This window comes from Chitinophagales bacterium, assembly GCA_016787225.1.
In the GTDB taxonomy this organism is placed as follows: domain Bacteria; phylum Bacteroidota; class Bacteroidia; order Chitinophagales; family JADJOU01; genus CHPMRC01.
The window spans coordinates 57,672-115,342 of the sequence record JAEUUY010000006.1 but is presented as its reverse complement, the minus strand read 5'-3'; the positions used below and the strand labels follow the sequence as shown (position 1 = coordinate 115,342).

39 protein-coding genes (2 of these 39 cut by a window edge) are annotated in these 57,671 nt (G+C 35.9%); 17 read left to right on the top strand and 22 right to left on the bottom strand.

Annotated features, from left to right (window positions below; all coding sequences use genetic code 11):
• The 7 genes from panB to JNL75_01380 all read right to left on the bottom strand — a co-directional run.
• Positions 1-226, bottom strand: partial view of a 3-methyl-2-oxobutanoate hydroxymethyltransferase gene (panB, locus tag JNL75_01410; protein ID MBL7788472.1) — the 5' portion only. It extends 590 nt beyond the left edge of the window; 226 of the gene's 816 nt are visible here — the first part of the coding sequence; the start codon lies at positions 224-226; the stop codon falls past the left edge of the window.
• Positions 227-289: 63 nt separating this feature from the next.
• Positions 290-1,504, bottom strand: a complete 1,215-nt coding sequence (locus JNL75_01405) for a hypothetical protein (GenBank protein ID MBL7788471.1) — start codon at positions 1,502-1,504, stop codon at positions 290-292.
• Positions 1,505-1,513: 9 nt separating this feature from the next.
• Complete coding sequence (locus JNL75_01400) at positions 1,514-2,260, bottom strand: hypothetical protein (GenBank protein MBL7788470.1); 747 nt, start codon at positions 2,258-2,260, stop codon at positions 1,514-1,516.
• 74 nt (positions 2,261-2,334) lie between these two features.
• Positions 2,335-5,010 carry a DUF5011 domain-containing protein gene (locus JNL75_01395; GenBank protein ID MBL7788469.1) on the bottom strand — a complete coding sequence of 892 codons (2,676 nt, stop codon included), beginning with the start codon at positions 5,008-5,010 and terminating at the stop codon, positions 2,335-2,337.
• A 101-nt stretch (positions 5,011-5,111) separates the two neighbouring features.
• Positions 5,112-6,911, bottom strand: coding sequence for a membrane protein insertase YidC (gene yidC, locus JNL75_01390; protein MBL7788468.1), 1,800 nt, complete (start codon positions 6,909-6,911; stop codon positions 5,112-5,114).
• Positions 6,912-6,965: 54 nt separating this feature from the next.
• Entirely contained in the window at positions 6,966-8,435 is a 1,470-nt protein-coding gene (gene guaB / locus JNL75_01385; protein ID MBL7788467.1) for an IMP dehydrogenase, read from the bottom strand.
• Positions 8,436-8,530: 95 nt separating this feature from the next.
• Positions 8,531-10,960, bottom strand: a complete 2,430-nt coding sequence (locus JNL75_01380; protein ID MBL7788466.1) for a hypothetical protein — start codon at positions 10,958-10,960, stop codon at positions 8,531-8,533.
• Between the two features lie 745 nt (positions 10,961-11,705).
• Between JNL75_01380 and JNL75_01375 the strand changes: the two genes are divergently transcribed.
• The 4 genes from JNL75_01375 to JNL75_01360 all read left to right on the top strand — a co-directional run bounded on the left by JNL75_01375 (position 11,706) and on the right by JNL75_01360 (position 17,115).
• Entirely contained in the window at positions 11,706-15,332 is a 3,627-nt protein-coding gene (locus JNL75_01375) for an Eco57I restriction-modification methylase domain-containing protein (protein MBL7788465.1), read from the top strand.
• Positions 15,325-16,434 (top strand): hypothetical protein, encoded by a 1,110-nt coding sequence (locus tag JNL75_01370; GenBank protein MBL7788464.1) that lies wholly within the window; start codon positions 15,325-15,327, stop codon positions 16,432-16,434. The genes JNL75_01375 and JNL75_01370 overlap by 8 nt, the downstream gene beginning before the upstream one ends.
• Positions 16,435-16,517: 83 nt before the next feature.
• Positions 16,518-16,745, top strand: coding sequence for a hypothetical protein (locus JNL75_01365; GenBank protein ID MBL7788463.1), 228 nt, complete (start codon positions 16,518-16,520; stop codon positions 16,743-16,745).
• 124 nt (positions 16,746-16,869) lie between these two features.
• Positions 16,870-17,115 (top strand): hypothetical protein, encoded by a 246-nt coding sequence (locus tag JNL75_01360; protein ID MBL7788462.1) that lies wholly within the window; start codon positions 16,870-16,872, stop codon positions 17,113-17,115.
• A gap of 813 nt (positions 17,116-17,928) precedes the next feature.
• Here JNL75_01360 and JNL75_01355 read toward each other — a convergent pair.
• The 3 genes from JNL75_01355 to JNL75_01345 all read right to left on the bottom strand — a co-directional run bounded on the left by JNL75_01355 (position 17,929) and on the right by JNL75_01345 (position 20,019).
• Complete coding sequence (locus JNL75_01355; protein MBL7788461.1) at positions 17,929-18,828, bottom strand: ribonuclease Z; 900 nt, start codon at positions 18,826-18,828, stop codon at positions 17,929-17,931.
• Between the two features lie 108 nt (positions 18,829-18,936).
• Positions 18,937-19,314, bottom strand: a complete 378-nt coding sequence (locus JNL75_01350; GenBank protein ID MBL7788460.1) for an STAS domain-containing protein — start codon at positions 19,312-19,314, stop codon at positions 18,937-18,939.
• Between the two features lie 42 nt (positions 19,315-19,356).
• The gene (locus JNL75_01345; GenBank protein MBL7788459.1) at positions 19,357-20,019 is read right to left on the bottom strand and encodes a hypothetical protein; all 663 of its coding nucleotides are present in this window, start codon (positions 20,017-20,019) and stop codon (positions 19,357-19,359) included.
• A gap of 396 nt (positions 20,020-20,415) precedes the next feature.
• On the opposite strand from JNL75_01345, the gene JNL75_01340 reads away from it, so the two are divergent.
• Positions 20,416-21,126, top strand: a complete 711-nt coding sequence (locus JNL75_01340; GenBank protein MBL7788458.1) for a tRNA threonylcarbamoyladenosine dehydratase — start codon at positions 20,416-20,418, stop codon at positions 21,124-21,126.
• A 57-nt stretch (positions 21,127-21,183) separates the two neighbouring features.
• Here the strand turns inward: JNL75_01340 and JNL75_01335 are convergent, their stop codons facing one another.
• The 6 genes from JNL75_01335 to truA form a co-directional block, all read right to left on the bottom strand.
• A complete protein-coding gene (locus JNL75_01335) occupies positions 21,184-22,638 on the bottom strand; it encodes a hypothetical protein (protein MBL7788457.1) in 1,455 nt (484 codons plus the stop codon).
• A 26-nt stretch (positions 22,639-22,664) separates the two neighbouring features.
• Positions 22,665-23,669 carry a M28 family peptidase gene (locus JNL75_01330; GenBank protein ID MBL7788456.1) on the bottom strand — a complete coding sequence of 335 codons (1,005 nt, stop codon included), beginning with the start codon at positions 23,667-23,669 and terminating at the stop codon, positions 22,665-22,667.
• 100 nt (positions 23,670-23,769) lie between these two features.
• Positions 23,770-24,345, bottom strand: coding sequence for a hypothetical protein (locus JNL75_01325; GenBank protein MBL7788455.1), 576 nt, complete (start codon positions 24,343-24,345; stop codon positions 23,770-23,772).
• A 2-nt stretch (positions 24,346-24,347) separates the two neighbouring features.
• Complete coding sequence (locus JNL75_01320; protein MBL7788454.1) at positions 24,348-25,046, bottom strand: thioredoxin fold domain-containing protein; 699 nt, start codon at positions 25,044-25,046, stop codon at positions 24,348-24,350.
• Between the two features lie 17 nt (positions 25,047-25,063).
• On the bottom strand, positions 25,064-26,809 hold the full coding sequence (locus JNL75_01315; GenBank protein MBL7788453.1) for an ABC transporter ATP-binding protein: 1,746 nt from the start codon (positions 26,807-26,809) through the stop codon (positions 25,064-25,066).
• Positions 26,799-27,560: a tRNA pseudouridine(38-40) synthase TruA gene (gene truA / locus JNL75_01310; GenBank protein ID MBL7788452.1), complete on the bottom strand. Its 762-nt coding sequence runs from the start codon at positions 27,558-27,560 to the stop codon at positions 26,799-26,801. The genes JNL75_01315 and truA overlap by 11 nt, the downstream gene beginning before the upstream one ends.
• 237 nt (positions 27,561-27,797) lie before the next feature.
• Between truA and JNL75_01305 the strand changes: the two genes are divergently transcribed.
• Together JNL75_01305 and JNL75_01300 are read left to right on the top strand one after the other, a co-directional pair.
• Positions 27,798-29,957 carry an OmpA family protein gene (locus JNL75_01305; protein MBL7788451.1) on the top strand — a complete coding sequence of 720 codons (2,160 nt, stop codon included), beginning with the start codon at positions 27,798-27,800 and terminating at the stop codon, positions 29,955-29,957.
• A gap of 8 nt (positions 29,958-29,965) precedes the next feature.
• Complete coding sequence (locus tag JNL75_01300) at positions 29,966-31,363, top strand: MBL fold metallo-hydrolase (protein ID MBL7788450.1); 1,398 nt, start codon at positions 29,966-29,968, stop codon at positions 31,361-31,363.
• On the opposite strand, the gene JNL75_01295 is transcribed toward JNL75_01300, so the two are convergent.
• The 5 genes from JNL75_01295 to JNL75_01275 all read right to left on the bottom strand — a co-directional run bounded on the left by JNL75_01295 (position 31,360) and on the right by JNL75_01275 (position 38,494).
• Positions 31,360-32,085, bottom strand: a complete 726-nt coding sequence (locus JNL75_01295) for a murein L,D-transpeptidase catalytic domain family protein (protein ID MBL7788449.1) — start codon at positions 32,083-32,085, stop codon at positions 31,360-31,362. The two genes, JNL75_01300 and JNL75_01295, sit on opposite strands and share 4 nt — an antisense overlap.
• Positions 31,991-33,811 (bottom strand): ABC transporter ATP-binding protein, encoded by a 1,821-nt coding sequence (locus JNL75_01290; GenBank protein ID MBL7788448.1) that lies wholly within the window; start codon positions 33,809-33,811, stop codon positions 31,991-31,993. The genes JNL75_01295 and JNL75_01290 overlap by 95 nt, the downstream gene beginning before the upstream one ends.
• 250 nt (positions 33,812-34,061) lie before the next feature.
• A complete protein-coding gene (locus JNL75_01285; protein ID MBL7788447.1) occupies positions 34,062-35,396 on the bottom strand; it encodes a 2-oxo acid dehydrogenase subunit E2 in 1,335 nt (444 codons plus the stop codon).
• A 93-nt stretch (positions 35,397-35,489) separates the two neighbouring features.
• On the bottom strand, positions 35,490-37,463 hold the full coding sequence (locus tag JNL75_01280; GenBank protein ID MBL7788446.1) for an OmpA family protein: 1,974 nt from the start codon (positions 37,461-37,463) through the stop codon (positions 35,490-35,492).
• A gap of 41 nt (positions 37,464-37,504) precedes the next feature.
• Complete coding sequence (locus JNL75_01275; protein ID MBL7788445.1) at positions 37,505-38,494, bottom strand: PorP/SprF family type IX secretion system membrane protein; 990 nt, start codon at positions 38,492-38,494, stop codon at positions 37,505-37,507.
• Positions 38,495-38,671: 177 nt separating this feature from the next.
• Here JNL75_01275 and JNL75_01270 point away from each other — a divergent pair, with 177 nt between their 5' ends.
• From JNL75_01270 to JNL75_01230, 9 genes are read left to right on the top strand one after another with little or no spacing between them, the layout of a single operon-like run.
• Positions 38,672-44,749, top strand: coding sequence for a hypothetical protein (locus JNL75_01270; protein MBL7788444.1), 6,078 nt, complete (start codon positions 38,672-38,674; stop codon positions 44,747-44,749).
• 12 nt (positions 44,750-44,761) lie between these two features.
• Positions 44,762-45,385, top strand: a complete 624-nt coding sequence (locus JNL75_01265; GenBank protein ID MBL7788443.1) for a sigma-70 family RNA polymerase sigma factor — start codon at positions 44,762-44,764, stop codon at positions 45,383-45,385.
• Between the two features lie 11 nt (positions 45,386-45,396).
• Positions 45,397-45,651 carry a hypothetical protein gene (locus tag JNL75_01260; GenBank protein ID MBL7788442.1) on the top strand — a complete coding sequence of 85 codons (255 nt, stop codon included), beginning with the start codon at positions 45,397-45,399 and terminating at the stop codon, positions 45,649-45,651.
• A gap of 23 nt (positions 45,652-45,674) precedes the next feature.
• Positions 45,675-46,379: a UMP kinase gene (locus tag JNL75_01255; GenBank protein MBL7788441.1), complete on the top strand. Its 705-nt coding sequence runs from the start codon at positions 45,675-45,677 to the stop codon at positions 46,377-46,379.
• A gap of 7 nt (positions 46,380-46,386) precedes the next feature.
• Complete coding sequence (locus JNL75_01250) at positions 46,387-48,198, top strand: tetratricopeptide repeat protein (protein ID MBL7788440.1); 1,812 nt, start codon at positions 46,387-46,389, stop codon at positions 48,196-48,198.
• Entirely contained in the window at positions 48,195-48,617 is a 423-nt protein-coding gene (locus JNL75_01245; protein MBL7788439.1) for a type I restriction enzyme HsdR N-terminal domain-containing protein, read from the top strand. Before JNL75_01250 ends, JNL75_01245 begins: the two co-directional genes overlap by 4 nt.
• A 1-nt stretch (position 48,618) precedes the next feature.
• Positions 48,619-49,680, top strand: coding sequence for a 3-dehydroquinate synthase (locus JNL75_01240; protein ID MBL7788438.1), 1,062 nt, complete (start codon positions 48,619-48,621; stop codon positions 49,678-49,680).
• A complete protein-coding gene (gene aroA / locus JNL75_01235; protein ID MBL7788437.1) occupies positions 49,665-50,939 on the top strand; it encodes a 3-phosphoshikimate 1-carboxyvinyltransferase in 1,275 nt (424 codons plus the stop codon). The genes JNL75_01240 and aroA overlap by 16 nt, the downstream gene beginning before the upstream one ends.
• 18 nt (positions 50,940-50,957) lie before the next feature.
• Complete coding sequence (locus tag JNL75_01230) at positions 50,958-51,599, top strand: type I 3-dehydroquinate dehydratase (protein MBL7788436.1); 642 nt, start codon at positions 50,958-50,960, stop codon at positions 51,597-51,599.
• On the opposite strand, the gene JNL75_01225 is transcribed toward JNL75_01230, so the two are convergent.
• Complete coding sequence (locus JNL75_01225) at positions 51,580-52,539, bottom strand: NAD-dependent epimerase/dehydratase family protein (GenBank protein MBL7788435.1); 960 nt, start codon at positions 52,537-52,539, stop codon at positions 51,580-51,582. The genes JNL75_01230 and JNL75_01225 overlap by 20 nt on opposite strands.
• 146 nt (positions 52,540-52,685) lie before the next feature.
• Between JNL75_01225 and JNL75_01220 the strand changes: the two genes are divergently transcribed.
• A protein-coding gene (locus JNL75_01220; GenBank protein ID MBL7788434.1) for a choice-of-anchor L domain-containing protein crosses the window boundary here: on the top strand, positions 52,686-57,671 show its 5' portion. Its footprint extends 4,272 nt past the window's final position; 4,986 of the gene's 9,258 nt are visible here — the first part of the coding sequence; the start codon lies at positions 52,686-52,688; its stop codon lies beyond the right edge, outside the window.

The window sequence follows — 57,671 nt, the reverse complement described above, 5'->3', positions numbered from 1 at the left end:
TGGCATGATATATCATTTGATCGAGAGTTATCGGTAATGTAGTCTCGTGGCCTGCCATAACATTAGATGCGCTGTCCCCTACAAGAATGACATCTATCCCTGCACTGTCTATCAGTTTTGCCATAGAATAATCATAAGCCGTGAGCATCGTTATTTTTTGCCCTTCTTTTTTGAGTTTTTGAAGACTTTGAGTTGTGACTCGCTTTATTTCTTTATGGCTTGACATATATTCGAATTGTAGGTAAAAAATCTTGCATGTGCAAAAATAGACTGCTTATTATTAAAGTTACTAATTATTCAAACTAGCATATTTGGCTACCAGTTGAATGATTTCATCAATAGAGCCTATTTTTTCTTTGAAGAAATTATGTTTATCCTGTCTTGATATATTATTATCTGAATCCAGCATTAAGGACATTTCACGCTCAAATTCAGAGCTGCTAGTTACTTGATGCGCAAAATTCAGACGAACAAACTCTTTAGCCTCTTCACTTTTTTCAATATGCGGTCCGATGATGATAGGAAGGGAATAGGCCAGTGGTTCAATCAGGCTATGCACTACTTTATTGAATCCCCCACCTACATATGCGAGGTCAGCAAATCGATAGATTCTTGACAAAAAGCCAATGCTATCAATAATCAGAATATTACTGATTTTGCTTTTATCATATTTAGAATGTATCTGAGCGTTAGGATATAATGTTCTCAATTCTTCTATTCTAGAGGAATCTACCTCGTGAGGAACTAATAGCCAACGAATATCATTATGTTTTATAATACTTTGTTCAAGGACTTTATCGTCAGAGGACCAAATACTTCCGCATACGATAATTTTATCATGGTTACAGAAATGCTGAATGGCATTGTCTTCAAAAGGCATTTGGAGTACTTGATTCATTCTACTATAACGAGTATCATATATAATCTTAGACGAAAAGCCAAGTAAATTGAGATTGTTTTGAGAAGAGGAGTTGATTACTGTTATTTCAGAAAAACAACGGAGGCATTTTTTCAGGTAAGGTTTATAAAGTAAGGTAATTTTATTACGAAACACTCCATTAAGCAGTATGAGAGGGATATTCTCTGATTTAATTTTCTCCAAAGCGTTTAACCAAAATTCATAACGAACCCAGAAAACTAATTTTGGTTGGACAATAGAAATAAAAGAATTTATAGTGTTTTGGAAATCAAAAGGCAGGTAAAGAACTTCATCCGCAAACTTAAAGTTCTTTTTCATTTCAAAACCTGAGGGCGAAAAGAAGGTTACCAGTATCTTTTCTTTAGGATATTTCAATTTTATTGTTTCAATTACATAGCTCACCTGTTCAAACTCTCCTAGTGAAGAGGTGTGAAACCAAATACAATTTTTAATCGCTATTTGTTTTAATCTAGTCTTTTGTTCATTTCTGCCATTTAACCACAAATTTGCTTTATCATTAGTCAAAGAAAAAAGTCTGATGCCTATGTAATAAAGGTGCAAAAAGATAGTATAGACAAATGACATTGTCTCGTATTAATTATAAAAATAACCGTCAGACTTGGGGTCTTGTTTTATAAACCTTTTTAGAACGATTGTTACCCCTATTTTTGGACCAAAGAAAAGGCTCGATCTTGTGCTAGGATTCGGCGGTGCTCCTGTGGCATAGTCTTGTACCCCTTGAAATTTGGTACTGGTATAAATTGTTTGTAATCCAATACTGCCATTAATCATTTTATTTTTTGAATACAACGTGTAGCCTACAAATGTGTTAATACTTAATCCGCTCTCTAACCTATTATAGCCATTGGCATAGCTGCCGCTTAGTTGTGTTATAGATTTAACATCTGCATCGGTGTATACAGAATAAAAAAGATATCCAACCCCAGCTTTTATGTGAAGCCCGCTATTTTTATTTTTAAGGTTGAGTGGAAATATTTTACCAACTTCTACAAAAAAATTTCCTCCCCTACCATCTAGTTCTGGTATTTCAATGGCATTATTTTCGCCTATAATAAAATTATTATTGGTAACCATGTATCCCAAAAGACGATCATCCTTGTATTTGCTTCCAAACATAAATTGCCCTTCAACGCCCAAGGTGATATTATTTGCTAACTTTATATTTAGATTAAATCCAGCATTGCTGTTTGAGCCGTATTGATTAGCAATATCGCCAGCAGGCAGTTGATACATATAGTGCGCAGTTCCGCTAATATAGGTTTCTTGTGCCCCCGCAATTAATGCAACAAAAAGAAACACTGTTGTAATAAAATAATTCATTCAGGGAGATATTAAAGCAAAGGTAAAAAAAATGCCGCCCTTAGAGGCGGCATTTTTTTTATTAAAACGAATATTTATCTTACTTCTACTTTTTCTAGGTATACTTGACCATCCACTTCAGTACTTATAAAATATGATCCTCTAGATAGATTCGATCTAAATGGAATATAAGTGCCATTTATTTCAAATTGACTATTGGAAATAATTTTACCATCCATGCTAGTGATAATAACTCTAGCTTTATTTTCTCTATTACCTTCCACCTTGATATTAAAGTCTCCGTTGGATGGATTCGGGAAAATGGTGACAGCAAGATTATTGGTTACAGATGAAATGCCAACAGAATACTTAAGTGGCTTGCACTCTTTGGAAGGAGCAATTGCTGGGTTGGGAACACTATTAAGTGCGTTTGAAACTTCTAAACAAATGGAGTCAAAACTAGTAACTCCTGCAGGAATATTAGCATTGACTAAGTTTTGAGTAGCCGCAACATTGTTAGACTGATTACCTTTTTTCACAGTCCATTTGTAGGTATTAGAAGTCCCAGGCTCTGTCAATAAATCAAGACTTGTAGAGCCTTTTGCATTGATTTTATTGTTGGATGTAAGTGCTTCCTCAGTAATTACTGCAGTTGGAGCTACTCCTACGATTACTTTTCTAGTAGCATTTGTTGTATTGTTCGCTCCATCTTTAGCGTTGTATGTAATTGTATAAGTACCTTTTACTGCTTTGTTAACTGTTCCTGACGTGGTAACGGATGCACTAGTACAAGGGTTGTTATCACTAACTTCAGATCCAGGATCAGTAAAATTAGCACCATTCAAGTATACATACCCAGGATTAGCTCCTAGTAAATTTATCGTTGGTGCTTCTTTGTCTTCGAGAATTTCAATACCCATAACGATGGTATCAAAATATGTAGACCCAACTCTTATGGTAGGATTACCTGCCGCATCTCGTCCAGTAATTCTGATTATTCTCTCACCAGGGATACTTGTATTAATTGTATCTAATCCAATAATTGTAAGAAGCGATGTATCTTCTGAAAATTCAATGAAATTCCCATTAATGAAGGACTTTGTTTTGGAGAAGGTTTTGCCTGTTACAGTATCCGTGCCGCATCCTACGAAAAGAACTGCACTCAAAAACTGTAAGTTTTTTCTCAATACCAAATTCTGGAAGTTGTTACTAATTCTAAGAAGAGGGTTGGTGATATCTGTTGATGGATCTACGATATCATCAACTGGTACCTTTGCATAAAATATTTTATTTCTAGTGTGTATCGGCCCCGCTTGACTACCTGTACCATTTGATGACCCTGTAGCTGTCATGACGGCGTTTCCATATAAATTGTCTTCTTGATAGACAAGGTGTACATTGCCATCTACTAGTCTAGCCATAGAAGGATAGGTGTTTTCAACTGTAGCACTGCTCGTTACATTTAAAGGACCAATCCATGTTTGACCATTATTGGTAGATTTCATTACATATACGTCGTAGAGATTATATCCGGTAGGGTCAGCATCTTTACCAATTCCATTATTCCCAGCAGTTGTGTCAATAGTTCCTCTGTTGTAAGCATAAGTTAAATAGATATTTCCTGAGGCATCAATACCAGTAGATGGCCAAGTAGTGGTAGAAGTTCTATACCCACTCCCATTTCCCATATAGGATAAGGTTTGATTAGCTGTGTTAAATCTACCAACAGGGGATAATGGACTTTTGGTATTTTCACGGATAAAATCAGTATTTGGGATAAGTTTAGGAGGATTATTTCCCATGTCTTCGTTCCAATACATAATACCTGATCGTGTAATGTCAATAAATGTACCCGCTCCTTGGCTTGGATCCGAGAAAGTTACATAACGAGGCCAGAAGCAGTGTACTTTGTTGCTGTTATCAATTAATACAGAATAACCACCGTCTGATCTATCAGCTCTATCTAATATTTCGCCATCTTGAATAAAGTTCCAAGAAGTAGGGAAAATACTTTTTTTGGTCCAAGACGTTCCAAGGTCTGAAGACTTATATAATGTTATATCATTGATACCAGTAAGAATCGCAACATTTGTTCCATTAATGTCCATAGCATACCTATCACCTCCTACTACAGTGTAGTTATCTTTATCGATTCCATTGATGGCAGCTGGCGCTGTCCATACAGAGCCTCCATCTGTTGATTTTATAAACATAAGTCCAGCGTCTACTTCGTTGAAAGGGGCTTGGAAATGAGAACTTATTAAAAAGACATTGTTGCCACTAGCTCCTCCGCGCGGCCATGTTTCTGTACCGCTGGTAACATTCATATCCGTCCATGTTCCAGTTCCTGCTGTAGCACGAGAAGATTGATATATACCGTTGGATCCAGTACTGGATTTGTGAGACATAATTAATTCTTTATTGCCAATAAACATTGGGTTCGGCCAACCTACACGAACACCCTCAATTCTTCCATAAAATGTATCAACTGGAGGAGTTAAAGTTAAATTTTTTGAGTTAGACCATTGCGATGTGGCGTTATTCCAAAAAACATAAGCTGTACCTCTATCATCATAATTCCCATCGTCTCTTAAACTAGCAGTAAATGTTGCTATTAAATCTTTAGAGGTAGGGTGGATGGCGACTCTTCTCTGAATGGAGTTGTTCGTTTGAAGATCATATCGAGTAGTCCCTATATGGGTTCTGACCACTTGGGAAATCGAGTCTAACGACATTACGAGTACGAGTAAAATGAATAAAACTTTTTTCATTATTTAAATATTTAAGTTTGACTAAGGGTGTATTTGTTTAATGTTAATTTTAATGTGAAGTCAAAAATAGCATAATTCCTGCTTTTTTCTTATAGTTTTTTTTATTTTTTCTTCTGATTTTGTTGCAGTTTCTTCTGTTTTTCTGCTTCCTCCATCATTTCAGCCATTTTTTTCTGGAAAGCGCTCTGTTTTTTTGGTGTTTTTTTAGCTAATTCCATCTTGGCTCGGATTTTTTCTTCTTTAATAATAAAAGTAGTAAAAAACCACTGCTGAGCCATACCCAAAATGTTTTGTAAAAAATAATAAAAGGTCAAGGCTGCAGGAAAAGAATTGAACATAAATAAAAACATGACGGGCATGATATACATAAGCATCTTCATTTGATCCGCTTGAGGACTGCTCGGTTGTAGTCGCTGAGAATACCAGCTCATACCTATTTGTGTAAGAGCGCTTAATAGAGCAAATAGACTGATATGGGCTCCATAAAATGGGATATTAAATGGCAATTTCACTAAGGTATCGTAGGTACTCAAATCACTCGCCCAGAGAAAAGATTCATGTCTCAATTCAATCGAAGATGGGAAAAATGAAAACATGGCGAAGAGAATAGGCATCTGTAATAGCATAGGCAGACAACCTCCAAAGGGGCTAACACCAAATTCACCATACAATTTCATTTGTTCCTGAGATAACTTAGCCTGATCGTCTCCAAATTTGGCTTTTAGCTTGTCTAGCTCGGGCTTTAAAATTCTCATAGCTACACCAGATTCATAGGTTTTATAGGAGAGCGGTGCAGTTATCAATTTTATAAAGAGCGTCAGGAGTATAATGATAACCCCATAATTTGATATAAACTGTGAAAGGAAGTTGAAGATGGGAAGAATAAGATAGATGTTAAAAATTTTCATCCATCTGAAAAGAATGAAGTCTTGGCTGAGGGGAACCAATAAGTCTAAATCTTTTTCTTCTTTCTTTAGCAATTTATAATCAATAGGTCCGATGAAATAATCAAAACCTAGAGTATCTCCAATATTTCCAAGTTCTGTTTTTAATGTATAGTCTTTTACATATGACTTATCCGATTCTTTATATTTCACATCAAATGAAGAATTCTGAAATGAAACGGAAGGAATAATCGTGGCATGGAAAAACTGTTGACCAAAACTTACCCATTGAATAGGCGATGGCACCTCTTTTAATTCATTGCTCGTCATGCTCAGACTTTGAAGCACGTCTTCATTTTCAGGCAGATACTTTATTGTAGACAAGGAGCGCTCTCTTTCTAGATTGACTTCTTGCTTGTTCATTTGAGTTGCTAGAGTTAAAGTCGCTTTATTGCCTTTTCCGTTTGGAAGTAGCCATTTTTGGGACAATTTGTAAGAATTTGGCTTTAATTCATAAATTACTCTCAAACCATTCGCAGACTGAAGTTCTATTTTTTGACTGTCTTTAGATATTATCTGAAATCCAGTAGTTTTGCTAATCAAGCTACCTTTAGGAGTAATAAAAGTAAGATCAAAATCCGTGTATTTCTCTGGTAAAATTTCTACGGGTTTTTCTTCATAGGTGGTGTGTTTTTTTAGGCTCACAGAGTGAACTTTCCCGCCAGTAGTATTGACCTTTAAACTTATTAATTCATTGGATAATAATAGGTCTTCACCTTTAACTAATACTGGTGCAGTTAATATATTTGTATCTAACGCTTCTGTAGTATTTTTGTTAGAGTCTAGAGACTTAACTTCCATGGAATGAGCTGTATTTTTAGCTCTGAACTTAGCTTCTAACCTTTCTTTTTCTAATCTCTTTTTGGCTTGGTCAGTAGAGTATTTAAAATAAACCATGACCATAGTCATGATTAATAGTGCACCAATAATGGTATTCTTATCGAAATTTTTAAACATATAGTTTTTTATATGAGGGGGCAAAAATAAGTAAAGAGAGACGAATAGCTATTGTTATCTGCTATAATTAGGACTTTCTTTTGTAATACTAACATCGTGAGGGTGACTTTCTTTTATGCCCGATGCCGTTATTTGTATGAATTGGGCATTTTTCAAGGCATGAAGATCTTTAGCCCCGCAATAGCCCATGGAAGCTCTGAGTCCGCCTACGTATTGGTAGATAACCTCACGGAGATTGCCTTTAAACGGCACGCGACCTACTATACCCTCTGGCACTAGCTTTTTAATATCATCTTCTACATCTTGGAAATATCTATCTTTTGATCCTTCAGCCATAGCATCTAATGATCCCATACCTCTATACGATTTAAATTTCCGACCTTCGTATAATATGGTATCTCCCGGAGACTCTTCGGTACCGGCAAATATAGACCCAGCCATCACACAATCAGCACCAGCAGCTATAGCCTTAGCTAAATCACCGGTATATCGAATGCCGCCATCTGCTATTAGAGGAATGTCAGCAGGGATACAAGCTTCCGCTGCCATTAAGATGGCAGATAATTGTGGCACGCCTACACCAGCTACAACTCTAGTAGTGCAAATTGACCCTGGTCCTACACCCACCTTGACTCCGTCGACTCCGGCATCAATGAGTGCCTGAGCCCCTTCTTTGGTGGCTATATTTCCCGCTATGAGCTCTATATTTTTGAAATCTTTCTTTATTTTTTTAATATTGTCCAATACTCCTGCTGAGTGACCATGAGCGGTGTCTAGACATAACAAATCAACACCAACGGCTAACAAGGCTTCCAAGCGCTCGTACATAGTTGCATTGACACCTAATGCCGCACCTACCAATAGGCGCCCAATATTATCTTTGTTTGAGTTAGGATTGTTTTTTACTTTTAAAATATCTTTATAGGTTATTAGTCCCCTCAATACATTGCTATCATCGCATACGAGCAGCTTTTCTATTTTATAATTCTTCAAAATCTCTTCGGCCTGCAATAAATCTGTGCCCAATTTGGCAGTTATCAGATTTTCCTTGGTCATAATTTCAGTAATAGGTAAGGCACGATTTTTTTCGAATCGCAAATCTCTATTGGTAATAATTCCTTGTAATTTATTATGATTATCCACGACAGGAATCCCACCAATTTTATTCTCTTCCATTATTTTGAGGGCATCTCCTACCGTTTTGTCTAATGTAAGGGTTATAGGGTCTACAATCATACCACTATCCGCTCTCTTGACCTTACGTACTTCTTCGGCTTGTCTTTCTATACTTAAGTTTTTATGAAGTATTCCTATACCTCCTTCTCTGGCTATAGCTATGGCCATGGCAGATTCAGTAACGGTATCCATAGCCGCTGATACGAGGGGTATGTTTAGGGAAATATTTCTGCTAATCCGTGAGGTTAAACGAGTTTCTCGGGGAAGAACAGTAGAGGCTGCTGGAATGAGAAGGACATCATCAAAAGTAAGTCCTATACTTTTTATTTTATCGGAATGAAAGTGCATATATTGCTTCTTTCCTCGCAAAAGTACTGTATTTCCTACAGATATAGCTATAAACTTTGTAGAATGAGAAAAATGAAGAAATGCGGATTAGAGTATTACCAAGACTTAGCTTTTTTTAATCTTTCGTTTATCTCTTTTTTCTTTTTTTCTATTTCATCTTCTAGCTGTTTAGCTTTCTCCTCGCTTGTTGCGGAGTCAATGACAGCATCATTCGTCGTGCCTTTTTGAGCTTTGGACGCGGTTTCATTTTTATTAGAAGAGGCAGGGCTAGAGGTTTTTTCTTTTAAAACTGGAGCCGCTGCTTTCACGGCTTTAGATACCGTATCTACTGCTTTTTTAGGCTGAGACATTTTTTCTTTAGGCTTTTCCGTGATTGCGGTTTCTTTAGAATTTTTAGCATCTTTCGCACCCTTCAGTCCTTTTTCAATAATTTGTGCCTTCTTATCTTCCTTAGATGGCTGGGCAGGAGATTCAGTCTTTTTAGAAATAGGTTTTACTGTATCTAATGGAGTATATGTAGGAATAGGTCTATTTTTTTGAATTTGAATGAAAAAAGAATCCGCCACACCTTTATCATCTGTTTTCATCTGTGCTAGCAATTTTGCTTCTTCCTCAGGAGTTATTAGCTTTACACGAGCTAAAAGATTTTTAGTGTTTTCTGATTTTGGCACAAAAATTCTATCCGCTAAGACTTGTTCACGCGTTCTATTATCGGGAAGTTTACTAGGAGGATCGCTAGATACTGTAGCAAACATTTCTCCCGAATTAGGGTTTTTAATTAGGGTATTTCGCTCTAATTCTATAGCTGCTTTTTGAGCAGCTAGTACCGCCTCTCGGCGTCTTTCTTTTTCTCTGACTAATTCTATACTATCTTCTACATATTTCTTTGCGGCGAGTATTCTGCTGAAGCTATCTTTAGAAGCCTTTGCTCTAGCCATAGCCGCCTCTATTTCTATTGCTTTAGCTTTGCGTAGAGCGATTAAAGAGTCTTGTTTTTTCTGTTTTTCTAAGGCTAACATAGAGTCTCTTTCAGCCTTTTTTGCTTTCATTTCTGCTGCAGCTTTTTCTCTATCGGCTTTCAATTTTTCCATGGCCTCCGAGCGTTTAGAGACCGAAGCAGTAGCAACAGGTTCTTTATCTATTGTTTTCGAAGAAGGGGTATAGTTACCATCCTCTTCTTCCTCTATTTCTCTAGCTATTCTTCTTACAGCTTCACTTATAGATTCGTTTTCGCGTCTCTGATATGTTCTCCTCGCAATAGCTTGAGGCTTTTTTTTCTCTATTGCGGGTTCAGCGTTTTTTGGTACAGCTGCACTTGTTTTTTGTGAAGAACTTGGTTCTGATTTTTCAGGGTTCAATTTTGCCTTTTCTTCTTCTCTTTTTCTTTTGGCATCCTCTATTTTTTTATTTACCTCAGCTTTTTTTGCAGAATCTGCAAGGAATTTTTCTCTAATTTTAAGAGCAGTAGCTTCTTTCTTCACTTTCAATATGGAATCACGTCGAAATTGAAGTTTTCCCTTTTCTTCCTCTTCCATTTTTTTAGCGGTTAGTGATAGCTCTTCTCTAGCCTTTTTAGCACTGTCTATAGCTTTTTTTCTCAGCTCCTCTCTCTGCTTTCGCTCTGCTAGCTTTGCAGAGTCTATGACAGGCATGGTAGTGGGTTTTTTAATGGTGGTATTCACTTTAGCCCCTGAGCCTAAGGCATCTACAGCATTGTTTAGCTTATTATCACTGGGTGCATCCGGTAGAGGCACATCTCCTTCAATCTTATAATTATTGGCTGGCTCCGCATCTTTTTTCGTGTTATCACCAGAATAATTCGAAACTTGATTGTTAATATTTTGATCATTGGCTATATTCGAGACGCCAATATTGGATACAGCTACATTGGAACTCTGAACAGGTTGTCCTGCAAAGGCATTATTTAAATCGATGTAAAACTGGTCGAGAAGTCTTTTTATACTAGACCACATTGCGACATTAGCGCCTTCTTTGAGGTCAGTGTTATATGTTTCTTTATAGCCATTGATGGTTTTGTTGAAAAAAGTGTATTCCTGATAAGATTTTGTAAATAGCACTTGAGAGCCTTTACTTACTTGCATATTTATTTTAGATAAGACCCAGTAGCCTTTATCGGGATACAATACAAAGTTTGGATACAATACATCAAGGGTAGGTTCTAGTTTATAGATATTATCACCTTGAGCCGAATAATCTACATTGATATTTGCTTTCGAAAAGTCTTGGTTGATTTTGTTTTTAAATAAAACATTCATCGGGTAGTTCCAATAGTCTCCTATAGCTTCTATCTTTACGGAATCATTTACTTGTTTATTCCAGTTTAGCGAGCGTCTGTCTTTCAGCTCAGCTATATAAATAGTGACTCCATTTTGATTGGTAAAACTAAACTGCGAAGGACTATAAAACATGGAGGTTACATTGCCCTTTAATTCCTTTTTAAGAGGGTTCTGGCTTATTGCCAGGAAAGGTATAAGTCCTAGCAAAATCAAAAATCTATATCTCATACGTTGATATAACTTGGAAGGGTTATTTTTTAAAAACCCAAAGGTAATGTTTTTTTATATTTTAACTCAATAAAAATGGAAAAGAAGCGCTTTCGCCTTAGTTTTAGGAGCTAATTCCCGCTATGCGCTAGTAGTCCTCGCTCCTTTGTCGCTGTGGGCTACCACTTCTATCGGGGCTATGGTATTTAGTACATCGATAAGCCCATATTATATTATTGAGGATTGCTCTAAAATTTAGTCCCGATACACCTCAGGATTGATTCGGAGTCTGCCTTTTACCCATACAAACCTTCTAGGTCTGTGCACTTCTCCTAAGGTCGAAGTAAAGCCTTCAAGGCTATCGAATGGATGTCAGTGCTTTATTCCTAGACATTTACCTCCTCCAGAATAAGACATCAAAACGACCATCTACTAAAATCAGAAAGAATCAGTATTTCAGCATGACTGGTAAACTAAAAATCCTTTTCCTTTGCTTTGAATCTTTATCTGTATGCCGAAATGAAATTTGCTACGTAATACCGTTTGGAATTCTGTAATAGTCCAATTTTCCGCTTTGCTCCAATGGACTAAACACAATTCACAACGGCATTTACCACTCTAAACATATAAACACATTGGACTATTTTATATGTAAGATTGGTATAATATATTTTAGGGCGATTTGGAAGTGCGCCAATACCAATAATTCTTTTTCATTATATTTACACACAGTTGAAATCCTTTTTTAACTAAAATTCGATGCGTCTTGAAACTAGAATTTCTTAATCCTACTCAGAAACTCAAAGCCTCTATTCAGAAACAGAATCTGAAAAGAGAGCAAATAGAGCTATTCAAGTCTAATATCAAATCCACCTTTACCAATATACTAGAAAGCGAGAAAAGAAAGGAAAGCGAGGAGCATTTAAAGGTTATTTTAAGGGATTTTTTACTAGATACGTATTATAAGGGTAAAAATGCCATAAATACTAAAGAAAGAAAAGACCTAGTCATACACAATGGCTCTGAACTGACAAGTTCAGCAGGAGTTTTAATAGAAACTAAGCAACCAAGCAATAAATCAGAGATGATTTCAGCTAAAAATCCCAACAGCAAATCATTTCAGCAACTCATATCCTATTATATTCACGAAAGATTTATCAATGAGAATAAGGAAATCAAGCACCTCATTATTACCAACATTTATGAATGGTACATATTTGATGCGAGTGATTTTGAGCGATATTTCTTTGAAAATAAAAAACTTCGTGATAGCTATAAAAGTTGGAATGATGGCAATATAGGATTCAATAAAACAGACTGGTTTTATAAAGAAGTGGTCCATCCACATTTAGAGCAAAATTTAGAATCCATATCTTGTACCTATTTCAACCTTAAAGACTATGAACAAGTCATTTTCAATAATAACCTAGAAGATGATGAGGCTCTATTGGATTTATACAAAATCCTCAGTCCAGAGCATTTACTCAAAAAACAAACCGCCAATGATAGCAATTCTCTGAATGATAAATTCTACAAAGAACTACTACATATCGTCGGAATAGAGGAAGTCAAAGAAGGAAGCAAGAAAACGATTCAGCGATGTAAGGTGCCGAATGATGGAAGTTTATTAGAAAATGCCCTCAATAAACTCAAAAAAGATTTTAGAGATATATCTGATACAGAGGAACAGTATTCTATAGCACTAGAGCTTTGTATTACTTGGCTCAATCGAATTTTATTCCTCAAATTACTAGAAGGGCAACTTATTAAATACAATCATAGTCTGGATTTTGCTTTTTTAAGCTATGACAAGATTAAGGACTACGATGAATTAGAAGAATTATTTTTTGAGGTATTAGCAGAGAACTATCAGGATAGGTCTAAATCTGTGAATGAACAATTTGGCAATATCCCTTATCTCAATAGTTCGCTATTTGAGAAAACGGAGTTAGAGAAAAAATACTTTGGAATCAATGTATTGAAAGATAGACTGGATTTGCCTAGTTACGACAAGACCGTTTTACGTCCCGATGGCTATCGGGATCAAGTCAAAGGCAGTAGCAAAAGAACGCTAGAATACTTATTTGAGTTTCTCAATGCCTATGACTTCGGAGATGTATCCAAAGGAAAAATCAAGGAAGAATCCAAGACGATTATCAATGCTTCTGTATTAGGGTTGATATTTGAAAAAATCAATGGCTACAAAGATGGCTCATTCTATACACCGAGTTTTATCACGATGCATATGTGCAGGGAAAGTATTAGAAGAGCAGTTATACAGAAATTTAATGAATCTTATCATTGGAACTGTAATGACTTCAAAGACTTATACAATAAACTAGACAAAATTTCAATCCAAGAAGCGAATAGTACAATAAACAATCTTCATATCTGTGACCCTGCTGTCGGTTCTGGACACTTCTTGGTATCGGCGCTCAATGAGATGATAGCTATCAAATCTGATTTAGAAATTCTGGCTGACAAGGATTTCAAAAGAATCAAGGGCTATAAACTGGAGATAGAAAATGATGAACTCATAATCAAAGATGAAGAAGGTAAACTCTATGAATACAATCCCAAAAATGCTGAAAGTAGAAGAATACAAGAAACCCTCTTTCACGAGAAACAAACGATTATAGAAAACTGCCTATTCGGAGTAGATATCAATCCTAAATCGGTGATGATATGCAGACTGAGACTCTGGATAGAATTGCTTAAAAATGCCTACTATACGGAATCTAGCAAATATAAGTATTTAGAAACTTTGCCAAATATTGATATCAATATCAAATGTGGCAATAGCTTGATAAGTAGATTTGAAGTCAAGGATAGTGTATTTGAGAATATACCTAATTTCCAAACGAGGCTGAAAGAATATACCACTTGGGTACAGGTATATAAAGGAGAAAGAGATAAATCAGCCAAAGCACAATTAGTCAAAAAAATAGACCAATTCAAATCTGAATTTAAACTGAGAGATAAGAGAACAGATAAGGTACAGAATGAAATAGATAAGGTAACTATGGAAATTCTGAAATCCAAAAACCCCATGTTTCCTCTCACAGATATAGAAAAAGCAAAGGTCAAAGACTATGAAGCCAAACTTGAAAAACTGACACAAGAGAAAAAAGACATAGAATCCAATCCTATCTATCAGAATGCTTTTGAATGGAGATTTGAATTTCCAGAAGTGCTTGATGAGAATGGTGGATTTATTGGGTTTGATGTGGTGATAGGGAATCCGCCGTATATATCTACAAAAGATATGTATAAAAGGGATATGGAAAAGGATATAAAATACTTTAATAGTAAATTTATTTCTGCTAAATCTGGCAATTATGACATATACATTTTATTTATTGAGAAAGGATTTGAATTGCTTAAAAAAGACTGTAATTTAAATTATATTATTCCAAATAAATTTCTAATCGCCTCATACTCAAATTCGCTTTTAAATTTTTTAAGTTCTAGTAAATCATTTGATAGTTTTATTGATATTTCTAATATAAATGTTTTTGAAGAAGCCTCTGTTTATCCTATTATAATTAACCTTTCAAATAATGAAAGAAAGTCAAGTATATGTATAAAGCAGAATGTTCAGTTAATAGATAACAGTCTAAAAATTAACTATATTAATGACTGGGATTTTATTAAAATGCAATATGTAAAATCAGAAGAAAATAGTACTACTGAAGATTTAATTTTTCATAAAGTTGAGAATATAGCAAGCCTAAATGACTCTCTAACATACTCACCTGGTATAAATGGATTTCAATTTACTAATTATGGAAATTGTATTTCAGAAGGAAGAAAAACTGCTTCAGATAAGAGAGTCATTGTAACAGGGAGTATTGATAGATATGTAATATTAAATAATAAAACTAGATATAAAGGAACAGATTATATAGAGCCATTTATTACATATAATAAAGAAGTAATATCTGAAGGAAAATGGGAATTGTTTTCTTCACCTAAAATATTGGTAGCTGGTATGACAAAAAATATAGAGGCTACATTGGATATTGAAGGCATTCTAGCACCAGCAGTTAGTGTTTATAGTATTCTAGGAGAAATTGAAATACTAAAATCAGTTCTCGCAATTTTAAATTCAAAATTAATAGATTGGTATTTTAAAATTAAGTTTAAAGATAAACATTTAGCAGGTGGATATATTAGTTTAAATACTCAATTACTATCCAAAGTTCCTATTTGTAAAAAAATAAATCAAAATATAAATACTTGTGTCGATAAAATCCTCTCTCTCAAAAAATCCAATCCAGACGCAGATACTAGTGAGTTGGAGGCAGAGATAGATAAGCTAGTCTATGAGCTATATGGGCTGAGTGAGGAGGAAATCGCCGTCATTGAAAATAAATCGTATACTTATGAATAACAACATTTTTATTATTGGAAACGGTTTTGATTTGTCTCATGGATTAGATTCTGGCTATAAACATTTTATCGATTGGGTTTATAAATCCTACTTTTTGCAAGTTGCTAATAAACATTTTGAAAGTAATCTTATTGAATTTGAAATTGATAATCCATTTCTTAACTACCGTATAAAAGACAGCGATAGCTATGTTAAAGGCTATTTCGAAGATGATAAAGTTTTTAAGGAAATATTCTTAAGACTTAAATCCATTTCTGGATATGAAGATTTTTACTCTAAACACCAAGCAGACCTTGGAGTAATGCAAAAAATTAAAAGTAAAACTGGACAACCGCCATATAAATTTCATTATCAGTATGAAAAAAATATTATGTTTAATAATATTATTAATGAATATCACAAAAACAAAAACTGGGTAGATATTGAAAGATTATATTTCAGGTTATTGATTAGCGAACCTAATACTGAAAAGTTAAATCAAGATTTTGAAGTTTTGCAGAACAAATTTGAAGAATACCTAATTCAATTAAATCCATTACAATTCATACCTCAATACAAAGATTATTTTCTAAATTTTAGAAAATATCCTGATGGAAATAATCTTATATTAAATTTCAATTATACTAATACATATACTCACTATATTCCAAATGATTTTCAAGTAATAAATATTCATGGACAGTTGAATGACCCAAGGAACAAAATAATTTTTGGCTATGGAGACTATGAGAGTGAGGATTACAAAAAATTAGAATCTTTAGATGATAATAAGAAACTAAAGAACATTAAACTTTTCGATTATTGTCAAACAGACAATTATGAAAAACTTACAGATAAATTGAATAATCCTTTTGATGTTCATATACTAGGACATTCATGTGGACTTTCAGATAGGGGCTTGTTAAGAGAAATATTGAATAGAAATGAGTGTGTTAAAATCTATGTTTATTATTTTCAATATGAAGCTGAAGGTAAATTAGCGGATGATTATACTGATAAAGTCCAAAATCTTTCCAGATGCTTCGATAATAAGCAAGATTTTATTAGAAAAATTAAGAGTAAAGAAGACGGGTATAAGATGTTTCAAGTACAAAGGAAATAGTAACCAACCCCCTAAAAAATAGAAAACCCGCCCCAGTGAGCATAGTTTCAAGAAGAAACCATAGGCTTGGCGAGTATTATTAAGTGCAAAGATATATCGAAAAATCAAATAATGGCATTCAGAGAAAAATATTGCATTATTTATTTCATCAAAATCAAGCTACAATCGATGAATTGGTTTTGGCTACTGGTATCAATGAAAAAACAGTTCGGATATACTTAAATCAATTTAAAGATGTCGAAAATATTATAAATCGAATTAGTCCAAAATTGAGAGACAAAGATGCAAGATATATTTTTAGGAAGAGTTAGTGATACTTAAGGAACAAACAAATGAGCGATTAAAGTATTGATAAACAACAATTTAGATACATTAAGGAACATTGTAAGCTAAATAAGGAACAAATAAGAGAGATAGATCATTGTATTAGGCGCTATGCAGTTTAGATTAAACAATTTTCATAAAATCAAACCAGATGGTAAGCGAATTAGAGCGAATAAGACAAGGGCAAAAGACGATTTATACAAATATATTTATTCTAAAATATGCGAAATAAAGCCTAATTTTAATATTGGAATCTCTACAGGACGAGAATTAGAATCAGATAATTGGAATCATTCCTATAGACATTGGTGTTTCACTCCTAAAGAATTTGAAATAGATAATACCAAATACAAATAAAAAATGGCTCCATTCCACCTACATATATAATCTAAGATAAACTTAAACCTTCGGTAGCTACAGAGCCAATGCAAATATACAACTATTTATGTTAATGAATGCTAATAAATTGAAAACCCGCCTAAGTGGACAAAATATAAAATTGAAATTACATTGATTTTGCTAGCTTATTCAAATACATTACACCCCCTATTACAACCGTAATAATGGCTATTGTATTGACTATTTCTGCATTTCTGCCATAGAGGTTGGCACAGATGTTTTTATAGCATACAGAGGCTTAATTTGAATAGTTCTTACGAGGATAATATCTCATAATAAGATTATTTTCAAAGTGGTACTAAAAATGGGGGAGCCGACAAAGTCTGTTCATTTTCCCTCTGTCGCTATTCATTTTCTTGTTTTCGTCCGTCAGAATGGCATTGTTGTTGTTCGATTTTTTCTTGTCACTCTTCAGATTTTAACTGTAGTTCTTCATTTTTCATTTGTTGCTGTTCATAGGATTGGTGTTGTCGGTCAGAATGGCATTGTTGCTGTTCGATTTCAATTTGCCACTAATCACTTTTGCCTTGTTGATAATCGATGAAACTCAAGTTATTGATCGCATTTAGTTTTGTATAAGGTAAAGTGCCTGTGTTTAGTAATCAACAATAAAAAGTGTAGATTATTACTGACCTGCGCTTCTTCGCAATATTCAACACTTCATTCGATAATGCTATGCCCTATATTATATCAGAATTGTTTGAAATATATCTTATTTAATCTCTTATATCGTTTGGCACGCCGAATTATCTTCTTTTGGGTCAGTTTAAGCTAAAACTCAAATGTCAAGCCTTCCATAGCCAGTTCTGTATTGGGAAATACTTCTTGGGCTTCGATAAGCAGGGGTTGGAGGTCTAGATAGCGAGCAGAAAAATGTCCGATGAGTAGCTTTTTTACCTGAGCTTCTTTTGCTACCTGAGCCGCTTCGTTGGCTGTAGAGTGTTTGGTCTCTATAGCGCGTGCGAGATCTCGGTGCAGGAAAGTAGATTCGTGATAGAGTAAATCTATACCTCGAAGATAGTCTATGTAGCTAGCGTCATAGCGTGTATCGGTGCAATAAGCAAAAGACTTTTTAGAAGTATTGATTTCTGAAATATCCTCTAAGGTTATGAGCTGCTGGTTTGTCTGAAGTCGATGCTCTTTTACCAAAGTCGATACCTCTGCTGGAGTGAGGTTCAGGGCTTCAATTTTTTCCTTCAAAATTTTTCTGTCAGGAAAGACTTTGTGAAATATAAAACCACAGGTGTCTATTTTATGGCGTAGTGGGATTGTTTCAACTCTAATATTACTATCGGTATAGATCGTTTGATGTGTCATATCGGTCTCGATATAACTTATGGGAAAACGAATAATCGTTTTAGAAATTTCACATTGCAGTTCGATAATTTCCTTTAATCGAGGAGGGCATACGATGATAAGTTCATCGGATTTTTCATGCATGCTCATAGTAGTGAGTAGTCCCATTAGCCCATAATAATGGTCTCCGTGTAAATGAGAAATAAAGATCGCCTTGATTTTATTTTTCTTTATTCCAAAACTATTTAAGCGAAATAAGGTGCCCTCACCGCAATCAATGAGGTACAAATGGTCATTGACAGAGAGCAACTGACTAGAAGGATGCCTATCTAAATATGGCGTAGCACTACTACTGCCCAGAATGGTTAATTTCACTTATCCCCGTAATTAATTTATTCTAGTTCAAATGATCTCGGTATCATGCAGACACGAAAGGTATTCCATCTAATTTAGTTTAACTATCTATTTAAAGAATCGTTTGTATTAGTTTTCTTCAGCGGATAAATCTCTTTCTAACTCTTGTAAAATCAATAGATCTAGAGCCTCTTTTTGAGTGGGTGCTATTAAGAGAACCTTATCTAGTTTCGCAATACGAATTAGATTATTATTACTTTCATTTAGTCCATAAATGACTAGAAACCCTTCATTTTCTTTGGTTGTACGGTCTGCGTTTAACAAGGCTCCTAATCCGCTAGAGTCCATAAAATCTAATTCTGAAAGGTTTAACAAAATAGAGGTATATCCTTCGGCTACTAGAATAGCAATTTCTGATTTCAAATCAGAACTATTATGGCTTGTTAGGTTTTTTTCTTTAATAGTAAATACAGTATATCGTTCATTTTTTTCTAGCGTGCTTTTCATGATGAGAGTCTGAATTTTAGAGAGATTAAATAATTAGTAAGATTACCAAAGCCCGAAATGGATAGAGGTAAATGCCGTGGGAATAATTTGATTAAAGGTTAATTCATTTTTCATTAGATTAACTTTGATTCCAGTAATTAAATACGAAGTCTGAGAAAATCTAGAAACGATACCTCCTCCTACAAAGGCGTTAAAATTGAATTTATTATAGGAGTCAAAACCTGAAAAACTCGTGGTATTGTAAAATCCTAACCCTTCCACCTGTAGAAACACTTCGGGGATGGGGTAAGCCCTCAATACAGGACCGGCGCTTATAGAGTGGGAGTTGATGGTGCCGAATGACCCTGTGTAGGAATATGATGTAGACAATCCTCCTTCAAAATATTCTGACATAACATAAGTGAGCTGAGGACTCACCATGATAAAAAAGAGTTGACCATCAAAAAACGCCGATCGATAGGAATATGATCCTAAGTTGAATGCTCCTCCTATTCGGAGATTTCGTTTAAAGTCAGACATACCTTTATAGGCTTTGGTATTATCCTCTCCTTTTGGTTCTTCCTTCTTTTTTTCAGAGACATCTATCGAATCTGATTTCTGATAGATAGGTTCTCTTTCATTATTTTTTTCATTTTTATTATACTCGTCTTGTGCATTAAAGGTCAATGATGATAGCAATAACAGAAAGGTAAAGAATAGTTTCATGAATGTAAATTTTATATTTAAGAACGATGATTTACGATTGGTTTAAGAATTTCGTTGAACTTGTGAATAAAAAATTTTCAAGATTAAATATATTCAAATTTTATTAAATACGATAGTTATTTCAAGTTTAAGAATTGATTTAAGAATGTTTTAACATTATAATTAACCGTCATTATGAGCAAATTTAGTCAAATAATACAATTGAGTTCAATAAAAAGTAGGTTATTGTATTCAACTAATTAGTCGGTTATAGGGTCTTCGCAAATTACATTTTCTTTATATTATATCAATAGTGGTTTAAATGATATCTCATAAAATTATTTACCTAATGGTGATAGCAGTATAGAAGCAATTGTTTTAGAATTCTACTATTTTTGCTGAGAAAAATTATGGAGTATGGAATTCTTAAGTAGAAGTGAATTATTAATAGGAGCTAGTGGATTGAAGAAATTACAGAATGCCCATATATTAGTTATAGGTCTAGGTGGGGTAGGAAGCTACGCAGCAGAAGCTCTAGCTAGGGCGGGTATAGGTGAAATGACTATTGTGGATGGCGACCATGTGGTCCAATCGAATATTAATAGACAATTGCAGGCATTGCACAGTTCCATAGGATTATCAAAATCTAGTTTGATGGTAGGGCGATTAAAGGATGTGAGTCCTCAGCTTAAAATAAATGAGGTGAATCGGTTTTTAGGACCAGAAGATATAGAAGAGTTATTGAGTCAGCAATTTGCATATGTGTTGGACTGTATCGATTCTGTTACACCTAAATTGCAAGTCATAAAGTTATGTAAACAGCGAAAACTTAGATTTATCTCATCTATGGGTGCAGGAGGCAAAATGGATCCATCTCGAATAAAAATTGCGGATATTAATGAAACGAGAGACTGTTTTTTTTCTCGAGAAATTAGAAAAAGGCTTAGAAAGGAGCATTATAACTATGGAATCAAAGTAGTATACTCTGATGAAGTTGTAGAAAAAGATAAAATGGAACTAACAGACGGAACAAATTTTAAAAAGTCCTACTATGGGACTATATCCTATATGCCAGCAATGTTTGGGCTTACTATGGCTAGCTATGTGATTCGTAAATTACTTGTCTAAGCTCTTACAAAATTTCAAGACAAGTTTTTATGTGCTATACATATTATCTGGCAGCCTTTACTGATTATAGCATCCCGAGCGTCTGTCCTTTTTAGTTCTTACGTAATCTATTCCATCTTCTTTCTCTCTGTTGCCAAATGGCATAACTTTTAAACTCAAATATACGTCTGCACCTCGCAATTTAGGTTGAGAAAACAATAAAGCATTTATGTGATCTGAGCCGATAGTCAATAATCCAAGACGAACATAAGTTCCTATCCCCATCCACTTGTCTTCTGTCAATGAGATATTGGCACCAGCTTCAAACCAACGTTTTTCATAGCGTGCTCCTACCGCCATGACATTAGGCGCAGCGATTTGTCTTTCCAAGGTTTTCAGTCTGCGGCCTATAAATGCATGAATATAAAAATCAGAACGAATATTATAGTCCCAAGATATATTTATAGACGTCGGGGTATGAACTGTCATTTCATTATCTACCTTGGATTTCAAGGAGTCCCCTTGATATACTGCAGCAGATAGTCGTTTGATTAAATCATAATTGTGATTTAAGTTATTATGGATAGTAGTTAAAACATTAAAGTCTGCATCTTTGATGGAGAAATTGTGTTGTTCTGTATTTTTGTCAAATCTAATAGAACCCAAGTCTTTTATTGCTATACCAAATTTCATATAATGTGTACTATTGGATTCTTCATCTTCATTTGGTATCATATACTCTGCTCCTAGGTCAAGCCCCAGTCCTGTCCCCTGAATGCCAAAATTATAATTATTAGTAGTACGAGACGCACCAGTAGCAAATCCAATACTGGCATTGGCTGTAGAGGCAAAAAAAGTATCTCGTTCGCGGAAAAAATTATAATCAGATTTATTTTGCACATAGAATGATTCAAATCCAATTAGATATTTTGGATTTGCTCCGACAGCCAACGTATGACCATTTTCTAGTTCTAGGGCATATCCTATATGTAGTCCAATTTCACCCCAAGCCATAGCATTAACAGAGAACGGGGTTACTTTATAGGGATTAAAATCAATAATATTCTGAAGGTTATTGTAATTAAAGAAATTGGGAGCATTTAGACCATCAGCTGCTATTTTTATATTGGAGAATGCTCCGAATGAAAATCGCTTGACCTTAAAGCAAAACGAAGGAAGATGAATGGTCTGCTGAAACATAAGACCTGTAAGTGTCTGATCATATGTGTTCGCAAAAAATAAGGAATTAGAGTTTTTATCGTAGTCAAAGGGAAGTGTATCCATGCCATTTCTAATAGTTTTTCCAGCGGCCGATATCAGGCTCTCATCTTGAAGATATCCATATTCTGTATAGAAATACAACCCTGTGCCTAAAACATTTATATCCCAGTTTGGTTTTTTAGTCACGAAGCTTGCTGGATTTTCTTGAATGCCATAGACTCCTGAATAACCACCAATATGATTTCCAAGGTATCTTTGACTATGCAGAGAATAAAAAGAAAATGATATAATAGCGAAAAGTATTAGCCTCATGAATAGACAACTAAAAAGTGTAAAAATTATTGCATAAACTTATCCTCTTCATAGATGGTATAGAGGAGGGTTCTGCCTACAGCCTTGAGGGTCGATTTATCTACGGAGCCCATATTGTCATCATGTGTATGCCAGTAATCTGCAAAACCTCCATTGTTTAATTTATAGTGAATTATGTCTATGGTAGGAATGCCCGCTAATTTATTGACATAGAGATGGTCATCGGTAATAGCTCCCATGGGTTCGCTCAAAAAATGCTTGTCATAACCCAATCGCTGACCATGATTCCAAACACGATTCAAAAGATTGGAGGCATAGTTCATACTGGTTTCTTCTTTTAGAAATGTAGCATCCTTTCCTCCCACCATATCTAACAATATTCCCCAACGAGGAAGAAATTCGTGTTTGGTGTTTTTCCCCCAGTATTGAGAACCTAGGCACCAGCTTTCATTCATTGGAGGGAGTCCGCTATTTTCAGGCTGTCCATAATCTTCTAAATCGAAAAATACAATATCTACACCGAGCGTAATCGGTTTCTCTTTGAAATTTTTCAATAAAGCAAGAATCACGCCCACACCGCTTCCGGCATCATTGGCTCCTAATATAGGTCCTGTAGGATTTTTAGGATCATGATCTGCTATAGGTCTTGTGTCCCAGTGTGCGCAAAGTAAAATTCTATTTGGGTTCCTTGGATTTAACTTAGCTATTATATTTTTTCCTTTGTGCTTTTTGCTATCGTAGGTAATAGCATCGAATTCCTGATAATAAGCGGTATCGGCTAGCTCTTTCAAAGTAGATAAAATCCATGCAGCACAAGCCTTATGCCCTGAAGAACTCGGCACGCGAGGACCAAAAGAAACCTGTTTGTCTATATAATTATATGCGAGATTTTCGTCGAAATTTAGGTAGGTAGATTCAATTGAAGGGGGTGCATTATCTGTTTGTGCCTGACTTTCTTCTTCTTTTGATTTGAAAAATTGGCAAGAATTGAAAAGAAAAATAAATAATAGAAAGTATAAATATTTGATCATATTGCAAAGCCTTAGATATGACAAAAATAGGATAAAAAAGTGAGGTCAGTTCTTTTTCTTAAGGTTTTGAAGTTTAAAAAACTTGAGGCAGACTAATTCACTAAGACTTGCCTTTCATAACCTCATCAATCACTGCCATGATATTGCTCAATGATTCAGCAATGGAATATTCGCAAGATTTTAAAATACCATAATACTTTAATTTGTATGCAAGGTCATCGTTTTTTCGATAGATTTTATATATATCATCTATCGAGGTTGATTTCTTTTTTTTATTTACCCAACGATAATCTTTTAGATGAACATCATAGGTAGATTCTTTAAAGCTTATAAGTATGGTGGAGGTGATAATACCTTCATTGATTATCTGGTGTGCTTGAATATCTTTTAAATTAAAACTTTTACAGGGGTATACGACAAAAAGCTCGATATAATTTTTTCCTGAATCTAGGAGGTGATAATATTCAGCATTCATAGTATTGAGAATATGGGTCGAAAACAAGTTGACAATTTTGTCTTTTTTTATGACAGTTTCATCAAGAGTCGTTGTCAAACCAATTTTAGATTCATTATTGCTAGGCAAATTGATTTCTTCATCTGCAGGAATAAGCGTTTTGACTTGTGCTAGGGTCGAAGAAATAACCATGCCTAAAACTAGGCTTATAAATATTTTCAAAATTACTTATTTAACTCTTTGAGTATTTCCTCTTCACTGGCATAGCCCAATTTTTTCCAAACAACGCGATCATTTTTATAGATGAAAATATAAGGCAGACCGCTCACCCCGAGAGACTGGCAGAGCTCAGGATTGTCATCTGCATTTATTCTTATAACTGTGACATCTGATGCCAATTTGGATTCAATTTTTTTCAAGAAAGGTTTCATTTTCTGGCAAGGAATACACCATTCTGCATAAAAGTCAATGAGTATTTTCTTAGTTTTACCTTTATAAAGTGCCTCATAGTCTGCCATAGACATACCTGATTTTTTCTCACCTTTAGGTGAACTAAGTGGCAATTTACTAGTTCTCCAAGCCATAATGCCACCACTTAAACCATAGATTTTTTTAAATCCCATCTCTTTAGCTTTTCGCATGGCGTTACCGCTACGACCACCACTCAGACAATAAAGAAACAGAGGGGTATTTCTATCTAGTTTATCTAATTCTGCCTCGAAATTTTCGGCATTCCAGTTTATATTTATAGCTCCTTCAATGTAGCCCTCAGAATATTCTTCAGGAGTCCTTACGTCTATAAGATTTTTTATTTTTTCAGAGGCGATTTTTTTGTAATACTGGTTTGCATCTAACTCAGACTCCTGACTAGAACATGAGTTGAATATCATGAGACAAGCACTAAAGAAAAGAAATTTGTACATGGTATAAATTCAAAGTACTAAATTAACTCATTTTCCTTTTCTATGGTATCAAAATATTTTTGATAATAAGCGTTTGTTTGAAGCAAACTGGCGTGGGTTCCTGTTCCGACTATTATTCCTCGATCCAGTACAATGATTTTATCAGCTTGCATGATAGTAGATAATCTATGCGCTATAATAATTGATGTTTTATTCTGAATGCTTTGTGAAATCAATTTTTGAATGTAAAATTCAGTGTTGGAGTCAATGGAAGAAGTGGCCTCATCTAGAATCAAGACACTCGGTTTTTTGGCAATTGCTCTGAATAAGGATATAATCTGTTTCTGACCGTGCGACAATGAACTTCCGCGTTCTTTGATTTCAAAATCATAATTACCCGGTAGTTTCATAAAAAAATCATGGATATCCAGATGTTTAGCCATCTCAATAATTTCTTCACGAGTTGTTTTCATAGTTTCAACAGCAATATTTTCGAGTATACTGCCAGAAAATAAATAAACATCTTGCAATACCATAGCTATTTGCGAGCGCAAGAAGTTTAAGTCATATTCTTCAATCGGTTTTTTATCAATGAGGATTTTTCCAGATTGATATGGGTAAAATCTATTGAGAATATTTATTATACTTGTTTTCCCAGATCCGGTGGCTCCTACAATTGCTAAAGATTTTCCAGCCTCTATATGAAAAGTTACTTCCCTAAGCACTGGCACTCCCGCTGTATATGAAAAACAGACCTTTTCAAAATCTATGTCTCCTAAAATTGGGATATCTTTTATTTTACCCAGATTAGTTTCCTGGGTCTCTGTATCCAATAAATCAAAAACACGTTTTGATGCTACAAAGCCCATTTGAATAGAATTGAACTTATCAGCGATAAACCGCATGGGCCTAAATAATAGATTCAGATATAACAAGAAAGAAGTGATGACCCCTGCGGATAAATCTTTCTGCTCAAAGCTATGCAAAGCTACATAGGAAACCACCAGTCCAATACTGATGGATATGAGGGTTTCCAATACAGGAAAGAACCAAGAATAATACCATATACTTTTAAAGTTCAGTTTAGTGAATTCTTCATTGATTTTATTAAATTTTTTCTGTTCTTTGTCTTCTACCGCAAAGGCCTTAACTATCTTAAATCCCATGAGATGCTCTTGAACAAAAGCATTCAATTCACCTATTTTATCCCGTAGTTTTTCATTGACCACCTTCACCTTTTCTTTAAATATATAGGTCGCTATATATAGAAATGGAAGTGTGACTAATGAAATCAGTGTCAGTTTTACATTCGTGTAGAGCATAAAGCCAAGCACGAAAATTATCGTTAGAATATCAGATACTATAGTAAAAAAATTATCTGAATAAACCTCATTGATGGTTTCTACATCATTCACGGTTCGTGTCGTTAGTCTTCCTATAGGTGTTTCATCATAATATTGAATATGCAAATTCATGAGATGAGAAAAAACTTTCTTTCTTAAATTATTGACAATATTTTGACTAAAAAAAGAAGTAGCAAATACGAAAATATATTTCAGTAGAGATTCAAAGACTAAAAGCCCGAATAATAAACTGGCATTAAATACAAGGCTATCTTTTTGACTTGACTTAATATCAATATCGATTATTTGCTGCAATAAATAAGGACGCAAAGGGGTCAGGGAAGAAATGATGATGGCAAGTACGAAGCAGCCTATAAACCAGTTTTTGTAAGGCAATGCTTGTTCTATTATATGTTTATATACCGATTTTTTAGTCTCCATTTTCTAAGAAAGGATAATCAAGTTTAACTAGATGTAAGCCATTCGCTGGTGCTAAATTAATAAGCCGAAGGGGGGATTGCTGTTGCATGCTTATATGAAACTCTTCTAGCGATAGCTTCTCTCTACCGATTAGCACGAGAGTCCCCACAATGCGCCTAACCATATTATGCAGAAATCTATTTGCCGATATTTCATATCGGTAATAATGTTCCTCTAATTGTTCTATTTTACTGGTATAAAGAGTGCATTTTGTTTTCTGTTTTTCCTTGTCTAATTTTATCAGGGGCAAAAACTCGTTGTATGCTAATAATTCCGTGGCCGCTTGCTGCATCAGTTCTAAATGAAGTTGATGATGTAAATATTCATAACTGTAAAGTCTACGAAAGGGATTCTTTTGCGTGTGAATAAAGTAATGGTAGGTTCTTTTTGTAGCATGGTATCTACTATTGGTTTCTACTGGTACCTCAAATATCTCCTTGATCGCAATACTCCTAGGGAGAATGGAATTTAGCTTCATACAGATAGAACTATCAGGAACGTCCTCTATATCCCAGTGCGCGTAGTAATCGTCTGCATGCACTCCTGTATCAGTCCTGCCACAGCCTACAATCTTTTGAGGAGAGCGAAATAAGGTGGTCAAAGCGGATTCAATAGTCCCCTGAACAGATTCTTGCTCATTTTGATTTTGCCACCCGCAAAAATTAGTGCCATCGTAGGATAACCTTATAAAAAATCGTTTCTTTCCAGACATTTTCACAAATGTAGAAAGATGCAACAAAACCTTTCTCAGAACTTAGTTAAATAGCCTAAAGGAAGTTAAGACTATATCATATTCGGCGCAAGAAAGTGATATTTTTGTTCCTTCTTTTTAAAAAGACAGTCAAATTGAGATAAATTGTTAAATTTGTCCATCTATTTATATAGGACTATTTAAAAGCTTGTTTTTAATAAGCTTTTGATAGTCTAAACCTAAAATAATTAAACATACATGAATAAGTTTTTTAAATCCTTATTAATGCTAATTTTGATAACTTCTAAGCTAATTGCTCAGGATTATGTCACCATCCAAAAGGCAATCAAGGCTGAGAAGGCACACAATTATGCTAAGGCTATAAAGTATTTTAATTGTGCACTAGAAAAGGATCCAAACAATGATTACCTTCATTATAAGCTAGGCAAGAATTATTTTAACCAAAACGATTATGAGACATCTATCTATCATATGGAGCAGGCCAAATCTCTTATGAAGGACAGCATGAATTATCATTTTGATATGTATCATTTATACTCAGTTACTGGCTATACAGCTTTAGCTAAGGAATCTTTTATTCGATATATCAATTTGTGCCCAACTTGTGTTAAATCAGATTTATTGCCGGGTGGTCAAAGCAATAAGTTTATTTACAGTAAACCAGTGAAAGAGCCTGAGCTCATGGGATATGAAACCAGAAGAACAGAGTATTATCCTTACATTATTGACGATAACACTATTCATACCCTAAATGCAGGAATGCCTTGTAAGAGCAATACAAATCCATTAAATATAGAAGGAAATTTAACCTATAATTACTCTCGACATGATTTTATGTTCTTTGATGTAGATCATCGCAGACAGATAAATAGATGGGGAGGTTTTGAATATGGACCTTATACTATGTCCAAGAAGCTTGATATCATTTATGCGACTAGGCTAGATGAGGACAATGACCGAATGTTTATCTATTTCTCAAAAAGAAAACCAGAAGATGGTAGTCTTGCTTGGGAGCGATTTATTCCTATTGAAATAGAGATTGATAAGGGTAAATACGACTTTATTCATCCTATGCTAACCAGTGATGAAAAATATCTAATTTTTTCTAGTAATCAACCAGGTGGACTAGGAGGATATGATTTATGGATAGGAGAAATAGAAAATCATACGAAAGTGAAAAATGTGAAAAGTCTAGGAACCTATGTAAATACCCCTGGCGATGAGTGTTTCCCAACTATTTATGATGATCGTGTTATATTCTTTGCATCCACTGGGCATTATGGACTAGGTAAGTTAGATATTTATGCTGGAGTCAGAGGGAAAGGTTCTCGATTCAATAGAACTTATAATTTAGGGGCAAACTTTAATTCTGAAAATGACGATTATGCCTTGTTTTATCATCCGAAGAAAAATGTAGGTTACTTTACATCTAATAGATTTGTAAATAAGTTTGATTTCCATTCAGATAGAATTTATAAGCAATCATTTGATAAAATTAAAACAACTATCACCGTAAAGGATGAATTAAAAAGACCTATTAGCGGTATGAAAATTTCAATACCATCAGAAAAAGTGGAAATGAAAACAAATGAATTGGGTCAAATTACAACGACTTTATCTCCTATTGGGTATAAGAAAGTTGTGGTAACTGGTGACTATCATCAATTGGTAGATACAAACTTATATCCATTTGAAACACGACTTGATCTGGAGGCTAGACGAAATCTTCCAAAGGATTTTGTAACATTTGTTCTTTTGTCACATCCTTTCGAAAATACCTATCCGAATGTGTTCTATAAAATCACGAATACAGCGGATTGTACCAATTACTCTGGATATACTGATGAATCTGGTATAGGTCAAGTAGTCTTATATCAAAATGAAGAGTATAAAGTGGAGGTACCTGAACTAGGCTTTGTAAGCCCGGTTATGAAGTTTACCGGAGATAAAAACAAAATATTTGTAACAAGTGATCTACCTGAAAAAAAGAATGAGTCTAGCTCACCTAAGCCTAGTGCAGCTGTAGAAGAGAAACCGACAGACCGATTTGTTATTTATTACGAGACCACACAGTGGAACATTACAGCTGCTGTAGACAAACAAATGAGCAACATCATTAAAGAACTAAATAAGAATCCAAATTACCGTTTAGAATTGAGTGCACATACCGACTGTCAAGGAGATGCCAAAACAAACCTCGTCTTATCTAGACAGCGATTAGCGGAGGCAACGAAGCTTTTCTTTATGCGTGGTGCTAACGAAGCCCAGATTATCGGTCGCTATTTTGGAGAAGAAAAACCAGCGAACAACTGTCACTGCGATAGTAAAGATAATTATGACTGTTCTAATGAAGAAATGAGTAAGAACAGGAGGACTGAAGTTAGGTTGATAAAATAAAGTAATTAATGAAGATTTCATTTCACGGTGCAGCAAGAACTGTCACCGGCAGTAAGCATTTGCTTACATTGTCTGATGGTAGAAAAATCCTTTTAGATTGTGGACTTTTTCAGGGGGGTAAAGATATTCAATCTTTGAATCATCATTTTGGATTTGATCCTAAAGAAGTAAGTGCTGTCGTGCTATCACATGCTCATATTGATCATTCAGGACTGCTTCCTAAACTGGTAAAAGAAGGATTTACTGGGCCAATATATTGTTCGCCTGCTACCGCCGACTTGGTAGAAATTCTTCTAAAGGATAGTGCAAAGATTCAAGAAGAGGATACTAAGTTCATTAATAAACGTAGAATGTCCTCAGGCCTATCCCCAATTCAACCGCTATATACCATGAAAGATGCCGAAGTAGCGCTTTCAAGATTGGTTGACAGAAAGATGAATAACTATTTTGAAGTGATACCAGGCATAGAATGCATGTATACAGAAGTAGGACATATTTTAGGCAGTTGTGCTGTCAATTTGAATGTGACCGAGAAGGGTAAAACGAGAAAAATTTGTTTTACAGGAGACATAGGTAGATATGGACATCCATTTTTGAAAAATCCCGAAAAATTTCCACAAGCAGACATTATAATATGTGAAAGCACTTATGGAGATTCACTGCATGACGATGCGGCTTTAAATGAAAAAGTTTTCTATGAAATAGTTCAGGAAACGTGTATAGAGCGCAAAGGAAAATTAATCATTCCAGCATTTAGCGTCGGTCGAACGCAAGAAATTGTCTATGCACTCAATAAACTAGACCTTGCTGGCAAGTTGCCTCCTATAAGAGTTTTTGTAGATAGTCCTCTCTCTATAGCAGCTACAGAGATTACGAAAAAAAATAAGGCATGTTATAATAAGCATATACTAGAAGTGATGGAGAAAGATGAAGACCCTTTTGATTTTAAAAATTTGGTTTATATCAGTGAAAAGGAGGATTCTCAAGCTCTGAATGATTATAAAGATCCTTGTATTATAATATCAGCATCTGGTATGGCAGAATTCGGTAGAATTAAACATCACATAGCGCATAATATTGAAAAGGAGAAAAACACCATCTTAATTGTAGGCTATTGTGAGCCTAATAGCCTGGGAGCTCGCTTGCTGAGAGATGAGCCACAGGTAAGAATCTTTGGCCAATACATGAATAAAATAGCTCAAATAAAGAAAATAAAATCCTTTTCTGCACACGGGGACTACTCAGATATGTTGCACTTTCTTTCTTGTCAAGACCCCAAAAAAGTAGATAAGTTGTTTTTAGTTCATGGCGAATATCCTGTTCAGAATAATTTTATGACGAAATTGATTAAGGCGGGGTATGATTTTATAGAAATACCTGAATTGCATCAGGAATTTTTTGTTTAATAATTATCTTGATAAATATATAGGCAGCTGCCTCCTTTTATTTTGTCAATAATTTCTTTGGCTAAATCTACAGGTAAGGCTGGGCAACCATGACTTCTACCTAGTCTTCCATGTTGATTGATAAAATCTTCACTCACATAGTCTGCGCCATGTAAGACGATAGCACGTTTATATGCATTATCATTGATTCCTTCTTCTAGTCCATGCAGTCTTAGAGAATATCCATGTTTGCCATAGTATGTTTCGCCTGTTTTATAGAAACCGAGACTAGACATATGAGAGTCTTCTTTATTGGAAAATTTAGTAGCAAAGTTTTCTCCGGAATTTTTTCCATGAGCTACATAAGTTTGATATAATAACTTTCGTTTCTGTAAATCGATAAGATAGAATCGCTTACTGGTAGAAGGTTCTCTAAAATCTATAATGGAAATGTAGCGGGTGTATTTGCAATGTTTTCTTTTGCCTTCCAAGGCTTTTTCAAAAATGGAGAGGTTGAGTTTTGTCTTTAAATGAAGGTCATTGTATATAGAGGTATAGTCTGAGAAATTATATCGTGAATCGAAATATAACAAGCCAAAAAAAAATAAGACTGCTACAACTAAAGTTGCAATTTTGTAATTCATATTCTTACCCCAAACTCTGTAAGTCCACCATATTTTTGTACTTCGCATTTTCAGTATAAAGGGATTCATGTGTGCCTGTAGCGATGATTTCGCCTTCATCCATCAGAATAATACAGTCTGCATTTTTCACCGTACTCAATCGATGAGCAATAATGATGCTCGTTTTATTTTCTAATAAAATATCTAAGGCTTTCTGCACCTCCGCTTCGTTCTGACTATCGAGTGCAGAGGTGGCTTCGTCTAGCAAAACTATTTCTGGATTACGGAAAGCTACTCTAGCTATGGTCAGTCGCTGCTTTTCTCCACCGCTGAGAACGCTGCCGCGCTCTCCTATATTATTGTTAGATATCCGTTTGGCAAATTCGCTTGCATTTCCTATTTCTAAAGCTTGTTTTATAGCACTAGGTTGTGATTGACCAAAAGATAAATTATTATCAATAGTATCATTAAAAAGGAGAGCCTCTTGCGTTACTAATCCGAATAGCGAACGATAAGACTCTAAGGCAATATTTTGAATATTTTCGTCGTCAATTTTTATCATGCCTTTTGTAGGTTGATAAAAACCCAATATTAAATCTAGAAGGGTACTTTTGCCTGCACCACTCTGACCCACGAGAGCATATTTTTTTCCTTTATCAAATTGAAAACAGATATTGTTTAGAGAATTCAACTCAGAATTTTCGTATTGAAAAGAAATATTCTCTAATCTTAAGGCAGATTCGAACTTTGTTTTTTTCAGTCCTTCCTCATTAAAATTAATTGTATTTTCTGATAGGATGGTTTGAATTCGTTCATAGGATGCCATCCCTTTTTTTATTTCATAAACAGCCGATGAAAAACTCTTGGCTGGTGGTATGAGTTGAGAAAAGACGACCATAAAGGCTATAAAGGTAGAAGCAGTCAATCCATCGGCATTCAATTCCTGATTACTTAATACAATTTGTCCACCAAACCATAAAACGAGACAAACTACGACAATAGCTAAAAATTCTGTCAGGGGTGAAGACAAATCTCGTTTGCGATACATTCGACTATAAGTCTCGAAGTAGTTTTTATTTTCCAGTTTAAATTTTTCATAAATCCAACTCTGAACAAAAAACGCCTGAATGATTTTGATACCATAAATACTTTCATCCAAAATAGAAGTAAGTCTACCAGTTACTTCCTTGCCTTCACTGCTTTCTTTCTTCAAGCTTTTCCCTATTCTGCCAATAATGAGAGCCATGACGAGAATCATGCCAAAAACAAATAAGGTGAGCTTGGCACTCATCGTGAGCATAGCTGCTAGAAATAGAATAATATTGAGAGGCGACTGAATAGACGTCTCCAAGGTATTGATAATACTATATTCAATTTCGGACAAGTCCGAAGTAAATTTGGTAATAATATCTCCTTTATTATTTTTCTGAAAAAAGGAAATAGGCAGGCGAATGAGACGCTGATACATGCGGTCTCTCAAGTCATATATCATATGGTTTCGCAAAGGCGCTAATACATAAAGGGCTAGGTAGCGAAAGAGGTTTTTAAGGAGAAATATAATACAAACCACAATACAAAAGAAACCGAGTGCAGCTATTTTTCCTTTCTGCTGTATCTGTAGGGATAGAAAATAATAAAACGAATCAATGAAATAGCTTTTGGAAAAACTAAATTTCGGTTGTTCGAGAATGAGCGGTGTTTTATCAAAAAGTAATTCTAAAAATGGTACCAACATCACTAAACTCACCAGCGAAAAAATCACCGTGAGGACACTAAATACTGCGAAAAGTCCTACTAGCTTTTTGTGCGGGAGAATATGACGAAGAAGGGTGAGGTAGGATTTCATATATTTTTTTTATCACAAGGGGCACAAGGATTTTTCATGAAGTTCACAAGGTTAGATAGTTCCATTAATAATACGCTTAACTCATAACATTAGCATTCTTCTTATGCACTTTCTAATAATCTAGGTCCTAGATTTTTATGTACTTTGAGACCACAATCAAATACTATTGTGGAAATTTCATTTTCACTCATTTTTAACTCCTTGTGTTCTTTGTGAATTTTCTTTGCGTCTTTCGTGGTTAAGAGCACTCTTACACCTCCCTATTCACATCAAACCCTTCCAAAATCTCTGCTACTCTCTTTACGAATGTACCGCCGAGCATGCCATCTACGATTCTATGGTCATAGCTATGAGATAGGTACATCATCGATCGAATACCAATAGTATCCCCTTCTGGAGACTCAATCACTACAGGTTTTTTCACGATTGCACCTACTCCCAGAATGGCTACTTGAGGTTGATTAATTATAGGTGTGCCGAAAAGATTGCCAAAGGAACCAAGATTGGTCATAGTATAAGTTCCACCTTGAATTTCATCTGGCTTTAATTGATTTTTCTTAGCGCGTTGCCCTAGGTCATTTACTTTCTTGGCTAGTCCTAGTAGATTCAGCATATCAGCATTTTTTATGACTGGCACTATGAGATTGCCATCTGGAAGTGCTGCTGCCATACCGATATTGATATCTTTTTTAAGCAAAATATTGTCTCCATCTACGGATGAATTAACCATAGGAAATTCAATTAAAGCCTTGGCAATAGCTTCAATAAGTATAGGGGTAAAGGTTAAATTTTCTCCGTATTTTTCTTTAAACTTGTTTTTAACCTTATTTCTCCATACCACTACATTGGTCATATCCGCTTCTACAAAACTGCAAACATGAGGTGATGTCTGAACGGATTTTATCATATGCTCACCTATCAGCTTTCTCATTCTGTCCATTTTCTGCACTTCCACATTCGGTCCAAAGTCAACAGGGACTTCTGTTTTCACTATTTGTGTAGTTGGCTTAACTTCAGTCTTTACACTTGTAACTATCGTAGATTCGGATAATGATGAACCTGACTTTCTAGCATTTATATAAGCGAGAATGTCATCTTTGGTTACTCTTCCATTTTGCCCAGTTCCCGGCACATTATCCAGTTCCGCTTGGTTTATTCCCTCTTCTCTAGCTATATTTATAACGAGTGGAGAATAGAATCTATCTTCATTGCTTACCAATTTAGATTCGTGAGATGATATGCTTTGCTCAATTTTGCCTATTTCTTCCTTAACTATTTTTTCGACCTTAGGTTCTTCTATTGTTTTGTCTTCCATTTTAGGTTCGGGACTAGTTGAGGCCTCTCCGCCAGTAGATATGATGGCAAAAGGCTTGCCTACGGCTATCACATCATTTTCGCCAAAGAGTTTTTTATGCAAGGTACCCGATGTGGTGGATGGCACTTCGCTATTGACTTTATCGGTAGCTACCTCTATGAGATTCTCGTCTATAGCCACAGAATCTCCTTCATTTTTCATCCAAGAAATAAGGGTCGCTTCTATTATTCCTTCTCCCATGGCAGGGAGCAACACTTCTACTAAAGCCATTTATTTAATTAATAATTAAGAATTAATAATGAGAATGGTATCACATTAATTAGCAGCAAAAATAGCGAATAACTAGAAACTAAACACTAGAAACTAGAATGGGTCATATTCTTCCTGCAAAATGCGGAATTCACACCTTCTATTGCGCTGTCGTCCTTCTGGATTGTCTGTTCCATCAGGGTTTTCGTTTGGAGCTATGGGCACAAATTCTCCATAACCCTTGCTGGTCAGTCGTTCAGGATATATTTTTTTATTATCTATGAGGTAAAATCGAATAGCTTCGGCTCTTCGCTGACTGAGGGTTTCATTGTATTCGTCCGTACCGCGACTATCGGTATGGGCACTGAGCTCTATCTTCAATGTAGGATTGGCTACTAAAACTGGCACTACGAGAGAGTCAATAATACGCCTAGCCAACGGGGTAAGGGTAAAGCTATCAAATTCAAACTCGACAAGTGGTAAGAGTATAGGGTTGAAATCTATAGGGTCGAGCTCAAATTCAATTTGATATAAGGAATCATTCTTGATTTCAAGAAGAGCCTTTTTTCTATAAAATTTAGGAGCATGAACCTCAATTTCATAAGTTTTTTTTACTAACAAATCTTTGATAACAGCAGTATCCTGTCCTACGCCATTCTCTACAAAGGACAAATCGTTGGTATCTATTTTGAATAATTGATAAGTAAATCCAGGAATGATTTCTCGAGTTTTTTTATTGATGGCTTGAACTTTTATTTTACCTGATTTTTTATTTCTCTGTATTGAAGTCATTTCCCAAAAGAAGATATCATCGCAGCAATGTGGGTTAATGAGAGAATTTTCACTATATCTATTGGAGACCAAATAGCCATCTGTCAATGATTTATTCGGTGTAAAAAACACGTCATCTTGAGGAGAATTGATTTCTTCACCTAGTGTGGACACATTTTCAAAAAGACTACTTTTGAGTGTGCTATAGTAAATATCATGCCCGCCTTTTCCACCTCGTCCATTGGAGCTAAAATAAAGAGTATTGGTAGGAGTATGGTAGTGTGGCGTAATATCATCTTTTGGGGTATTAATTTTGCCTCCAAGATTGCGTGGCGTAGAGAATGTCAGTAGCCTTGTATTATAAAAGCTCATATAAATATCATATCCACCCCTACCTCCTTCTCTATCGCTCGCAAAAAACATAAACGGCGAATTGCGTACGGCATCAAAGCCTATGGTGACATGAGTGTTGGAAGACTCGGGAGTGGTCAATTCGGGTATAAGCTCAGGTTTAGTCCATACTTTATCTTTAAATTTGGATTGGTAAATATCGCATTTATATTTTTTCAATTCTTCACTGTACTTACAGCCGCTGATATATAAAACGCGCTTGTCGAGACTAAAGGCAAAGCTGCTAATTTCCATGTCGGGAGTTTCGACCGGAAAATTCTGAATATCTGCAAACACTTCTTTTTGTCCCTTGGCGGTGTATATGGCACGAGTCGCCATTATTTTTGCCTTCTCTAGTTTGTTGGATTTATAATAATTGACGGCTTTCATATCTTGTGAGCCAAAAATAAGTCCATCGTTGGTGATAATGGGACTGAACTCTGCACCCGACGAATTTACGGGACCTTCCAGCGGATAGACGCGTGAGGTCACGGTATCTGCAGCACGTCCACCAAAGGAATCAAGATACATTTTTAGATTGGACAAATGAGTGTGTTCTGCCTTATATTCTGCAAAAGTGCCTTTCTTTTTCAGAAAAAACAAGGCATAATCTCGTGCCTTTTTATGCTCACGTTCGCTATTGTATAATATAGCAGCATAATAAAAGACCAAAGGGTTATCATACTTATCCTTGATAAGTTGGTTTACTAGGACTAAGGCTTCCTTATTTTGCCCTAGTTTATGCAATAATTTAGCATATTCAAACTTCTGCAAATCACTTTCTATTCCTTTTTCTACCAAGGCATCAAAATATCGTTTTGCTAGAAAATAGTCTTTCAAATCTATGGCCTTCATGGCTTGTTTGAAAATTTTGGACTTAGAATTAGGTACTTTAATCTCTACCTGCTCTTGACAAAAAGAAGTCATGCATAACAATGAGCAACAAAAAGCTAAGAAATATAACCTCATTATAATCGCAAACAATCTATAGAGTAGTATTGATGTTTAGGAGCTTTGAAGATATAGGACAAACTCAATTCATATACATTTTTCATGCCTTCCTGTCCTAAACCTGAGGTTACTTGGTCATAACTCACTCCGATCCTCATTCTTTGTAGTCTTACTCCCACCACAGGTATAATGGCATCTGCATTTCTGTCTATTCCCCAGCGATATAGCAAACCTCCATATACATCTGTTTTTTCATTGAGGTTAAATTTGACAAGCATTCCTGCATTGATATTGTTTGTACTGGCAGTATTGATAAGGCCGAGTTTTGGCATAAGGGTTATGTTTTTTTTCAATTGATAATATAAATGATAGTTAAAAGTAAGCTTAAAAGGCTGATAGAATACAAAATCAGAGCCTTGATTTTGTGCTACATATAAGGCTGCAAGATCCAAGGTATGGAGTAGTTTTGTTTTTTGGATATTAATACTGGTACCTATACCTAGAAAAGGAGTGTAGATGTTCTCATTATTGAAATTTTCCAAATGGGGTATGCTATGTTGAAATTGACCTGTACTGGGGTCCCATTGGCGATCATACGTGAGTTTGCTGTAGTCAATGGATGTCAATCTAGTGCCACCTTGAAAACCAATCCCTCCCAATATGGTTCTAGAAAATCTTTTTTGAAAAGATATACTTCCAGCTAATCGGATTTGATGGTACATGAGGTAGCTCAGCTGATCTCTTAGGAAGGATAAAGAAAATGCCCAGTAATGGTCTTCCTTGTCAATTTTCAAGGTAGCATCTGCAAACATGGTGGTTAGCGGAGTATTAAACTGCGACCATTGATTACGGTACTGACCACTCAGTTTTAAATTTCCATCAAAATTGCCGATATGGGTAGGATTAGCAAACGCTGATGGTTCCCAAAACTGCGAGAAGTGAATGTCTTGACTACTTACATTCACTGACAATAATATCAAGACAATAAGACTGAATTTTGTTTTCAAATGTTTAATTTAAGTCATTTCGTTGTGTACAAAGCTAAGAAAAATGAAGTAAAATTTCAAATAAATAGTAATGATGGGTCTCTAAAACTTAAAAAATCGCTGTGACAGTTAGATTTATTGGAAAAATCAGAAAAAAATCTTATCTTTGTATGTTCAAACCTTAAAATTTTCTATGTTATGAGAAAATACTACTATAACAGACTATTGAATTTAAAGCTTCAGCTAATACTATGGCTGGTTGGTTTTAATATTTATTTTACTCAAGCTCAGGTATCTGTTTCGGCTACCGCTGGTGCAGCTACAGGCACCTATGCCACGGTGAGTCAGGCATTTGATTCTATAAATAGAGGGTTTCATCAAGGCGCAATAGATATAACTATCACAGCAAATACAAATGAACCCAATCAACCTGTTGCATTATTAAGACCAAATGTTGCTGGGGGCTATACGAGTGTTACCATTCGACCTCAGGGCGTTAGAACGATTACTGGAGATAACAATATTTTAGCAAATCGAGGCGTTATTATGTTATTTGGTGCTAGGAACGTCACTATTGATGGGGATGACCCAGCAGTAAGTGGAGTCGATAGAAGCTTGACTATAGGATTTAATGCGGGTAATAATGCGTTTAATAATACAGCGGTTATTCGTATAGGCTCAGTAACAACGCCTTCAGACTCTGCTGTAGATATAACAATCAAGAATTGTAACATTGTAGGGCCGAGACCCAGTAGCGCAAATTCTTCAACAAATATTGGCATTCTTATTGGCTCAAATAGTGTTGCGAATCAATTAACCTATGGCATTAGAAATAGAAATATAACGATTGAAAACAATAATATAATTAGAAGTTTTTTAGGTATTGTCAGTATTGCCAGTCCTTTCGTTACAGCTAATGCATTTTCTGGTATAGTAATTCGAAATAATTTAATTGGCGCTACTTCTGTAACAAATGATTATATTGGTTTAACTGGGATTCTCTGCGAAGGTTCTTCGGTTACAAGTAGTCCAATGCAGATTACCAGAAATCAAATTCGTGTAGGCATGCCTGTGAATGGAAGTTTGGATGGATTTAATACAATTGGAATTGATTTACGAGATGGTAATCCTAGTACTAATATAGGTCAGAACACAATATTTGATATAACGAATCATACGGGAACCAATGTAGATGTAGCTGGTATAATTGTAAGTGGCGCCACAACAACAAATGTTGATGTTCATAACAATTTCATTAGAAATGTCGTTTCATCGCGAAGACAGACTACACTTGGCAATCCTGCAAATTATGGACTGATTGCTCGAAATGCGAGCTCTTTAAGACTAAATCATAATACAGTAGCTCTGCTAACCCCAAACTCAGCTGGTCCATCAGTCGCCAATGCTGTTAGTTCCGCATTTTTAGTTACAAGTACGCTTCAAGAATTTAACAATAACATTATGGTCAATGTTAATGGCTCAACTAATGCATTATGTTTAATAACGAATAATGCCGCCATTACTAATACCACTATGGACAAGAATTGTTTTTTTGCACCAAATGGAGGAATCGCTAATTCCAATCCAACCACGTTAGCTACCTGGCAATCAATAACAGGTCGTGACCAAAATAGTTTTATCGAAAACCCGCCATTTATTTCTGCCAATGATTTGCATATTCAGACCAGCGTAGCCACTAGGCTAGAAAGCAATGCGGCGCCTAGCGGATATGCCTTTGATGTGGATCTCGATGCAAGACCTAATCCTACGGACATAGGAGCGGATGAGTTTGCAGGGACAGCTTTTGTAGCGCCTGTTCTATTGAATGTAAGTCATACTCCTATTTCCCAATCCTGCGCCACCTCAACAGCTAGAACAGTTCAGGCGTTATTTACAACTTTAGGCAATGCTCTAGACAGCGTTATGGTTGAGTATAGTGTCAATGGGGGAGCTCCTATTTTTTTAAGAATGAATTCGGTGTCAGCTCTAGGTTTTACGAGGTTGATACCAGCAGTAACTCCATTGAATGCCATAGTTCGATATCGTGTGTTGGCTATTACACGTCTTAATGACACGGTAGCTTCTAATTATTTTTATTATAATGATAATACGGCATCCCGTGCTCTTATGCCTACTCTATTTTCAGATCCACCACAGGCCTGTGCGACGAGTACAGTGCAGTTAAACTATAGATTCTCGCCTGATCCTACGGGTTTTATTTTTCCGCCTAACGTGATAGATACTGTCATGCAGACCAATATTACCAATGTAAAATTGATAAACATAGATAATGCTACACCAGCTACTAACTCATTGGTAGGATCAATCGGCACAGCCACTGGTGTGAGAGGAGCTTATTCAAATTTTAGAAATTTTACCCCTGACTCAGTTTCCTTGGGACGCAGCTATCCCGTTTCGATTTCTGCAGCCACTACAGCTAATGTTAAACTTTATTTCGCAGCCTTCGTAGATTTTGATGGAGATGGTAGCTTCACAAGTGCCAATGAAATGGTGTTTAACTCTTCACAGGTAAGGACTACAGGTTCTAGAACAGAAAATTTCAGCCTTTACATCCCACCCAATGTGAGGCCAGGAAGAACCTGCATTCGATTTATTTGTAGTCATGCTCCTATTACTAATTCATTCTTCAATATTTTAAGGGGTGAGGTTGAGGATTATTCTATTTTCATACGACCTTTAGCCACAGTATGGAAAATAGGTGCCACTACTATCGGCAGCAATAATCCTCAAAGTTATACTGTAGCAGCTGTTCCAGCAACGGTCTACATCGAAATGACAGATTCAGCAGGATGCAATGTGGCTTCAAATCCACTATCCATTACAGCATCTACAGCAGGCTTAAATGTGACCCTTTCTACTCCATTTTCATCATGTTATAACACCCCTGCACTTATACGCGCAAACGTGACAGGTGGCTGTCCACCGTATACCTATAGTTGGAGCAATAATGCTTCACTTAATTCCCCTACACAAATAGTTACCTTGCTTAATGACACGCTCTTCCTTACAGTGACTGTTACGGACAAAAATGGCTCACAGTACTCGAGGACAGGATTTATAAGACCAAACAATCCAAGATTGACCAATGTGCCAGATACTACCATCATCTGTAATAGAGGGACAGCTTCCATTACAGTTAATACTGTTGCCACGGACTCAGCCTACTGGTATCAATCAGCTACAGCGAATCCTTATGAATTTGATTTTATCGGGAGAACTTATACGACACCTACATTAAATTCCACTAGGGATTTCTATGTTGCTGCATTAAGGTCAAGTTCGGACTCTGTAGGTAAAATGAATACAACGGGAACTACAATCACTACTGGGGTAATGCCTACTGCAGGGCTGCAATTTGATGCTATGGAGCCAGTCATTATTCGTGATTGTCAAATGTATTTGACAGGTATTGCAGGAGCAACCGTGAGTATAGCGCTAATAGATAAATATGGCGCTATCGTAGCACAGTTAAATAATTATGCCTTGAGTCCAGTGCCTACTGTCATCGGTACGCCTACGAGAATTCCTCTAAACTTTGCTATTCCTAATGTAGATACTGGATATAAATTGGTATTAACAGGATTTACAAATTTAACGGGTCTTACAAGACATACAACAGGGTTTACATACCCATTCAATACTCCTGCCAATAGACCCCTTGTTATTACTAGATCCTATGAAATAGGAAATCCAGGCTCTGCCTTGACTAATTATTTTTATTTCTATAATTTAAGAGTCTTAAAGGGAATATGTGTAGGTCAGAAGGATACTACTACAGCTAAAGTTACACCACCAGATGTTCCAGGATTATACGAAGACCTTAAGTATACTTTATTGTGTAAAGATGATACTCTGAATATTAAAGTGTCTACTAAAAAGGGTACAGATACACTTGGGAATCGATTTGTATGGTCTAAAAATGGCAATGTAATTCAAAACTTCTCGGTAACGCCTCCATCAGATACGTTTAATGATTCCTTCTATCGTGTGCCTATTTCGTCACCATCAGATACTGGACTTTATCAGGTAAGAATCTTTAGTACTAGATTCTGCACGAGAGATACCTTCTCTCGTGAAGTTAGGGTTTCTTTCCATAAAGAGCCAGAGTTTGTTACGAATTTGACGCCAGTTAATATTTGTTTGAATAGGAATACGAAATTAAATGTAACAACGAACAATGCGAAATACTTCAAATGGTATAAAAATACTACTACCAGAATCCCTGGGCTTGACTCTACGGTGTCGGAATTGAATATAACAAATGCAGATTTTGCAACTACTGGAGATTATCATGTCGTAGCAACGGATAGCAACTATTGTAGAGATGTCAAATCCTTTACGGTGAAGGTCACGGTACATGATACCCCGAGATTTGTAACTCAGCCTTTAGATACTGTTTTATGCGTAGGTCAGCGATATGTGATAAAGACGCAACCAGTCAATGCACTGACTTTTCAATGGTTTAAGGATAATGGTATCATGAATGGATTTATCAAAGACTCTTTGACTTTGTTTTCAGCGAAGATTGGAGATTCAGGTAGTTATCGATTGATAGCATCTAGCTACCCAGGTTGTCCAGATGCTATAACCAATGCTGCAAAGTTGGTTGTAAATCCTAGTCCTCTTATCCTCGGTTTTTATCCTAGTGAAATGAAATTCTGCGAAGGACAAAAATTAAAGTTAGAGGCAAGTGCTATAAATAAGCAGGAAATTCAATGGTATCGAGGTAGCACCCTTGTAGCCCAGCAGGATTCAGTGGTAGTTCCATTGGCTGGATTAGCTAATGCAGGAAAATATTCGTTTGTAGTAAAGGCTCTGAATAAGTGTCAAGACATTAAATCAGATACTATCGATGTGAAAATAGCATATAGACCTACTGTCAGTGGCACTAGACCAGCATTAGTGGCTTGTCAGGATGGAGAGTTCAAGTTTGGCTTTAACGCTACGAATGGTAAAATATATCAGTGGTATAAAAACGGTGTAGCTATTCAGGGTCAAGTAGATTCTCAAATATGGTTACAATTTTTATCAGAAAGAGATAACGGAACCTATCATGTCACCGTTAATAGCGATCCAGTATGTCCTGAAGTGAAGTCTAATAGCTTTAATATTGACATCAAGTCAAAACCTCAGATAACGCTGCAACCAGTTGGTAAAACCACTGCTTGTATGGGGGAGACTGTGCAGCTAGTAGCCAATACTAATAATGCGACTGGTTTTCAGTGGTTTAAAGATGGCACTCAGTTACCTGGAGCTACCACAAACACTTTAGTGATAAATAATCTTTCTGGAAGCAATTCTGGCAAGTATTGGTTGCGAGTCAATGGTTCTGCGCCTTGTCTCCCTATAATTACAGATACAGCACAGGTCATACATAGGTCAGGACAAACGAACGCTACGGTGTCTTTGGTATCAGCATATAATCTGGAAGAGCAGTGTACAGATGGGGATAATTGGACCTACTACGCTACCAAACAAGAACCTGATAAATATTTGTTTGCCGTAAATAAAAACGGGAATAACATAGTAGGATCTGCAGATATTGTCGTTAGACCTAACACCTTTATAAGTGTCCATAATACGGGTAAACAATATACGGCTTCTATTATGCTTAAGAGATTTTGGAATTATAAACTTATTTCCGGCGTAATGAATAATCCTATTGAGGTTAAGTTCTATGTAAATCAGTCAGAACTTGATGAACTAGACGACAAAAAGGATGAGACAAAGTTCTTGTATGCAGACCAATTAGAATTAGAAAACAATGATGTAAGATGGTTCAAGTCAAAGAATGTGCCATTTACGAATGCCTTGTTGGGAGGAATCAGAGGAAATCGTTTTAATTTTGACTCTGTTGTATTCGGCACCTTTGTAGATGGAACTGAGAATGGAGTTAAATATTTCAAATTCGATGGTATAACTGATATAGGTGGAGGTACGGGTGCCTACATGTTCAAAGGAGGTAGCCGATATTTAGGGTCTATTCAGGGTGGAAATACAGCTATTTATGCAGACATTAGCCCAAATCCTAACAATGGGCAGTTTAATCTAAGAGTGGCAACTAAAACACTCGGGAAGTTAAATTTAGTCTTGGTCAATAATCTAGGTCAGGTTGTCTATAATGATGAATTAAAACTGACAAGTCTAGATGCAGAGTTTCCAATGATGATACCGAATCTAGCAAATGGTCTTTATCAGCTTATGCTTTCAAAAGATGATTTCAATACTTCTATCAAACTTCAAATTGAAAAATAGATAAAAATTCGTTTGGAAGAAGAGATTGATTTTTATAGGATAAACGCTAAAACACCTAAGGAAAGAGAAGGTTATTTCAACGATAAATTTTTCCCGCATCTTAGCACCCTTTACAATTATGCTTACTACCTTACAAAAGATGAGGAGGATGCCAATGACCTAGTACAAGATACCTTTGTCAAGGCATTTCGCTTTATGGATAATTTCCAGGAAGGCACCAATGAAAAGGCATGGTTATTTAAAATCATGAAAAATGGTTTTATCAACGATTATCGAAAGAAGACGGCCAAGCCAACACATTATTCCTTCGACAATATCATAGAAACTAAAGATGGAGATTCTAATGATGAAAGTCTAAATCAAGATATAGATAGTGTAGAAGTTCGTGATAACACGGATTACTTTAAATCTATGATGGGAGATGAAGTGACCACCGCTCTGGAAAGGCTACCCGCTGATTATCGTCAAATTATCATTCTAGCTGACTTAGAAGACTTTACTTATGAAGAGTTGAGTGATATTTTAGAGATACCTATAGGTACTGTTCGATCTAGGCTATTTCGAGCGCGAAATATGCTCAAAACAAAACTGCAACTTTATGGAAGTAAAATGGGTTATAAAGATAAACGAAATTAAATGGATTAAGTATGACAGAAAGTGCTTGCCAAGACATTAGAAATCAGGTCATGTATTTCATAGACAATGAGCTCTCTGAGGATAAGAGAATATGGTTAGTAAATCATATCAATAAATGTGGAGACTGTCAAGAGTACATCTGTCATGAACAAGATTTAAAGACAAAAATCTGTGAAAAACTCAAGGACAATTATATTTGTCGATGCGATGTACAGAGACTCAAAGACTCTATCAAAGATAAAATCAACTCTTTTTTTGAATCCTAATACAAGATAAAATAATACAATCAATGATGTACAAAAGAGTATTGCTCAAGCTAAGTGGTGAAGCCCTTATGGGAGATAGAAATTTTGGTCACGACCCACAGCGATTGATTCAATATGCCAACGATATTAAGGAAGTGGTAGATTTGGGAGTTGAGTTAGCGCTAGTTATAGGTGGGGGTAATATATTTAGAGGAAAGGATGCAGCAGAGATAGGGATCGATAAGGTACAAGGTGATCATATGGGTATGTTAGCTACCGTGATTAATGGATTAGCGTTACAGAGTTCTATAGAAAATTTAGGTATATATACGCGTCTCTTAAGTGCTGTGCGTATGGATCAGATAGCGGAACCCTATATTAAGAGACGTGCTATCCGTCACATGGAAAAAGGAAGGGTCGTTATCTTCGGTGCGGGAACCGGTAATCCTTACTTCACGACAGATACGGCTGCGGCACTTAGAGCTATAGAAATCAATGCTGATATCGTCATGAAAGGCACCAATGTTGATGGCATCTATTCCGCAGATCCTCGCAAAGATCCGAGTGCTACCAAGTTTGATAAACTAAGTTTCAAAGAGGTTTATGAAAACAAATATGAGGTTATGGATTTGACTGCATTTACACTCTGTGAAGAAAATAGAAAACCTATTATGGTGTTTGATATGAACCGACCGGGTAACCTCTCTAAGATAATAAAAGGGGAGTCTTTAGGCACCTTGGTGAGTTAATTTTATTGTGAAAAGAATATGGCTATCTTTAATATTAATGGTTCACGCTGGAAGGATTTTCTCCCAGACAGCAGAAGATGAGCGTATAGCTTTGCAGTTTTTTCAGTTAAGAGAATATGACAAGGCAGAGCTTCTCCTAAAAAAACAATTTGAACTTAGACCTGCTAAATTTTATGATTATCTATATAAGACCTATTTTCAACTCCGAAAATATGCTGAAGCAGCAGAGCTAAGTAAGCAAGTTCTAAAAAACAATAATAAAAATCTTGCGTTTAAGTACAATCTTGGCTTGGCTTATGAGAAGCTTAACGATAGTATTCAAGCTAAAAAAGAATGGACTCAAATCAATGATCTTATTGGGGAAAATGAGTACGAGGCCAATTCATTCATACAGAAATATATGGAGAATCGAAATTGGTCAATGGCGGAAGATTTGATTCTCAAATTTCAGAAAAAATCGAAATCCAAAGATGCATTTCAGTCAAATTTATTAGTGATTTATGTCAGACAAGACCGCATGGAAGATGCTGTGAATCTTGCTTTTGGTCAATTGGAGTTAGATAATCAAAACTACATGTATTTATACTCTACCTTAGATTTTCTAATGACGAGTAAATCAGCACAACGCCTGATGGAAAAGAAGTTGTATGCCAAGCTAGGAGCAGACCCAGGGAGTGATAAATGGAATGAGCTTGCCATGCAACTGGCTATGACGGTAAAAGACTATGAACAAGCATTGGTGTTAGCTAAGTCTTACGAAAAACGCAAGAATGGGCAAGGAATGCAGGTATATCAAATCGCAGAGATAGCATCAGGAGAAAACGAGTTTGATCTCGCTATCGATGGCTATGACTATGTGATTAAAAATAATTCTACTGGATTTTCCAAACTAGCGAATGAAAAAAAGATTTTCACACATTATGCTAGAATTAAAAAGAACAGGCTGCGTGATTCAGCTAGTTTAGCCACACTTCATGGTGAAATTCTTAGCTATCTGCAGCAGTATGGCTATACGCAGAACACAGCTGATATACAATTATTATTTGCTGAGTTTACTGTGAAGTATCTCAAACGTTTACCTCAGGCTATGAGCATACTAGAGAAAATGCTAGAAACACCTATGATGGCTAAGCAACATATTTCTAGAGCTAAAATAGATCTGGCAGATATCAAATTAGCGATGAATGATATCTGGGAAGCCTCTCTGCTTTATGGTCAGGTGGACAAGGAAGAACTGGATGGACCTCTAGGTGAAGAAGCAAGATTTAAAAATTCTAAAGTTTTTTATTTTAACGGAGACTATGAATTAGCTGAAGATTTATTATCCATATTGAAATCTTCTACCAGTGAATTAATTGCAAATGATGCTTTACAATTGGCTGTATTTATTCAAGAAAATCAAGGTGATGAGGCCAAGGAAATGGCCATGAAAGATGTTTCGTCTGCCGAATTACTTTTTTATCAAAATAGACCCGAAGAGGCATTTAAGACACTAGCTTCATTGAAAAAAGTTTTCCCAAATTCCGGTCTTATTGATGATGTCTTATTAATTGAAGCAAACTTTGAAAAAACAGTAGAAAACGATAGCGCTGCCTCTAGAATCTACAAAGAATTGTATGAAAAGTTTCCGTCTTCTATACTAGCCGATAGAGCGTTATATGAATGGGCGAAACTTGAAGAGGAAAGCTTTAAAAATACAGAAACTGCGAAAGAAGCTTATTTGAAACTACTCACTAAATATAAAGATTCCGTATTTACTACCGATGCGAGGAAGCGTCTAAGAAAATTGCGAGGTGAGAATCTAGAAGATGAAACATGATAGTCAATTTTGGACAATATAAGATTCGAATGAAGCAGGAGAATCAAATAAAATATATTTATGATATTGTTCGCAAAAAATGGATTATCGCTAAACCAGAAGAAGAAGTCAGACAGCTTTGGTTGCATTATTTGACAGAAGACAAAAATTATTCATTGAGTAAAATAGCTGTAGAAAAAAGTTTTTATATCAATGATAAATTGAAACGGTTTGATATTTGTGTTTATGATGTCCATGCAAAACCATATTTACTGATAGAGTGTAAGGCTCCTAATCACAAACTAGATAGAAGTGTCATGGAACAAATTTCTAGATATAATTTAAGTATAGGGGCAAAAGTTTTTATTATAAGTAATGGAATATTCCATCAGGGGGTGTGTATTCAGGATAATAAATTGTTGGAGCTAGCGGTATTTTAATATGAAGAGAGTTCATTCCTATACCGTAATTAAAGAAACGAATACCCATATAACCCAGATTGATTCGTGGGACGAATTATTGGCTAATGCCGAGCAAGGCTATTCCAAGCTAATATTGGTAATAGATAAAAAGCTTACACAGTTTATTCCAAGTTCTCTATTTAGTGACATCATCGAAATATACGGGGGAGATGCTATTAAAAGTATAAATGTTTTTAATGATCTTATTCATCGGATCGCCAATAGTGGTCTGGATAGAAAAGGACATTTAATAGCTATAGGTGGTGGATCTATATCGGACTTAGTAGGCTATGCTGCATCCGTCTACCTAAGAGGGGTTTCGTTTTCTATAGTTCCTAGCACGCTTTTGAGCCTTATTGATGCCAGCATAGGAGGTAAAAATGGAATTAATTTCAGAGCAAGTAAAAATCAAATAGGTACCATCTATCAACCGAGCGGTATTTATTTTTTTCCGGAGATTATTCAAAAACTACCTTCTGAAGAAATGTCAGATGGTTTTGCTGAGATAATTAAGTATGGTTTGATCATGGACGGGAGTCTTTTTCAACGATTAACAGCATTTAATTTAGAATCAATCTTGTCAAACAAGGCATTATTTGAGGATATCATACATAGTTGTATTATACACAAATCTACAATAGTAGAAGATGACCCTTTTGAAGGCAATCAAAGACGAATTTTGAACTTTGGTCACACGATAGGTCATGCGATTGAATCAAGTTATGGACTATCACATGGTAAATCAGTAGGACTAGGAATGCTATTTGCTGTTAAAATGTCAGAATACTACTATGGATTTGATTCCTCCTTATATCAAAAACTTAAAGAGGTTTTGTCGCGATTCAATCTCCCAACAAGTATGGAAAAATTCTCCGCTAAGGTCATATTTGATAAAATTAAGTCAGATAAGAAGCGTGAGAATGAAAATATTTTCTTTGTTTTAATACCTGAAATTGGCAAGGCGAAGATTGAAATGATAACTTTGGCAGAACTTAATAGCTACATCATTAAAGCGGAACAAGAGGGATGGATGTCATCATAAAACAAGGAAAAAAACTCTCTGGCGAACTAAAGGCTCCACCATCCAAGAGCTATGGACAGAGGGCATTAGCAGCCTCATTTCTAGTACCCAGATTAGATATTTTACATCTAGGTAAATCAGCAGATGAACTGGCGGTCTTGGAAATTCTTAAAAGTTGTGGTGCAGTTCTGAATGAGAAGGGAGGGGATAGTCTTTCCATTCAAAATACATTTGACTTTGATACTGATATCCATATAAATTGTGAGGAATCAGGCCTGTGCGCAAGATTATTTTTAGGTCTCATGATGTTAAATTCGGGAAGCACTACGATTTCCGGAATTGGCAGCCTTATTCAAAGACCAATGAATTCAATTTTTTCAGTATTTAATCAATTAGGCATAGACTACCAGAGTCATCAAAATACGCTACCGATTTCTTTTAAAGGAACAAAACGCGCTATTGATTTAATAATCGATGGGTCTATTAGTTCGCAATACGTATCTGGAATTTTATATTACTTGGTAGGTTTGAAGCATGAAAATGAACTGAGGCTGACTATACAAGGTTTAATGAGTACGCCATACATAGATATGACGGTAGATCTTCTAAACCAGATAGGTGGTAAAATTGAATGGGTAAAAGATAGCTTACTTATACATCCAGCTCAATTAAAATCCAAGGCGGAGATAAGGATAGAGGGAGATTGGAGTTCCGCTGCTTTTTGGATGGCTGCTGCCGCTATAAATGGAGATATCCGAATTAGTGGGCTGAATCCGAACAGTCTCCAAGCAGATAGAATCATGTTAGATATTCTAAAAAAGTATGGAGCTCGGGTATGTTGGGAATCAGACAAACTTAGGATTCAGACAGAACAACATTTACCTTTTACAGGTGATTTGACACATGCCCCAGATTTAGCACCCATTCTCGCAGTGTTGGCTATTTTTTCCAATGGACAAAGTGAACTGAGGGGCGTAAACCGCTTGATTCACAAAGAAAGCAATCGCCTAAAAGGTATAGTAAATTGGTTAGAGTTGTTAGATATACCCTACACTATTCAAGAAGACCTCTTGCTTATAAATACAAACTCTAGAAATAATTTTTCCACTAGAACTATCAAGGACATTGAGTTTGAAACCAATGGTGACCATCGTATGGTCATGGCAGCTTCTATATTGGCATACTATTTGACGGGTGGAAAAGTGAAAGGTATAGAAGCCGTCCAAAAATCGTATCCAGATTTTTTTCAGGATTTCGAAAAACTGGGAGGCCAGCTTTAATATAAAATTTAGATATAAGTGAAAGCTTGTGTGGTTATTACAGAGAATAATATTCGGCGTGCTATTTCTATAGCAGAAAATTTTTCTATTGCCGAAATTAGATTGGATGTATGCCGATTTAGGTCTCAACATATACAAGAGATTTTCTCTTTACCTATAGATACTATAGCTACTTATAGGGAAGATGATGGTTTCCACGCTAGTGTTCAAAAAATGGATGAACTAAAAAAAGCTATTAGTGCAGGTGCATCATACATAGATTTAGAGTTATCATTAAACACACAGCAGAAAGAAGATTTAATTTTGTTCGCAAAAGCCTATGGAGCCAAGGTTATTATTTCTCACCATGATTTTGACAAAACACCACCGCTAAATACCTTAAAGGAAATCATAAGTCAATCAAGGGAAATTGGGGCTGATATTGTAAAGATAGCGACTAAGGTCAATTTTCGAGACGACTGCATTAATTTGCTGAATTTATATAAAGGAGAATCAGATTTGATTGCTTTTGGAATGGGTGAAGATGCTAAATTTACTAGGATTAATTCAATGTTCCTCGGAGCTCCATTTGCTTATGTTTATCATAAAAGTAGCAATAAAACAGCTGAAGGGCAGCTTAGCTATAAAGAATTTGAAACTATTATGAGCTATCTCTGCTAAGACTCGGATACAATTTTCGAACCTCAGTCATCATAATGTCGACCATACTGCTTAAGTCATATTTAGGTTTCCAACCCCAATCCTTCCTTGCGTTTGAGTCATCTATACTTTGAGGCCAAGTGGCAGCTATCGCTTGACGAAAATCAGGGTTATATTCGATTCTAAAATTTGGATTTCTTTTTTGAATTTCAGTCGCTATTTCTAAAGGAGAAAAACTCATACCTGCCAAGTTATAACTCGTCCTAATTTTTATATTTTCTATAGGAGCTCTCATAATATCAATAGTTGCATTAATACAGTCTTCCATATATATCATTGGCAGCTTCGTGTGCTCAGATAAAAAACATTGAAAGACTTCGTTTTTAGCTTCTGCATGAAAAATATCTACTGCATAGTCTGTAGTGCCACCTCCAGCTAAGGATTGATAACCAATAACCCCAGGGTATCTGACGGATCTTACATCTAGACCATATTTATTAAAATAATACTCGGCCCACAATTCACCAGCTACCTTACTGATGCCATATACAGTAGCAGGAACCAAAGGGACATGATTGGGAGTATTTTCCAATGGAATATGCTTTCCAAAAACCGCAATCGTACTGGGGTAGAAAACTTTTTCAACTTTGTATTTTACTGCAGTCTCCAATACATTGAACAAGCCACCCATATTGATGTCCCAAGCCCATTGAGGGTTCTGTTCTCCGCGAGCAGATAGGATAGCAGCTAAATGATAGATTTCTTGAATTTTATTCTTTTCTATAAACGACTCTAAGCTGGATTTGTCCATCACATCGAGTGCAGATATTCCCTTTTCAGCATTCTCTTTTAAATCAGTAGCGAAGACGGTTGTGATCCCAAAAACTTGAATTAGTTTTTCTACTAATACGGTTCCTATTTGACCTCCTGCACCGATGACGAGAATATTTTGCTGACCCATTATGATTGATTTACGACAAATATAAGTTGTTTAAGGCGATTGAATATTTTTTCTAGAGGCTAATGCATAGATTTTTATGGAAAATTAAATATGGTTTATCATTAATTTATCATTATCTTTGTGTTAGCTGAATATCAGTTTTACTAATGTTTATAAGATTAATCATCTGCTTTCTTATGATGTGTCGCTTGAGTATCGGCATTAGTCAAACTATTTCTTTAGTAGATAATCAAACGTCGACATCTTTGGCTAATACTTTGGCTGGGAAAGGAATCCAGGTGACAGGTGGTTTTACTTTGAACTGCAGCACCTTGGCTAACGGCACCTTTGTCAATGTAAACCCAACCCCAAATTTAAGCTTGGCCATAGATAGTGGAATTGTACTGTGCACGGGACGTGTTTTAAGCACCACTGCGGATACGGGTATTAATGCGAATAGGTTTCGATTGGCAAGTAATAATCTAGGAATCACTACTTCAGATGCCCAAATAGCAACGCTAGCTGGTGCCTCAGCCGTTCAACGAGATTTATGTTTTTTACAGTTTAATTTTGTTCCACGAGGTGATTCGGCATTTATTGACTATGTATTTGCTTCTGAAGATTATCCTGAATATGTCTGTTTATCTAGTTTTGATGCTTTTGGTATTTTCGTGCAGGCACCTAGCGATACTTTTAAGAATTACTCCAAAGTACCCGGCACCAATATTAATGTGTCCGTTAATAGTATCAATGATACTAGCAAGCAGACTGGTGTTTCAAACTTCAATACCTACTGCAAAGGGTTAGGCGCTGGTTCACCTTTTATTCAATTTTATACAGCTAATTTAATTAACAATCATATTGTTTATGATGGTATGACAAAAGTTCTAAGGGCTAGAATACCAGTTCAACCAAATTTAACCCATACTATGAAACTGGCTATTGCAGATATATTGGATGGAAATTTCGATAGTGGTATATTTTTCAAAAAGTCGAGTTTTACCTCTCCTCCTTTATTGGAGATTACAGATAAGAAAGCGACCAATGGTTCAAATAAAGATTCCTTATTCCTTGTAGAGGGGTGCAATCCAGGTGTCGTATCCTTTTCGCGTTCTACTATTAGTTCTCCCATTACGGTGAATGTCAATTTTTCTGGAACAGCCAATGCCGCCGATTATTCTGCTAGCTCTAGTTTTACCATCGCAGCTGGTAATAATTCATTTAATTACAATGTGTCCGCTTTGACTGATGCTATTAAGGAAAATATCGAAAGCCTGCGCATCATTTTTTCTGTTCCGTCAATAAATTATGCAGATACAGTTCAATATTATATTAAAGATTTCGCTAATGGTGTAACAATAAATAATGGTAAACGAGATACATCACTGTGTGTAGGACAAAATATTACCCTTCGTCATACAGCTACCGACACTAGTTTTAAGACCGTGTGGACGCCAGCGAGCAATTTATCGTGTACCAACTGTAGCAATACGATTTATACCTATAGTTCCCCAAATACTTCCTCAGTCCAAAATGTATTTTTAAGAATTTCTTCTGTAGGTTGTCCTACTGCCGATTCACTAATTACTATCAATGTAAACCCTAAGCCTGTAATTAGTTTGCCTTCTAGTTATTCTATTTGCATAAATGACTCGGTACGTCTTAATGCTAGCATAAGTCCTGTGGGAGCTTATTCTTATACTTGGACTCCTAATCTTGGACTTTCTGCTTCCAATATACTTGATCCCTTTGCCAAGCCTACAGCAACTCAAGCTTATAAACTGGTTGTAGCTTCTCCCTTTGGGTGCAGGGATAGCGCTAATACGACAGTAAATATTTCTACCATTCGTGGAGAGATAGATTCTATGCGCACGACCAATACTACCTGTGGTACCAGCAATGGTTCTATACGACTTTTTACCAAAACCAGCGCCCCCAATAATCCACCATACACCTACTCAATCAATGGAGGGACAAGCTTCGGCTCCTCCAACATTTTTAATGGACTGGCAGCTGGTGTATATAATGTAGCAATTAGAAACGGATCCAATTGTAGATTTGATACTACGTTGACCATAACAGCTGGCAGCAATCCTCCTAGTGCTACATTTACTATAACTAATACTTCTTGTGGTCTTGTCAATGGTAGTGCCCGTATCATTACTAAATCGGGAGTTGCTCCATTGGCTCAGCAATGGAGACTAGGAGCGAGTATAATCTCCACCGACACATTTATAAACAATAGACCAGCGGGCAACTATGTACTAACGATAGTTGACAATGTAGGTTGCTCGGTTAATTATCCTATCGCCATTTTAGGAAGTTCTCCTGCAAATTTTAGTTTTATCAAAACAGATCAAACATGTGGCAATTCCAACGGCTCAATAACGGCTAATGCTACGAGTGGAGCATCTCCATTTACCTATACATGGAATCAAGGGGGAAGCACTCCTACGATATTAGGCTTAACTGGTGGTTGGTATAAATTGACGTTTTCAGATGTAAATGGTTGCACTAAAATAGACAGTGTACAATTATTATCATTTCCAGCGATTACTCAGAATAAATCTGGCACAAATGCCTTATGCGGCGCTAGCAATGGAACAGCGACTGCCATAGTAACAAGCGGCGGTACTTCTCCTTTCATTTATTCATGGAGCAATGGAGTTACTACTTCACCGATTTCAGCCTCCAATCATACCATCAATAGTCTATCGGGCGGCAAATATAAATTTACCATTCAAGACTCTAAAGGCTGTACAGCCTTCGATTCTGTCATAGTTAATTCCAGTCCTGCACTTAATATATCAATAAGCAGAACGAATGCTACTTGTGGGAATAATAATGGGTCTATTTCAGTAAATATATTGACAGGTACCCCTACCTATACTTATGTGTGGAATGATGCGGTCACTACTCAAAATAGAATCAATCTAGGTGCAGGAAGTTATAGCGTAACTGCTACCGATGGCAACGGTTGCACTGCATCAGGAGCAGCAGTAGTCACAATGGGGTCTGCTCCATCACTTTCTACGACCAAAACGAATGCAACTTGTGGATTAAACAATGGCAGTATTAGTACCAATGTTAGTGGCGCTAAGCCTCCCATAGTGTACAATTGGAGCAATGGACAAACTTCTAACTTCATTTCCGGCTTGGCTCCTGGGATATATTCAGTGACGATTACAGATTCATTTGGCTGTCAAAGAACCAAGGCAGATACCATACATCAGCCGCCATTCACTAATTTTACTGATAGTATTGTTCAAACAACATGCAATACAAATAATGGACAACTATTTATCAAAAATATAGTTGGACAATCTCCTATTTCTATAGTATGGTCTGATGGAAATACTACGGCTACCCGAACTGGACTATCACCAGGCAATTATTCTGTATTAGTGCAGGATGGTAATGGTTGTCAAAAGTCAAAAACATTTACCATTTTAGCTTCGTCCAATCCAAGTATAAACTTTTCGATAAATCAAGCCTTATGCAACAATACCACTGGAAGTATATCTTCAAGTATTTCTGGAGGTACTCCTGCATTTAGTTATACTTGGAGCTCAGGAGAGACCACTCCTAACATCACGGCTAAGGCAGTAGGATCCTATACTTTGACAGTCACAGATTTTAATAATTGTAGTGCTACTAAAACAGACTCTATCATACGAAGGCCACCACCTACTTATCAAGATAGCTTTCGAAAAGCCCGCTGCGGCTTCAATAATGGACTTATACATATTTACAATTTAGTTGGGTCTTCACCTTATTCTTTTTCATGGAGTCATGATCCAAATGCTAGTGGAAATTTTGTTGTTGGTCTACCAAGTGATACTATTAGCGTTGCCATAACAGATAGCAATGGATGTATAGTACGGGATACTTGGGATTTGACTACAAAAGGAGCTATTACCTATCAAACATCTATTCAACGTTCCAAATGCAATGATTCCACAGGAAAAATTACAATAAATATTACCAATGGAACCCCTCCATATACTATTCAATGGTCGAATGGAGATACAGGCGTGATGGCAGATAGCCTTAAATTTGGCAGGTATGAGTTGCTTATAACAGATAGCCTCGGATGTATAGTACGAGATTCAATTACTATGCGCGATAGCACTATGCTGCGAGATACTTTTGTCATAGTGAAAACGCGCTGTGATACCGCTAGCGGGACGATTTTAGCTATGCCTTTTGGTGGTAAAGCTCCATACAAACATGTGTGGCAGCGTTTGCCTAGAGATACTTTTGCATTGCTAGATAGTGTCACTATCGGCACCTATCGGGTGTTAACTACAGACTCAAATGGATGTAAGTATGACACCACTACCACTATGCTATATACCCATTACCCTACTATTACAGATTCTATTGTCTTAGAGAAATGCGGAGGCAGTAATGGAGAAATACATATAAAAATTGATAGTGTTATAAATCCTATTACCATTCGATGGAATGGTATAATCGATTCTACCTATAAGAAAATAGGTCTCAAAGGACCATTAACTTTTTCAATTCAAGTAATCGACTCCCATAAGTGTCAGGCATTCGCCTTTCCTTTTATAGATACCAACCCTATTGTTCCACCAATAATTGTAAGTAGTGACCCACCGTGTGGGAATAATTTGGGTACTATTTCTTTAAGTTTCTCTCCGCCTATAGTAGCCCAATCCTATATTTGGAGCAATAGTAAAACTACAGCATCGATAGATAGCCTAGCACCTGGCATATACTCGGTTACTATGACTGATACAGCTGGTTGCGTCTATGTACTTCGGGACACCTTAGCATATACCACTGCACCTACCAAATCTATAAGCTGGACTAGATCTAATTGTGGTCGATTCGATGGACAAATAATAACGGTAGCAAATAGTATCTATGGAGATTATTTCTATAGTTGGAAGAAAATGTCTGGGGCTTTTGCTCCGAATGAACAAGCAACTGATACAGGGTTTATTAATAATGTTGATTCCGGAGTCTATGTGGTGCGAATCAGTGATACCAAGGGTTGTATCCTCTTTGATACTATTGCTATTATCGATAGTACAGCTCCTAAAATTCAATTTCAAATTAAAAATTCTCACTGTAATAATGGCAATGGAAAAGCCAAAGCTGTTGTAACAGGGGGAAGTCCTCCT

Coding starts and splice junctions, on each gene's coding strand:
- JNL75_01405 (MBL7788471.1), bottom strand. CDS start 1,504: ATGTCATTTGTCTATACTATCTTTTTGCACCTTTATTACATAGGCATC.
- JNL75_01400 (MBL7788470.1), bottom strand. CDS start 2,260: ATGAATTATTTTATTACAACAGTGTTTCTTTTTGTTGCATTAATTGCG.
- JNL75_01395 (MBL7788469.1), bottom strand. CDS start 5,010: ATGAAAAAAGTTTTATTCATTTTACTCGTACTCGTAATGTCGTTAGAC.
- yidC (MBL7788468.1), bottom strand. CDS start 6,911: ATGTTTAAAAATTTCGATAAGAATACCATTATTGGTGCACTATTAATC.
- guaB (MBL7788467.1), bottom strand. CDS start 8,435: ATGCACTTTCATTCCGATAAAATAAAAAGTATAGGACTTACTTTTGAT.
- JNL75_01380 (MBL7788466.1), bottom strand. CDS start 10,960: ATGAGATATAGATTTTTGATTTTGCTAGGACTTATACCTTTCCTGGCA.
- JNL75_01370 (MBL7788464.1), top strand. CDS start 15,325: ATGAATAACAACATTTTTATTATTGGAAACGGTTTTGATTTGTCTCAT.
- JNL75_01360 (MBL7788462.1), top strand. CDS start 16,870: ATGCAGTTTAGATTAAACAATTTTCATAAAATCAAACCAGATGGTAAG.
- JNL75_01350 (MBL7788460.1), bottom strand. CDS start 19,314: ATGAAAAGCACGCTAGAAAAAAATGAACGATATACTGTATTTACTATT.
- JNL75_01345 (MBL7788459.1), bottom strand. CDS start 20,019: ATGAAACTATTCTTTACCTTTCTGTTATTGCTATCATCATTGACCTTT.
- JNL75_01340 (MBL7788458.1), top strand. CDS start 20,416: ATGGAATTCTTAAGTAGAAGTGAATTATTAATAGGAGCTAGTGGATTG.
- JNL75_01335 (MBL7788457.1), bottom strand. CDS start 22,638: ATGAGGCTAATACTTTTCGCTATTATATCATTTTCTTTTTATTCTCTG.
- JNL75_01330 (MBL7788456.1), bottom strand. CDS start 23,669: ATGATCAAATATTTATACTTTCTATTATTTATTTTTCTTTTCAATTCT.
- JNL75_01320 (MBL7788454.1), bottom strand. CDS start 25,046: ATGTACAAATTTCTTTTCTTTAGTGCTTGTCTCATGATATTCAACTCA.
- JNL75_01315 (MBL7788453.1), bottom strand. CDS start 26,809: ATGGAGACTAAAAAATCGGTATATAAACATATAATAGAACAAGCATTG.
- truA (MBL7788452.1), bottom strand. CDS start 27,560: ATGTCTGGAAAGAAACGATTTTTTATAAGGTTATCCTACGATGGCACT.
- JNL75_01305 (MBL7788451.1), top strand. CDS start 27,798: ATGAATAAGTTTTTTAAATCCTTATTAATGCTAATTTTGATAACTTCT.
- JNL75_01300 (MBL7788450.1), top strand. CDS start 29,966: ATGAAGATTTCATTTCACGGTGCAGCAAGAACTGTCACCGGCAGTAAG.
- JNL75_01295 (MBL7788449.1), bottom strand. CDS start 32,085: ATGAAGGCGAAATCATCGCTACAGGCACACATGAATCCCTTTATACTG.
- JNL75_01290 (MBL7788448.1), bottom strand. CDS start 33,811: ATGAAATCCTACCTCACCCTTCTTCGTCATATTCTCCCGCACAAAAAG.
- JNL75_01285 (MBL7788447.1), bottom strand. CDS start 35,396: ATGGCTTTAGTAGAAGTGTTGCTCCCTGCCATGGGAGAAGGAATAATA.
- JNL75_01280 (MBL7788446.1), bottom strand. CDS start 37,463: ATGACTTCTTTTTGTCAAGAGCAGGTAGAGATTAAAGTACCTAATTCT.
- JNL75_01270 (MBL7788444.1), top strand. CDS start 38,672: ATGAGAAAATACTACTATAACAGACTATTGAATTTAAAGCTTCAGCTA.
- JNL75_01260 (MBL7788442.1), top strand. CDS start 45,397: ATGACAGAAAGTGCTTGCCAAGACATTAGAAATCAGGTCATGTATTTC.
- JNL75_01255 (MBL7788441.1), top strand. CDS start 45,675: ATGATGTACAAAAGAGTATTGCTCAAGCTAAGTGGTGAAGCCCTTATG.
- JNL75_01245 (MBL7788439.1), top strand. CDS start 48,195: ATGATAGTCAATTTTGGACAATATAAGATTCGAATGAAGCAGGAGAAT.
- JNL75_01240 (MBL7788438.1), top strand. CDS start 48,619: ATGAAGAGAGTTCATTCCTATACCGTAATTAAAGAAACGAATACCCAT.
- aroA (MBL7788437.1), top strand. CDS start 49,665: ATGGATGTCATCATAAAACAAGGAAAAAAACTCTCTGGCGAACTAAAG.
- JNL75_01225 (MBL7788435.1), bottom strand. CDS start 52,539: ATGGGTCAGCAAAATATTCTCGTCATCGGTGCAGGAGGTCAAATAGGA.